52 protein-coding genes and 4 pseudogenes (1 of these 56 only partly in view) are annotated in these 55,484 nt (G+C 71.2%); 28 read left to right on the plus strand and 28 right to left on the minus strand.

Annotated features, from left to right (window positions below):
* From ACWDEW_RS33675 to ACWDEW_RS33695, 5 genes are all read left to right on the plus strand, one after another.
* Positions 1–1,283, plus strand: the 3' portion of a protein-coding gene (locus ACWDEW_RS33675) for a CAP domain-containing protein (protein WP_450517873.1). It extends 40 nt beyond the left edge of the window; 1,283 of the gene's 1,323 nt are visible here — the last part of the coding sequence; its start codon lies off the left edge, out of view; its stop codon occupies positions 1,281–1,283.
* Between the two features lie 66 nt (positions 1,284–1,349).
* Entirely contained in the window at positions 1,350–2,027 is a 678-nt protein-coding gene (locus tag ACWDEW_RS33680; protein WP_450517875.1) for an AIM24 family protein, read from the plus strand.
* Positions 2,028–2,201: 174 nt separating this feature from the next.
* The gene (locus ACWDEW_RS33685; protein ID WP_450517877.1) at positions 2,202–3,242 is read left to right on the plus strand and encodes a tetratricopeptide repeat protein; all 1,041 of its coding nucleotides are present in this window, start codon (positions 2,202–2,204) and stop codon (positions 3,240–3,242) included.
* Positions 3,239–4,267, plus strand: a complete 1,029-nt coding sequence (locus ACWDEW_RS33690; protein WP_450517879.1) for a polyprenyl synthetase family protein — start codon at positions 3,239–3,241, stop codon at positions 4,265–4,267. Before ACWDEW_RS33685 ends, ACWDEW_RS33690 begins: the two co-directional genes overlap by 4 nt.
* Before the next feature lie 82 nt (positions 4,268–4,349).
* The gene (locus tag ACWDEW_RS33695) at positions 4,350–5,309 is read left to right on the plus strand and encodes a threonine/serine dehydratase (protein WP_450517989.1); all 960 of its coding nucleotides are present in this window, start codon (positions 4,350–4,352) and stop codon (positions 5,307–5,309) included.
* 374 nt (positions 5,310–5,683) lie between these two features.
* On the opposite strand, the pseudogene ACWDEW_RS33700 reads toward ACWDEW_RS33695, so the two are convergent.
* A pseudogene (locus tag ACWDEW_RS33700) lies at positions 5,684–6,260 on the minus strand (AMP-binding protein); the annotation flags it as partial.
* A gap of 659 nt (positions 6,261–6,919) precedes the next feature.
* Between ACWDEW_RS33700 and ACWDEW_RS33705 the strand changes: the two are divergent.
* The 3 genes from ACWDEW_RS33705 to ACWDEW_RS33715 all read left to right on the plus strand — a co-directional run bounded on the left by ACWDEW_RS33705 (position 6,920) and on the right by ACWDEW_RS33715 (position 10,454).
* The gene (locus tag ACWDEW_RS33705; protein ID WP_450517881.1) at positions 6,920–8,566 is read left to right on the plus strand and encodes a serine/threonine-protein kinase; all 1,647 of its coding nucleotides are present in this window, start codon (positions 6,920–6,922) and stop codon (positions 8,564–8,566) included.
* Positions 8,567–8,672: 106 nt separating this feature from the next.
* Positions 8,673–9,695 carry a hypothetical protein gene (locus tag ACWDEW_RS33710; protein ID WP_450517991.1) on the plus strand — a complete coding sequence of 341 codons (1,023 nt, stop codon included), beginning with the start codon at positions 8,673–8,675 and terminating at the stop codon, positions 9,693–9,695.
* 66 nt (positions 9,696–9,761) lie between these two features.
* A complete protein-coding gene (locus ACWDEW_RS33715; protein WP_450517883.1) occupies positions 9,762–10,454 on the plus strand; it encodes a DUF2238 domain-containing protein in 693 nt (230 codons plus the stop codon).
* Here ACWDEW_RS33715 and ACWDEW_RS33720 read toward each other — a convergent pair.
* Together ACWDEW_RS33720 and ACWDEW_RS33725 are read right to left on the minus strand one after the other, a co-directional pair.
* Positions 10,387–10,875: a DUF6328 family protein gene (locus ACWDEW_RS33720; RefSeq protein WP_450517885.1), complete on the minus strand. Its 489-nt coding sequence runs from the start codon at positions 10,873–10,875 to the stop codon at positions 10,387–10,389. The genes ACWDEW_RS33715 and ACWDEW_RS33720 overlap by 68 nt on opposite strands.
* Before the next feature lie 46 nt (positions 10,876–10,921).
* Positions 10,922–11,905 carry an aldo/keto reductase gene (locus ACWDEW_RS33725; RefSeq protein WP_450517887.1) on the minus strand — a complete coding sequence of 328 codons (984 nt, stop codon included), beginning with the start codon at positions 11,903–11,905 and terminating at the stop codon, positions 10,922–10,924.
* A gap of 148 nt (positions 11,906–12,053) precedes the next feature.
* Between ACWDEW_RS33725 and ACWDEW_RS33730 the strand changes: the two genes are divergently transcribed.
* On the plus strand, positions 12,054–13,775 hold the full coding sequence (locus tag ACWDEW_RS33730; protein ID WP_450517993.1) for a cholesterol oxidase substrate-binding domain-containing protein: 1,722 nt from the start codon (positions 12,054–12,056) through the stop codon (positions 13,773–13,775).
* Between the two features lie 42 nt (positions 13,776–13,817).
* Positions 13,818–14,741, plus strand: a complete 924-nt coding sequence (locus ACWDEW_RS33735) for a squalene/phytoene synthase family protein (RefSeq protein ID WP_450517889.1) — start codon at positions 13,818–13,820, stop codon at positions 14,739–14,741.
* A 10-nt stretch (positions 14,742–14,751) separates the two neighbouring features.
* Here the strand turns inward: ACWDEW_RS33735 and ACWDEW_RS33740 are convergent, their stop codons facing one another.
* The 6 genes from ACWDEW_RS33740 to ACWDEW_RS33765 form a co-directional block, all read right to left on the minus strand.
* Entirely contained in the window at positions 14,752–15,342 is a 591-nt protein-coding gene (locus ACWDEW_RS33740; RefSeq protein WP_450517891.1) for a TetR/AcrR family transcriptional regulator, read from the minus strand.
* Complete coding sequence (locus ACWDEW_RS33745) at positions 15,339–16,829, minus strand: MFS transporter (protein ID WP_450517995.1); 1,491 nt, start codon at positions 16,827–16,829, stop codon at positions 15,339–15,341. Before ACWDEW_RS33745 ends, ACWDEW_RS33740 begins: the two co-directional genes overlap by 4 nt.
* 92 nt (positions 16,830–16,921) lie before the next feature.
* On the minus strand, positions 16,922–18,133 hold the full coding sequence (locus tag ACWDEW_RS33750) for an FAD-dependent monooxygenase (protein WP_450517893.1): 1,212 nt from the start codon (positions 18,131–18,133) through the stop codon (positions 16,922–16,924).
* 131 nt (positions 18,134–18,264) lie between these two features.
* Positions 18,265–18,633 carry a roadblock/LC7 domain-containing protein gene (locus ACWDEW_RS33755; RefSeq protein ID WP_450517895.1) on the minus strand — a complete coding sequence of 123 codons (369 nt, stop codon included), beginning with the start codon at positions 18,631–18,633 and terminating at the stop codon, positions 18,265–18,267.
* Between the two features lie 107 nt (positions 18,634–18,740).
* A complete protein-coding gene (locus ACWDEW_RS33760) occupies positions 18,741–19,592 on the minus strand; it encodes a hypothetical protein (protein WP_450517897.1) in 852 nt (283 codons plus the stop codon).
* Positions 19,589–19,939, minus strand: a complete 351-nt coding sequence (locus ACWDEW_RS33765) for a hypothetical protein (protein ID WP_450517899.1) — start codon at positions 19,937–19,939, stop codon at positions 19,589–19,591. Before ACWDEW_RS33765 ends, ACWDEW_RS33760 begins: the two co-directional genes overlap by 4 nt.
* Before the next feature lie 162 nt (positions 19,940–20,101).
* Here ACWDEW_RS33765 and ACWDEW_RS33770 point away from each other — a divergent pair, with 162 nt between their 5' ends.
* The gene (locus ACWDEW_RS33770) at positions 20,102–20,467 is read left to right on the plus strand and encodes a hypothetical protein (RefSeq protein ID WP_450517901.1); all 366 of its coding nucleotides are present in this window, start codon (positions 20,102–20,104) and stop codon (positions 20,465–20,467) included.
* Between the two features lie 157 nt (positions 20,468–20,624).
* On the opposite strand, the gene ACWDEW_RS33775 is transcribed toward ACWDEW_RS33770, so the two are convergent.
* The gene (locus tag ACWDEW_RS33775; RefSeq protein WP_450517903.1) at positions 20,625–21,323 is read right to left on the minus strand and encodes a ribonuclease H family protein; all 699 of its coding nucleotides are present in this window, start codon (positions 21,321–21,323) and stop codon (positions 20,625–20,627) included.
* 133 nt (positions 21,324–21,456) lie between these two features.
* Between ACWDEW_RS33775 and ACWDEW_RS33780 the strand changes: the two are divergent.
* Both ACWDEW_RS33780 and ACWDEW_RS33785 read left to right on the plus strand, forming a co-directional pair.
* Positions 21,457–21,801 (plus strand): annotated as a pseudogene (locus ACWDEW_RS33780) (low temperature requirement protein A); the annotation flags it as partial.
* Complete coding sequence (locus ACWDEW_RS33785; protein ID WP_450518001.1) at positions 21,800–22,210, plus strand: TetR-like C-terminal domain-containing protein; 411 nt, start codon at positions 21,800–21,802, stop codon at positions 22,208–22,210. The pseudogene ACWDEW_RS33780 and the gene ACWDEW_RS33785, both read left to right, overlap by 2 nt.
* Positions 22,211–22,226: 16 nt before the next feature.
* Here the strand turns inward: ACWDEW_RS33785 and ACWDEW_RS33790 are convergent, their stop codons facing one another.
* Positions 22,227–23,021 (minus strand): VOC family protein, encoded by a 795-nt coding sequence (locus ACWDEW_RS33790; protein ID WP_450517904.1) that lies wholly within the window; start codon positions 23,019–23,021, stop codon positions 22,227–22,229.
* A 135-nt stretch (positions 23,022–23,156) separates the two neighbouring features.
* Between ACWDEW_RS33790 and ACWDEW_RS33795 the strand changes: the two genes are divergently transcribed.
* Both ACWDEW_RS33795 and ACWDEW_RS33800 read left to right on the plus strand, forming a co-directional pair.
* On the plus strand, positions 23,157–24,170 hold the full coding sequence (locus tag ACWDEW_RS33795; RefSeq protein ID WP_450517997.1) for a zinc-binding alcohol dehydrogenase family protein: 1,014 nt from the start codon (positions 23,157–23,159) through the stop codon (positions 24,168–24,170).
* Positions 24,171–24,418: 248 nt separating this feature from the next.
* Positions 24,419–24,790: pseudogene (locus ACWDEW_RS33800) on the plus strand (SAM-dependent methyltransferase); the annotation flags it as partial.
* A gap of 3 nt (positions 24,791–24,793) precedes the next feature.
* On the opposite strand, the gene ACWDEW_RS33805 reads toward ACWDEW_RS33800, so the two are convergent.
* Positions 24,794–25,186: an STAS domain-containing protein gene (locus ACWDEW_RS33805; protein WP_450517906.1), complete on the minus strand. Its 393-nt coding sequence runs from the start codon at positions 25,184–25,186 to the stop codon at positions 24,794–24,796.
* Positions 25,187–25,421: 235 nt separating this feature from the next.
* Here ACWDEW_RS33805 and ACWDEW_RS33810 point away from each other — a divergent pair, with 235 nt between their 5' ends.
* Both ACWDEW_RS33810 and ACWDEW_RS33815 read left to right on the plus strand, forming a co-directional pair.
* The gene (locus ACWDEW_RS33810) at positions 25,422–26,096 is read left to right on the plus strand and encodes a response regulator transcription factor (protein ID WP_450517908.1); all 675 of its coding nucleotides are present in this window, start codon (positions 25,422–25,424) and stop codon (positions 26,094–26,096) included.
* Between the two features lie 43 nt (positions 26,097–26,139).
* Positions 26,140–27,804 carry an ATP-binding protein gene (locus tag ACWDEW_RS33815; RefSeq protein ID WP_450517910.1) on the plus strand — a complete coding sequence of 555 codons (1,665 nt, stop codon included), beginning with the start codon at positions 26,140–26,142 and terminating at the stop codon, positions 27,802–27,804.
* A gap of 13 nt (positions 27,805–27,817) precedes the next feature.
* Here the strand turns inward: ACWDEW_RS33815 and ACWDEW_RS33820 are convergent, their stop codons facing one another.
* A complete protein-coding gene (locus ACWDEW_RS33820; RefSeq protein WP_450517912.1) occupies positions 27,818–29,089 on the minus strand; it encodes an RNA-guided endonuclease InsQ/TnpB family protein in 1,272 nt (423 codons plus the stop codon).
* 25 nt (positions 29,090–29,114) lie between these two features.
* Between ACWDEW_RS33820 and tnpA the strand changes: the two genes are divergently transcribed.
* Together tnpA and ACWDEW_RS33830 are read left to right on the plus strand one after the other, a co-directional pair.
* Entirely contained in the window at positions 29,115–29,531 is a 417-nt protein-coding gene (gene tnpA, locus ACWDEW_RS33825) for an IS200/IS605 family transposase (RefSeq protein ID WP_450517914.1), read from the plus strand.
* A 199-nt stretch (positions 29,532–29,730) separates the two neighbouring features.
* The gene (locus ACWDEW_RS33830) at positions 29,731–30,633 is read left to right on the plus strand and encodes an SGNH/GDSL hydrolase family protein (protein ID WP_450517916.1); all 903 of its coding nucleotides are present in this window, start codon (positions 29,731–29,733) and stop codon (positions 30,631–30,633) included.
* Here the strand turns inward: ACWDEW_RS33830 and ACWDEW_RS33835 are convergent.
* From ACWDEW_RS33835 to ACWDEW_RS33865, 7 genes are all read right to left on the minus strand, one after another.
* A complete protein-coding gene (locus ACWDEW_RS33835; protein ID WP_450517918.1) occupies positions 30,587–31,282 on the minus strand; it encodes a TetR/AcrR family transcriptional regulator in 696 nt (231 codons plus the stop codon). The genes ACWDEW_RS33830 and ACWDEW_RS33835 overlap by 47 nt on opposite strands.
* Positions 31,249–33,255, minus strand: a complete 2,007-nt coding sequence (locus tag ACWDEW_RS33840) for a CocE/NonD family hydrolase (RefSeq protein WP_450517920.1) — start codon at positions 33,253–33,255, stop codon at positions 31,249–31,251. Before ACWDEW_RS33840 ends, ACWDEW_RS33835 begins: the two co-directional genes overlap by 34 nt.
* Positions 33,252–34,982, minus strand: a complete 1,731-nt coding sequence (locus ACWDEW_RS33845) for a dipeptide ABC transporter ATP-binding protein (RefSeq protein ID WP_450517922.1) — start codon at positions 34,980–34,982, stop codon at positions 33,252–33,254. Before ACWDEW_RS33845 ends, ACWDEW_RS33840 begins: the two co-directional genes overlap by 4 nt.
* Entirely contained in the window at positions 34,982–35,860 is an 879-nt protein-coding gene (locus ACWDEW_RS33850) for an ABC transporter permease (RefSeq protein ID WP_450517924.1), read from the minus strand. The genes ACWDEW_RS33845 and ACWDEW_RS33850 overlap by 1 nt, the downstream gene beginning before the upstream one ends.
* Positions 35,857–36,813 carry an ABC transporter permease gene (locus tag ACWDEW_RS33855; protein WP_450517925.1) on the minus strand — a complete coding sequence of 319 codons (957 nt, stop codon included), beginning with the start codon at positions 36,811–36,813 and terminating at the stop codon, positions 35,857–35,859. The genes ACWDEW_RS33850 and ACWDEW_RS33855 overlap by 4 nt, the downstream gene beginning before the upstream one ends.
* A 2-nt stretch (positions 36,814–36,815) precedes the next feature.
* A complete protein-coding gene (locus ACWDEW_RS33860; RefSeq protein WP_450517927.1) occupies positions 36,816–38,399 on the minus strand; it encodes an ABC transporter substrate-binding protein in 1,584 nt (527 codons plus the stop codon).
* Positions 38,400–38,583: 184 nt separating this feature from the next.
* Complete coding sequence (locus tag ACWDEW_RS33865) at positions 38,584–39,258, minus strand: ABC transporter permease (protein ID WP_450517929.1); 675 nt, start codon at positions 39,256–39,258, stop codon at positions 38,584–38,586.
* 60 nt (positions 39,259–39,318) lie between these two features.
* On the opposite strand from ACWDEW_RS33865, the pseudogene ACWDEW_RS33870 reads away from it, so the two are divergent.
* From ACWDEW_RS33870 to ACWDEW_RS33880, 3 genes and pseudogenes are all read left to right on the plus strand, one after another.
* A pseudogene (locus ACWDEW_RS33870) lies at positions 39,319–39,612 on the plus strand (ATP-binding cassette domain-containing protein); the annotation flags it as partial.
* A gap of 73 nt (positions 39,613–39,685) precedes the next feature.
* A complete protein-coding gene (locus ACWDEW_RS33875) occupies positions 39,686–39,979 on the plus strand; it encodes a hypothetical protein (RefSeq protein WP_450518003.1) in 294 nt (97 codons plus the stop codon).
* A gap of 191 nt (positions 39,980–40,170) precedes the next feature.
* Entirely contained in the window at positions 40,171–42,699 is a 2,529-nt protein-coding gene (locus ACWDEW_RS33880; protein ID WP_450517931.1) for a beta-L-arabinofuranosidase domain-containing protein, read from the plus strand.
* 5 nt (positions 42,700–42,704) lie between these two features.
* Here the strand turns inward: ACWDEW_RS33880 and ACWDEW_RS33885 are convergent, their stop codons facing one another.
* On the minus strand, positions 42,705–43,187 hold the full coding sequence (locus tag ACWDEW_RS33885) for a VOC family protein (RefSeq protein WP_450517933.1): 483 nt from the start codon (positions 43,185–43,187) through the stop codon (positions 42,705–42,707).
* Positions 43,188–43,319: 132 nt separating this feature from the next.
* On the opposite strand from ACWDEW_RS33885, the gene ACWDEW_RS33890 reads away from it, so the two are divergent.
* The 3 genes from ACWDEW_RS33890 (at position 43,320) to ACWDEW_RS33900 (ending at position 45,889) form a co-directional block, all read left to right on the plus strand.
* Positions 43,320–44,528 carry an epoxide hydrolase family protein gene (locus ACWDEW_RS33890; protein WP_450517935.1) on the plus strand — a complete coding sequence of 403 codons (1,209 nt, stop codon included), beginning with the start codon at positions 43,320–43,322 and terminating at the stop codon, positions 44,526–44,528.
* Between the two features lie 103 nt (positions 44,529–44,631).
* Positions 44,632–45,285: an ATP-dependent Clp protease proteolytic subunit gene (locus ACWDEW_RS33895; protein WP_450517937.1), complete on the plus strand. Its 654-nt coding sequence runs from the start codon at positions 44,632–44,634 to the stop codon at positions 45,283–45,285.
* 1 nt (position 45,286) lies between these two features.
* Positions 45,287–45,889 carry a ClpP family protease gene (locus ACWDEW_RS33900; protein ID WP_262060425.1) on the plus strand — a complete coding sequence of 201 codons (603 nt, stop codon included), beginning with the start codon at positions 45,287–45,289 and terminating at the stop codon, positions 45,887–45,889.
* Positions 45,890–45,898: 9 nt separating this feature from the next.
* On the opposite strand, the gene ACWDEW_RS33905 is transcribed toward ACWDEW_RS33900, so the two are convergent.
* Complete coding sequence (locus tag ACWDEW_RS33905) at positions 45,899–46,288, minus strand: helix-turn-helix domain-containing protein (RefSeq protein WP_450517938.1); 390 nt, start codon at positions 46,286–46,288, stop codon at positions 45,899–45,901.
* Between the two features lie 87 nt (positions 46,289–46,375).
* Between ACWDEW_RS33905 and ACWDEW_RS33910 the strand changes: the two genes are divergently transcribed.
* On the plus strand, positions 46,376–47,149 hold the full coding sequence (locus ACWDEW_RS33910; protein WP_450517940.1) for a class I SAM-dependent methyltransferase: 774 nt from the start codon (positions 46,376–46,378) through the stop codon (positions 47,147–47,149).
* 3 nt (positions 47,150–47,152) lie between these two features.
* Here the strand turns inward: ACWDEW_RS33910 and ACWDEW_RS33915 are convergent, their stop codons facing one another.
* Positions 47,153–47,614 (minus strand): ATP-binding protein, encoded by a 462-nt coding sequence (locus tag ACWDEW_RS33915; protein ID WP_450517942.1) that lies wholly within the window; start codon positions 47,612–47,614, stop codon positions 47,153–47,155.
* 81 nt (positions 47,615–47,695) lie between these two features.
* Positions 47,696–48,958: a DUF6777 domain-containing protein gene (locus tag ACWDEW_RS33920; protein ID WP_450517944.1), complete on the minus strand. Its 1,263-nt coding sequence runs from the start codon at positions 48,956–48,958 to the stop codon at positions 47,696–47,698.
* A gap of 162 nt (positions 48,959–49,120) precedes the next feature.
* Here ACWDEW_RS33920 and ACWDEW_RS33925 point away from each other — a divergent pair, with 162 nt between their 5' ends.
* Together ACWDEW_RS33925 and ACWDEW_RS33930 are read left to right on the plus strand one after the other, a co-directional pair.
* Positions 49,121–50,410, plus strand: a complete 1,290-nt coding sequence (locus ACWDEW_RS33925) for a streptophobe family protein (protein WP_450517945.1) — start codon at positions 49,121–49,123, stop codon at positions 50,408–50,410.
* Between the two features lie 31 nt (positions 50,411–50,441).
* Positions 50,442–50,858, plus strand: coding sequence for a nuclear transport factor 2 family protein (locus ACWDEW_RS33930; protein ID WP_450517947.1), 417 nt, complete (start codon positions 50,442–50,444; stop codon positions 50,856–50,858).
* Positions 50,859–50,935: 77 nt separating this feature from the next.
* On the opposite strand, the gene ACWDEW_RS33935 is transcribed toward ACWDEW_RS33930, so the two are convergent.
* The 4 genes from ACWDEW_RS33935 to ACWDEW_RS33950 form a co-directional block, all read right to left on the minus strand.
* Positions 50,936–51,889: a serine/threonine-protein kinase gene (locus ACWDEW_RS33935; RefSeq protein WP_450517949.1), complete on the minus strand. Its 954-nt coding sequence runs from the start codon at positions 51,887–51,889 to the stop codon at positions 50,936–50,938.
* Positions 51,879–52,427 carry a hypothetical protein gene (locus tag ACWDEW_RS33940; protein ID WP_450517951.1) on the minus strand — a complete coding sequence of 183 codons (549 nt, stop codon included), beginning with the start codon at positions 52,425–52,427 and terminating at the stop codon, positions 51,879–51,881. Before ACWDEW_RS33940 ends, ACWDEW_RS33935 begins: the two co-directional genes overlap by 11 nt.
* 9 nt (positions 52,428–52,436) lie before the next feature.
* On the minus strand, positions 52,437–54,776 hold the full coding sequence (locus ACWDEW_RS33945; protein ID WP_450517953.1) for an FHA domain-containing protein: 2,340 nt from the start codon (positions 54,774–54,776) through the stop codon (positions 52,437–52,439).
* An 86-nt stretch (positions 54,777–54,862) separates the two neighbouring features.
* Positions 54,863–55,273, minus strand: coding sequence for a hypothetical protein (locus tag ACWDEW_RS33950; RefSeq protein ID WP_427917827.1), 411 nt, complete (start codon positions 55,271–55,273; stop codon positions 54,863–54,865).
* Positions 55,274–55,484 lie beyond the last annotated feature (211 nt).

Consider the following 55,484-nt stretch of genomic DNA (forward strand, 5'->3'; position numbering starts at 1 on the left):
GCGATGCCGTGACCCTGCGGGTGCCCGGCCCGTTCGACGTGTCGGCGTTGATCACGGACGAGAGCGGCAAGGTCGGCGGCGACGCGGACTTCGTCTTCTACAACCAGCCGACCGTGACCGGAGCCCGCCTCCAGGGCGACACCCTGACCGTCGATCCCGCCCGGCTCCGCGCCGGCGCCGCCCGGGTCACCGTCGTCATCAGCCCCGCCGACCCCGGCACACCGCTGGGCCGGCTGCCCGCACCCACCCTGCATGTCACGGACGCGAGCCGCCGTCCGCTCGCCCGCTTCACCCCGGCCCGCCCCCAGCGGGAGACCGTCCTGCTCCTCGCCGAGCTCTACCGGCGCGGCACGGGCTGGAAGCTGCGCGCACTGGGGCAGGGGTACGCCGACGGACTCGCGGGCATCGCACGGGACTTCGGGGTGGACATCGTCGAGGACGCGGCTCCCGGTCCCACCCCTGTCGGCGCCGCACGAGGTGGGGGCTCCCCCACCTCCCCGGCGCCCGACCCGACCGGCTTCCTCACCCTGGTCAACTCGGCCCGCGCCAAAGCCGGTTCACCACCTGTCACGCTCGATTCCCGTCTCGCGTCGGCCGCGCAGGCCCATGTCTCCGACATGGCCGCCGCGGGGCACCTCAGCACCGAGAGCCGCGACGGCACCTCCGTGTACCAGCGCGTGATACACGCCGGGTACGCCTATCTCACCGTCGGCGAACACCTGGTCTCCGGTCCGCGCACCCCCGCTGAGTTCGTCGACTACTGTCTCCGCACCGAACAGGCCCGCCGCACACTGCTCGAACGGGACGTCACCCACGCGGGACTCGCCCAGGCGGCCTCCCCCCACTCCGGCGACGTCTACTGGACGGCGTTGTGGGCGAAGCCGCTCACCATCGCCGACCTGGCCCAAACGACGCGCAGTGTCGTCGAGTTGACCAACAGGGAGCGGACGAGGGCCGGGCTGTCGCCACTCGCCGTGGACCCGCTGCTCGCCGCCGCCGCGCAGGCGCACAGCACGGACATGGTGGCCCGGGCCTTCTACTCGCACACCTCCCCCGACGGCTCCCAGCCCTGGGACCGGGCCGCCGCCGCGGGCTCGCGCAGGCGCACCATCGGCGAGAACATCGCGTGTGGTCAGCGCTCCCCCGCCGAGGTGGTGGAGGGCTGGATGAACAGCCCCGGCCATCGCGCCAACATCCTCAAGCCGGACTTCACCCACATAGGCATCGGCTTCGCGGGGGGCGGACAGATGGGGACGTACTGGACCCAACTCTTCGGCGCCTGACCACTCGGCAGGGTTACCCCCTCCACGATCTTGGCGGAATGAGATCCTCCGGGTCAGGATGCCCGCATGAAGGGTGATCTGTTTTCCAGTGAGCACATGGTGCAGCCGGCCACCGCGCCGGGCATGACCGTAGAGAACGCCAAGTGCATCAGGTACGCGGTCAACGGCGAGATGCTCGCCCGTCAGGGGGCGATGATCGCCTACCGCGGCAACCTCCAGTTCGAGCGCAAGGGCCAGGGCGTGGGCGGCATGCTCAAGCGCGCGGTCACCGGTGAGGGCCTGCCGTTGATGGCGGTGCGCGGGCAGGGCGAGGCGTGGTTCGCGCACGAGGCGCAGAACTGTTTCGTGGTCGAGATCGACCCCGGTGACGAGTTCACCGTCAACGGCCGCAACGTCCTGTGTTTCGACGCCTCGCTGTCGTACGCGATCAAGACGGTGAAGGGGTCGGGCATCGCGGGCGGCGGCCTGTTCAACAGCGTCTTCACCGGGCAGGGCAAGCTGGGTCTGGTCTGCGAGGGCAACCCGCTGGTCATACCGGTCTCGCCGCAGTACCCGGTGTTCGTCGACACGGACGCGGTGGTCGGCTGGTCGGCCAACCTCCAGACCTCGCTGCACCGTTCGCAGTCCATCGGGTCGATGCTGCGGGGCGGCTCGGGCGAGGCCGTCCAACTCATGCTCCAGGGCGAGGGGTTCGTCGTCGTACGGCCCAGCGAGGTGACTCCGCAGAAGGCGCAGCAGCACTGAGGTCCGGCGAGTGATCTGCGTCGCACAAGCAACCTCGCCGACCACATCGCCGTCTTGATCCGCAACAGCAGATGACGCCCTGGCCCCCACGGCCAGGGCTGATTTTCGACGCTCTATACACATCATGTATACACACAGTGTCTACATGTGGTGTATACGGACCGAAAGGCATCGATGTACGGCAAGGCATTCGCTCCGGAGTACCAGGGCGCCCTCACCACCCTGTCCGTGAACTCCTCTCTGGTCGACGTACTGGCCGCCGGCACCGAGCAGTTGGCGGCGGCCGAGCGGTCGGGGCAGCACGGCGAGGCGGCCCGCTCGGGGCTCGCGGTCGCCGAGGCGCACCGGCGCCTCGGGCAGGTACGGGAGGCGGACGGGGCGTGGAAGGCGAGTTACCGCGCGGCCCGCGAGGCCGGGGACACGGCCGCGATGGCCTGGGCCCTGTGGAGCGGCGGCACCCTGGCCCGGCAGCGCGGAGCCTTCCCGCTGGCCCGGCGGCTGCTCGGGCTCGCGGCCGAACTGGGCGAGCGCGGCGGCGACATCGTCGTACGGGGATACTCGCTGGCGGGCCTCGCCGAGACCGGCCGTATCCAGGGCGACTACGAGGCCGTGGCGCGGCTGCACGAACAGCTGCTGGCCGAGGCCCGCAAGCGCGGCGAGGCCCGGCACACGGTGTGGGCGCTGGAGGGCATCGCACAGATCCATCGCAACAGGGGTTCCTACGACACGGCGTACGCGATGTTCGAGGAGGCGGCCGCGATCGCGGCGGGCGCCGACGACCGGCGCGGGCACGCCTGGGCGCTGCGCGGACTCGCCGACATCGTCTCGGTGCGTGACCAGGACCCCGAGCGGGCACTCGGCCTGCTGTCCGAGGCCGAGGAGAGTTGTCGTGCGATGAATCTCTCCAGCGCGCTCGCGTACAACCACAAGATGCGCGGCAACGTCCTGTACCGCGCCGGGCGTTACGCCGAGGCGCGGGACCTCTACGAGCAGGCGCTCGCCGAGTTCCGTGCGATGAGCGAGCCGCGCGGCGAGGCGCTCTCACGGCTCGGCCTGGCCAAGTCGCTGGCCCGCCTGGGCCGCGACCGCGCCGAGACCGCGGCCGAACTTGCCGATCTGGCCCGGGTGTTGGAGCGCATAGGGCTGCGGCACGCGCGCGAGATGGTGGCCCGGGCGCAGGACGAGCTGGGCATCACGGCGGAGGTCGCACGGTGACGGCGCTCCCCTCGGTCGTAGCGGCACCGACCGCACCCCAAGTTCTCGACCGCTGCCGCGAGTTGGTGCACCCCGCGCTGAAGGAGGCGGTCGGGCGGCTGCATCCGTGGCTGGGCGAGATGGCGGCCTACTCGTTCGGCTGGTGCGAGGTGGGCGGAAAGCCCGTCGTAGCGCCGGGCGGCAAGGGCCTGCGGCAGGCCCTCGCCGTACTCGGCGCGGAAGCCGCCGGTGCGCCCGCGCGGGCCGGGATCACCGCTGCCGTGGCGGTGGAGCTGGTGCACACCTTCTCGCTGCTGCACGACGACATCATGGACGGCGACGAGACCCGGCGCCGCCGCCGCACGGTGTGGAAGGCATACGGCACGGGACCGGCCGTCCTCGCGGGCGACGCCCTGTTCGCGCTGGCCGTGGAGACGCTCGCCACCGTCCCGGACGGCGCGAGCGGGTTGCGCCTGCTGTCCGCGGCGCTCGGTGACCTGGTGCACGGACAGGCGGACGACCTGCTGTTCGCGGCACGCCCCTGGACGGGTCCGGAGCGGGTGCGTCCCGAGGAGTACCGGGCGATGGCCGAAGGCAAGACCGGTGCGCTGCTGGGCTGTTCGGCCGCGCTCGGCGCCCGGCTCGGCGGGGCGCCCCCGGCGACGGTCGCCGCGCTGGACCGGGCGGGACGGCATCTGGGCATCGCCTTCCAGCTGGTCGACGACGTCCTGGGGATCTGGGGCGACCCGGCGGTGACCGGCAAGCCCGTGCACGGCGATCTGCGGGAGCGCAAGAAGACCTTCCCGGTGCTGACCGCGCTCTCCGCCCCCGGCGCTCGCTACCTCGCCACACTGCTGGAGTCGGGTGCCGAACCCGCCGTGGCCGCCGGGCTGATCGAGGAGGCCGGTGGCCGTACGGCGACGCTGACGGAGGCCCGTCGGCACATCGCCGCCGCGGAGACGGCGCTCGCCGGTGTCCCCCTGGAGGCCGGGCCGGTGGACGAGCTGCGGTCCCTGCTGGAGTTCCTGGTGCGCCGCGAGCTCTGAAACGTGTTGACCTGCGCGTCCTTTCCGAGTCAGGGTCGAGTCGGCACGGACCACCTTGCCCCGTGCCGGGAGGATGACTGCCTTGATCGGCATCTCGGACATCGAAGCCGCCGCCGAGCGGATCGCCGGACACGTCGTACGCACGCCGACCGTGGAGAGTCCCGGGCTCTCGGAGCTGCTCGGTGTCCCGGTCACGACGAAGCTGGAGCTGTTGCAGCGCACGGGTTCCTTCAAGGCGCGCGGCGCCACGGCGAAGTTGCTGTCGCTCCGCGAGGCCGAGTTGGCGGCCGGGGTGGTGGCGGTCAGCGGCGGCAACCACGGGATCGCGCTCGCGGTCATGGCGGCGGCGCTGGACGTGAAGGCCACGGTAGTGATGCCGCGTTCGGCGCCTGCGCGGTCCGTGGCGCTGGTGGAGGCGGCGGGCGCGTCACTGCGGCTGACCGACGACATGCCGAGCGCCTTCGAGCTGGTGAACCGGCTGCGGGACGAGGGGCTGACCCTGGTCCACCCGTTCGACGACCCGGTGGTGATCGCCGGACAGGGCACCGTGGGGCTGGAGTTCGCGGACGACGCCGGTGACCTCACCGACGTACTGGTCAGCATCGGGGGCGGCGGGCTGATCGCCGGGGTCGCCGCCGCCCTGCACGCCCGGCGGCCCGGGATCCGGGTCTGGGGCGTGGAGACCGAGGGCGCCGAGGCCATGTCCGCGGCGCTCGCGGCCGGTGGCCCGGTGCCGGTCGCGCCGTCCTCGATCGTGACCACGCTCAGCGCGCCTGCCGTGTCGCAGCTGACGTACGACCATGTGTCGGCCCTGGTCACCGAGGTGTTGACCGTCTCCGACCGGGACGCCGTACGCGGCTGTCTCGACCTCGCCGAGCACGGCAAGGTGTGGACCGAGCCCGCCGCGGGCTGTCTGCTGCCCGCCGCCCGGCAGGTCCTGGAGCGGGTCGGCGACGGCGCGCGGCTCGGCCTCGTGGTGTGCGGGGGCAACGCGACGGCCGGGGAGATCGCGGACTGGTCGGAACGCTTCGGACTGCGCTGACTTCCGCGCCGAGGTGAGCGCGCTACCGGCCCACCGCGGAGGTGACGGTGGCGAGGACGGGCTGGGCCGACTCGTGGGTGAGGAAGAAGTGCCCGCGGGAGAAGGTGTGGTGGGCGAAGGGTCCGCTGCAGACGTCGGCCCAGCACGCCAGGTCCGCGGGTGTGGAGTCGTCGTCCGCTCCGCCGAGGACGGTGACCGGACCGCTGAGCGGCGGGCCGGTGGGGGAGCCGTGCGGAAGCTCTCGCAGACGGCGTAGTCGGCGCGCAGGATCGGCAGCAGGATGTCGAGCAGTTCGGGTTGTCGAGGATCTCCGCCGTGGTGCCGCCCATCGCGCGCAGGTCCGCCACGAGTTCTGGGTCGCTCCAGTGGTCGCGCCCGGGGTGGGGCGGCACCAGGTAACCCACCAACCGCTCGTCGCCCGGGGCGTCGTCACGGACCACCACCGCGGCCTGGCCCACACCCTCATGAGCCACCAGCGCGGCCTCGACCTCCCCGGCTCGATCCGGAAACCGCGTACCTTCACCTGATCGTCCGCGCGCCCAGGCACTCCAGCACACCGTCCGCGGTCCAGCGCACCACATCACCCGTGCGGTACATCCGCTCCCCGGCCTCGCCGAACGGATCGGCGACGAACCGCTCGGCCGTCAGCCCCGCACGGCCCAGACAGCCGCGCGCCAACTGCACCCCGGCCAGGTACAACTCGCCCCTGACACCCGGCGCAACCGGTGACAGGAAGGCATCCAGAACGTACGCGCGCATGTTCCACATCGGACGCCCCACAGGCACGGCGCCCTCCCGGATCTCGTCCCCGGCCGTGAAGTGATGGTCGAGGGAGCCGACGGTCGGCTCGATGGGGCCGTAGTAGTTGACGAGCTCCAAGTCCGGCTGCTGTTCGCGTAGTTGCTCGACATGTGCGCTGTGAAGCGGTTCCGCGCCGAGCGTGAGTTGCCGGGTGGGCAGGGTATGTGCGTCGCCGGTCAGGTCCAGGAAGGGGAGATGGCTGGGTGTCGCCTTGAGGAGCTGCGCCGGCGACACCGGCTCGATCGTCACCTCCCCGTCCCCACAGGCGCCAAGGCTCTCCAGGGAACGGTGAGTTCGAGCAACACCGCACAGTGCGACCAGACCGTCGCGGCACGGCACGGCACGGCACGGCCGGCATGAACCGTCCAGCACCCAGAGCGAGTTCGGCGTGCGGAATGGCCCGGCCGAAGGCTCTCGGGCAACCGGGCCAAAGAACCGTCCATCGGTCGCCGGCCAGAGCGCGGCGCTCATCGAGCCCACCGCCGTGCCCTCGGATTGAGTCCACAACCCCTGCACACTTCCGCGGGAACTTCCGGGAACCGTCAGGTAGACGTAGGAAGTCCCCGGCCCCGTGGACGGACCTCGACCGGCCAAGAGGACCTGGTCAGAGCGCCGACGGCAAACAAGTTCGACGTTACCTCCGGTTACCACCAGGTGGAGGCAGGGGTATTTCACCACCGAAGCCCCCGGGGCGAATTGCCGCGATTGAATAAAAGACAAGAACCACCAGGGAATTGGGCTTCCTTTGAACTTCCCCATCACACCGGCCGTACTTCTGGGAAAGGTGAGACCCAGGGGTTCAGCGAGGGATGGCCATGGTCGAGACGCACGTCTCCGTACACGAGTCAGTCGCCGGCAGATATCGGCCCATGGAGGTCGCGCATCGCGAGACGAACCGGCTCACCTGGTACGGCGAGGACATGGCCGCCGAACGCCCCTGCCTCCTCACCCAGGTGACACTGCCCGCGGCGCTGGACGAGGAGAGCGCGCGCCGGACCACCGCCGCCATCATGCGCACCTCCGAGATCATGGTGCTGCTCGCTCCCACCCGGGTCGCCCAGGTCATGGACGCCGTCGAGGACGCCGGCACCCTGTGGACCGTCACCGACTGGATCGACGGCACACCACTCGGTCAACTCCTCGCCCAGCAGGGCACGTTCCACTATGTACGCGCGGCCCGCATCGGCCTCGAACTGCTCGACATCCTGGAGGCGGCGCACAACGAGGGCATCACCCACGGCGAACTCAGCCCCGGCCAGGTGTTCGTGCGGGACCGGGGCACCGTCGTCCTCACCGGCTTCGGACTCGCCGGCGCCACCCTCGTCCCCCGGCTCACCGCGCCCTCGTACGCCTCCCCCGAACAGGCCCGCGACGAGCGCATCGGACCGGCCGCCGACCTGTGGGCGCTGGGCGCGATCCTCTACACGCTGGTCGAGGGACACCCGCCGTTCCGGGACCGGGGCAGGCCCGAGGCGACGCTGAAGGGCGTGGACCGGCTCCCGATGCGCGGCCCGTCGCGCGCCGGACCGCTGGCGCAGGTCATCCAGGGGCTGCTGCGCAAGAACTCCCGCGAGCGGATGACCCGCCCGGTGGTCCGCGAGGCCCTCACCCGCATCCTGCACGAGGACCCGTACGCGGACCGCGAGCCCGTCCCGCTGCCCCGGCTGCGGCGGGCCTACGACACCTTCCGCGGCGCGGGCACCACCTGGAGCGGGCGCGGCATGGCCGTCGGGACCGCCCTGGCCGTCGGCACCGTCACGGTCGCCGTCCTCGCCGCCACCCATCAACTCCCGGGTACCGAGACCTCGTCGGCCACCTCGCCCTCCTCGCCCCTCCCGTCCGCCTCCGCCGCGGCCACCACTCCCGGCGAGAACGTCGACGGTCACGCCTACAGCCCCTCCGCCACACCTTCGCCGACGCCCCCCACCTCCCCCGCCGCCTCCGCGAAGCCCTCGGTCACCGCGTCTCCCTCCCCCACCGCCTTCGCGCTGCCCGCCGGATTCCGGGTGTTCAAGGCGTCCGAGGGCTTCTCCGTCGCGCTCCCCAAGGGCTGGAAGGTGGTGAACACCCAGCGGGAGGGCGACGTCGCCTATCGCGTCACCTTCGGCGCCTCGGGCGACCCGCGCACCCTGGCCGTGACCTACAGCACCCAGGCGGGCCCGGACCCCGTCGCCATCTGGCGTGACGACGTCCTGCCCGGACTCAAGCAGACCGAGGGCTTCCAGCAGATCGGCGACATCAGGGCCACGACGTACCAGGGAGACAAGGCGGCCGACCTGGAGTGGTTCTCCGGTTCCGGCGACGCCAGGGTGCGTACGCTCGGGCGCGGTTTCCTGATCGGCGGCGGACGCAGTTTCTCGCTACGGTGGACGACGCCCGCCGACGAGTGGAACGACGCGGCCAACCGCCAGGCGCTGCAGACCTTCTTCAAGACCTTCAAGCGGTCGGCGAACTGACGGCGACGCGAGGGCCGGGCGCTCAAACCGGCGACAATGGGTGGATATAGGCTGCGTGTTCGCACCATGCCTCATCTCAAGCCCAGGAGAGTCCGCCTTGACCGTAGTGATCGACCAGGCCGAGACGTCCTTCACCGCCCTCGACGACGCCGGCCTCGTCGCCCGGGACGCGCACGAGTTCGGAGCCTACGCCCGCACAGGCGGCTGGGCCTTCGGCCTGAAGGTGGCGCGCAGCGTACGGCCGGGCGGACAGAGCGCGGACGAGACGCCGAAGGTCTCCGCGAAGGAGTTCGCCGAACTCGCCGACTGCTCCCCCGAGCGCGTCATGCGCTACTACAAGGCCTGGGACCGGGCCGCGGACGACGGTCTCGTCCCGCAGTTCGAGGAGCTGGCCCCCGGCCAGGAGGTCGAACTCCCTGACGCCGACGTGTGGTTGACCTACTACGTCTCCCGCTCCAGCGCGACGTCCGAGCGCGGCACCGCCATCTCCGAGGCCGCCGAGGCGGAGGGCATCCGGCCCACCAAGGCGCTTGAGGTCGCGGAGAACCCGACCGCGCTGCGGGCCGCGATCCTCGCCGACCCGTCCACCGCGCGGGCGGCCCGGCAGGCGCTGCTCGACCGGGTACGCGAAGACCCCGAGCTGCAGGCCGAGTTGGCCCGTGACGTGGTCCGCACCGACGACCTGAAAAAAGCCGTCGCGACGGAGAGCCGCTCGGCGGACCGGATCGGCTACGTCCGCCAGATCGCCGAGTCGGGCCAGATCAAGACGCCCGCGGGACAGACCGTCGACGCGCCCCTGGACGTACGCCAGGAGGCGGAGCGGCATCTGTCGCTGCTCGACGAGCTGGAGGACGGCGAGGACACCGGCGAGTGGGCCACCGAGGCCTACGACACCATGAAGAACCTGGTCGTCGAGACGGTCGAGGCGGACCCCGAACTCCGCGTCCAGGAGCGGCGGACGAAGTTCTACAGCAGCCTCCAGAAGGCCACGAAGGTGTTCGAGGAGCTGACCTTCGACGACGCCCAGGACTTCTACGAGGACGACATGGTCAAGCGTCTGGAGGAACTCCAGCAGGCCATCGACAGCTGCCTCACCGCGCTGCGCAAGAGCACCACACCGGCTGAGTAGCCGTACTCATGCAGCGGCTTAGCCCTTCGGACACGATGGGGCTCCCCACGACAAGGGAGCCCCATCGTGTCCGTTCTTCCCTCCGCACCGCGGCGCCGTCTGCCCGCCGCCACGGTCGCGCTGGTGATCGTCGGCATGGCCGTCTCCGCCTGGCATCCGCACGACCGCACGACCTGGTTCCTGGAGACCGTGTGGGTCTTCGTCGGACTCCCGGCGATCGTCCTGACCTGGCGTCGCTTCCCGCTCACCGGCCTCCTGTGCTGCCTGCTCGCCGCGCACGCGCTGGTCCTCGCCGTGGGCGGTCACTACACGTACGCGGAGGTACCGGCGGGCGACTGGGTCCGTGACACCTTCGGGCTCAGCCGCAATCCCTACGACCGTCTCGGCCACCTCATGCAGGGGTTCGTACCGGCGGTCCTGGTACGGGAACTGCTCACCCGCACCTCGCCGCTGCGCGGCAGCCGCTGGCTGGCGCCGCTCACCGTGTGCGCGTGTCTCGCCTTCAGCGCCCTGTTCGAGCTGTTCGAGTGGGCGGCGGCCGTGATCGGCGGACACGGTGCGGACGCCTTCCTGGCCACTCAGGGCGATGTGTGGGACACGCAGTGGGACATGTTCTGCGCGCTGATCGGGGCCACGGTCTCGGTGCTGCTGCTCAGCCGTGTCCATGACCGGCAGATGGCGCGGCTCGGTGTCATCGGGTCGTATAGCGGTACCGCGCCCACAGTGGCAGTACGAACCAGCACAGCAGGTACCAGGTGACCACCCCCGCGACCAGCCAGGGCACGTACGCGTCGTGGGTGGCGACCCTGAGGACCAGCAGGAGCGCGGAGGTCATCGTGGCGAGCAGCAGGACGAGGCCGATGAAGGTCAGCCGGGACGCCCAGCGCACCGCCTGGGGTTTCACGCTCCGGCCGGAGACCAGGCGGTGCAGGGACACCGGGCCGATCAGCGCTCCGGTGGCAGTGGCGCCGAGGACGACGGTCACGATGTAGAGGACCTGGTTCGCGTGCTCCAGCTGCGCGTACTTCGGGGTGAAGACGACGGTGAGCAGGAACCCGAACAGGATCTGGACGCCGGTCTGCGCGACCCGGACCTCCTGGATGAGTTCACCCCACATCCGGTCCGCTCTCTCGTCCTCGGACTCGTCGCGCCCCGTCCGCCGGTCTTCCTCCTGAGTCATGCGGTCCGTGTAACCGGACCGCCGACCCTTCAAACGGAACCGCGATCTACCAGCGGCCCTCCACCTGGTCCTTGATCCGGCGGTCATAGAGGTCCCGGATCGCGGTGAGCGTGTCCTGGGACAGGGCGGGCAGCCCGGCCGCCGCCGCGTTGGCGCGGGCCTGTTCGGGTGAGCGGGCGCCGGGGATCACCGTGGTGACACCGGGCTGGTCGATGATCCAGCGCAGGGCGAGCTGGGCCGGGGTGTATCCCTCGGGGGCCAGCGCGGAGAACTCGGCGGCGGCCTCGACGCCCGTCGTGTAGTCGACGCCGGAGAAGGTCTCGCCCTGGTCGAAGGCCTCACCGTGGCGGTTGTAGGTCCGGTGGTCGTTCTCCGGGAAGACCGTGTCCTTGGTGTACTTGCCGGACAGCAGGCCGGAGGCGAGGGGCACGCGCGCGATGATGCCGACGCCCGCCTCCTGGGCGGCCGGGAGCACCTGGAGCAGGGGCTTCATGCGGAACGCGTTGAGGATGATCTGCACGCTGGTCACGTTCGGCCGGGCGATCGCGGTGAGGGCTTCCTCGCAGGTCTCGACGCTCACGCCGTACCGGGCGATGCGCTCCTCGGCGACCAGGGTGTCGAGGGCGTCGAACACCTCGTCCGAGGAGTAGACCGGCGTCGGCGGGCAGTGCAGCTGCACCAGGTCGATGCGGTCGACGCCGAGGTTGCGGCGCGAACGGTCGTTCCACGCGCGGAAGTTGTCGAGGACGTAGTTCTCGGGGATCTGGTCGACGCGGCGGCCCATCTTCGTCGCGACCAGGACATGCAGATCGGGCCGGCCGCTCAGGAAGGCGGCGATGGTCTGCTCGCTGCGTCCGTCGCCGTACACGTCGGCCGTGTCGAAGAAGGTCACCCCCGACTCCGCCGCCGCCTCCAGCACGGCGAGGGCTTCCTTGTCGTCGACGTCTCCCCAGTCGGCGCCCAGCTGCCAGGTGCCGAGACCGACGACGGATGCCTGCTGCTGCGACCTGCCGATTACACGTTTCTCCATGCCGTCAGTCTGTCATCCGGCCCCGATCTGCGCGGAACGGGCTCCTCCGGGCCGCGACCTGTGAATCTTTCACTCACACGGGTGAACCGGTTCGACAGGCTGCCTACTCGTGTCAACTCCCACCTAGCGTGTGCGCGTGACCGATCATGTGGCGAACCGTGCAGCGAACAACCTCCAGCCGGGGAACGGCAGTTCCGCTCCCTGGACCCGTCGTGGCTTCCTCCTCTCGGCAGCCGCGCTGGCCGCCGTACCCGTCCTCCTGACGGCCGATCCGGCCGTCGCCGCGGCCGAGCTGCCCGCCTTCCCGGCCGAGGTCGGCCTCTACCGCTCGGCATACCGCAACTGGGTCGGTGAGATCACCGCCGACGGACTGTGGGCCTGCGCCCCGGCCGACGCCGACCAGGTGGTGTCCGTCGTCAACTGGGCCTGGCAGCACGGCTGGCGGGTCCGCGCCCGCGGCTCCTCGCACGGCTGGTCACCACTGACGATCGAGTCGGGTACGGCGTCCGACGCGCCGGTGCTGCTGGTCGACACCGCTCCGCACCTCACCGGCCTCACGCTCGACTCCGCCTCGGCCGTCCGGGCCGGCACCGGTGTCACCCTGGAGGCGCTGCTCACGTTCCTGGAGGGGCACGGTCTCGGTCTCACCGCAGCGCCCGCGCCCGGCGATCTGACGCTCGGCGGTGCCCTGGCCATCGACGCGCACGGCACGGCCGTACCGGCTGACGGCGAGGAGCGGACGACCGGGCACACGTTCGGGTCGCTCAGCAATCTGGTGCTGTCGCTGACGGCGGTGGTGTGGGACTCGGACACCGGTGCGTACGTCCCGCGGACCTTCACCCGCGACGAGGCGGACTGCGCGGCGCTGCTCACCCATCTGGGGCGTTCACTGGTCACCGAGGTCGTGCTGCGGGTGGGGGCGAACGCGAATCTTCGCTGCGTCAGCCGTACGGACATCCCGGCCACCGAGCTCTTCGCGGCGCCCGGGTCCGACGGGCGCACCTTCGCGAGCTTCCTGGACGAGGCCGGGCGGGCCGAGGCGATCTGGTTCGCGTTCACCGAGTTGCCCTGGCTGAAGGTGTGGAGCGTCGCCCCGACCAGGCCGTTGACCTCACGGCGCGTCTCGTCGCCGTACAACTATCCGTTCTCCGACAATGTGCCGACGCTGGTGGCGGATCTGGTCGGGCGGATCCTGTCCGACGGTGCCTGGTATCTGGCGCCGGTGCTCGGCAACGCCCAACTCGACGTGGCCGCAGTGGGGTTGACGGCGACCCTGTCGGCGGACATCTGGGGGCCGTCGAAGAACACACTGCTCTACGTCAGGCCGACGACACTGCGGGAGACCGCCAACGGCTACGCGGTGCTCACCAGCCGGGACCGAGTCCAGCGCGTGGTGCACGAGTTCACCGAGTTCTACCGGGAGCGGCTCGCCGCGTACGCCGCGCTCGGCCGGTTCCCCGTCAACGGCACCGTCGAGATCAGAGTCACCGGCCTCGACCACCCCGCCGACACCGAACTCACCGGCGCCCGCGCCCCGTTGCTGTCCGCGCTGCGCCCCAGCACCGAGCACCCCGAGTGGGACACGGCCGTCTGGCTGGACGTCCTGACGCTGCCCGGCACGCCGTACGCGGAGGAGTTCCTGCGGGAGTTGGAGCAGTTCCTGTTCCGCTCGTACGACGGCACCCGGGTCGAGTGGTCCAAGGGCTGGGCCTACACCGAGGAGGCCGCATGGAGCGACGAGGAGGTGCTGGGGACGGCGGTCCCGGGCTCGTTCGGGGAGTCGGTGTGGGGGCAGGCGGCCGGGACCTTCGACCGGCTCGACCCGCACGGGGTGTTCGGGAACGCCTTCCTGGACCGGTTGTTCGGCTAGCCCTGACTAGGCTGTGTCGAGGATCTTGACACAGGGAGAGTTGTGACCGGTTGGCCGACCGCGCTGACGAAGGCGGGCATCACCGACCCACGACTGCGGCGCGCCTACGACGCCCAGCGCGGGATCGTCCGCAGGTTCGCGCTGCACGAGTACGTGGCGGTACGGCTGTTGCTGCCGGCGGAGCTGCATCCGTCGGTCGTCGCCGCGGTCGCCTATATGCACACGACCGACGAACTGATCGACACCGGTGACGTGGACGCGCGTGCGGCGGCTCTCGCCGCCTGGGACGCCGAGACCACGGTGGCCCTGCAGAGCGGCGAACCACCCGAGCAGGACAGCCTGTTGGCGCTCTGGGACACGACTCGCCGCCATCCGGACATGGCGGCCCGGGTGCGGGCCTTCCTCGACGGCGCTCCCGTCGAGGCGAGTTGGACCGGCTTCGAGACGGAGGCCGACTTCCAGGCGTACGTGGACAGTTACTCGCTGCCCGCCCTGATGCTGACCGCGTCCCTGCTCGCGCCGGCCGACCCCGACACGTACGAGTCCTACGTCCAGGGATGCCGGGACCTGATCGAGGGCTGGCAGCGCAGCGACTTCCTCGCCGACCTCCGCGAGGACACCGAGAACGACCGGATCGGCATCCCACGGGACGAACTCGCCCGGCACGGGCTGAAGTTCGAGGATCTGCGGAGCGAGTCGGAAGCGTGCGTGCCCGCGCTGGACCAGGTGGTCCGGGCGCAGGCCGGCCTCGCCGGGACCACGCTCGTGGACTGCCGTGAGCTGCCCGAGCTCGTCGCGGCGGAACACCGGCCGTTCCTCGACGCCCTGCTCGCCGTCCAGGAACTGCGACTGGGCGCGGTACGACGCGCAGGGGGCAGGGTCCTGCTGCGCGACACGGGGCCGTCGGCGTTCGCCACGCTGCAGGTCCTGGGCCGGCAGTACCGCAGGGCTCGCCGATACGCCTAGGAGTCCGAGCCTAGGAGTCCAAGTGGGCCTGCACAGTGGGCCCGTAGCGGTCCACGATGACGTCCGTCGCGGTCTCGCGCAGCCGGGTGCCGCGTGCGATGCCGTACATCACGCCGAGGCCGAGGAGGGTGGAGACGGCCAGTTCGGCGCGCAGGGCGGCGTCGGGGCCGGGGAGCCGTCCGGCGAGGCGGTCGACCACCTGGGCGCGGAAGTTGACGCGCAGGACGTCTCCGTGGTCGCCCTGCAGGGGCGCGAACGCGATGCGCAGCAGCGGGTCGGCGCCCCGTTCGCGCTGGCTGACCAGGACGTGCCGGACCATGTGGCGGCCGAGTTCGTCGAGACGGGCGTCCAGCAGGGCCTCCGCGTCCGATTCGAAGGACATCACGCGGGCGAAGAGGGCTTCCTTGTTGCCGAAGTACTTGAGGATCAACGGGGCGCTGACACCGGCGCGTTCGGCCACGGCCTTGAGGGTGATGTCGGCGTGCGCGTTGCGCGCGAGGAGGTACCGGGCGGCCTTCAGGATGGCCGCCTTGGTCGCCTCGGCGTCCCGGCGTGCGGGCGGGGACGGGGACGGGCCGGGTGGGGTGCTCACGGCCCTCATGCTCCCTCCAGCGCGTCGTCCCGCGCGCCCTCGGCGCGGTCCCGGGTGGTCCGCGTGTCATCGGGGGCGGGGTCGCCCGGGATGGTCAGTGCCGCCGCGCTCGCCACCAGGGCGATCACGCCCGCGATGCCGAACGCCATCAGGTATCCGTGCAGTGTGGGCAGCGGGAGCCCGCCGACCGGGCTTGTGTGGTGCACCAGGACGGCGGCCACCACTGCGCTGGAGACGGCCTGGCCGATGGTGCGCATCAGGACGTTGACGCCGTTCGCGGACGCGGTCTGGCCGGCCGGAACCGCGCGCAGGATGAGGGTGGGCAGCGCCGAGTAGGCGAAGGTGGTGCCGGTGGCGACGACCGTCGCGCCCAGGATGATCGTCCACAGGTCACGGCTGTCGGCGATGCGCACCACATAGCCGAGCGCGATGATCGCGGCCCCGAGGGCGAGCGTGATCCGCGGGCCGCGCGCCGCCGAGATCCGGGCCGAGACGGGTGAGAGCAGCAGCATGGTGACGCCGCCGGGCAGCAGGCACAGGCCGGTCTGGACGATGGACAGTCCGAGCCCGTACCCGGTGGCCTTGGGCGCCTGCACCAGTTGGGCGGTGACCAGGGAGTTGGCGTAGAACGCGAAGCCGGTCAGCAGCGCCGCCACGTGGGACAGGCCCACCCGGGGCCGGGACACCAGCCTCAGGTCCACCAGGGGCTGTTCGACGCGCAGTTGCTGCCACCACCACAGGCCGAACACGACGACCGTGGCGAAGAACAGTGCCAGGACGCGGGGACTCCCCCACCCCCACTGGCCGCCCTGGGACACACCGAGCAGGAGACACACCAGTCCTGCGGCCAGGCCCAGGGTGCCGAGCACGTCGAAGCGGCCCGGTGCGCGGACGGGCGACTCGCGTACCGCCCACCAGATCCCCGACACACCGAGCGCGCCGAGGGCGCTGGTCGCCCAGAACATGACGTGCCAGTTGGCGTACTGGACGATCAGTGCCGCGAGCGGGAGTCCGAGGGCGGCGCCGATGCCGACCGTGGAACTCATCAGCGCCACCGCGCCGCCCCGGCGCTCGGGGGGCAGTTCGTCCCGCAGGATGCTGATCGCCAGAGGGACGACGGCGGCCGCGGCGCCCTGCAGGGCGCGGGCGGTGATCAGTACGCGGATGTCGGAGGACACGGCGCACATGACCGAGCCGACGGTCATCAGGCTCAGGGCACCGATCAGGACCCGCCGCTTGCCGTACATGTCGCCGGCCCGGCCGAGCACGGGGGTGAGGACGGCGCCGGAGAGCAGGGTCGCGGTGACCATCCAGGAGACGGCGCCCGCGGAGGAGTGGGTCAGCCGCGGCAGGGAGGGGAGCAGCGGGACGACCACGGTCTGCATGACCGCCATCAGGATCCCGCCGAAGGCCAGCACCGGGATGGTGAGCCGGTCCCGCCAGGGGGTCCGCCCGGGGGTGCCGGACGGGTCGGGTATCGGCACGGGCTGGCCCATGGGCACTCCAGCGGACACGTAAAAAAGGTGAATGGCTATTCACCCTATCCGGTGAATAGCCATTCACCCAAGCTGTCCGGGAGGCGGGCGCCCTACTTGCGGGAGGCGAGCGCCCGTGCATGGACGGTCCGCGCCAGCCTGGGGCCGAGCCAGCGCTTGAACCGGCGCAGCGCCTCCAGCCGTCCGGCCGCCTTGTCTAGGCCGTAGTAGACCTGCGGCGGGACGTACGGGAGCAGCGGCGAGTGGCGCTGGCCGAGCAGGGCGAACATGCGGTGCGGGGGCAGGTGGATGTAGCGCTGGAGGTTCTCGTACCACTGGGCGCTGTAGCGGGCCGCGCTCTGGATGGACAACAGGGCGGATTTACGGCGCTGTTCGTAGGCGGCGAGTGCCTGCGGCAGTTCGGTGTGGTCGCGCAGGGCGTCGGCGAGCGCGATGGCGTCCTCCAGGGCGAGGGTGGTGCCGGCGCCGATGGAGTAGTGGGTGGTGTGGGCGGCGTCGCCGAGCAGGACGAGGTTGTCGCGGTGCCAGGTGCGGTTGGTGAGGGTGCGGAAGTTGAGCCACTGGGCGCTGCCGTCCGAGGAGGCGCGGCCGATCAGGGAGTGGCCGTCGAGGAGGTCGGCGAAGAGCTTCTCCAGGAGGGCGAGTCCGTCGGCCTCGGCGGCGGTGTCGAGGCCGAGGCCGGTCCAGGTCTCGGGGGCGCACTCGATGACGCAGGTACTGCCCTCGGGGCCGAACGCGTAGCCGTAGCACCAGATCCAGCCGTGGTCGGTCTCCACGAAGGCGAAGGTGAAGGAGCCGAAGACCTTGCTGGTGCCGAGCCAGATGTACTGGTTGCGGCCGGGCGTGAGTTCGGCGCCGAAGTGGTCGGCGTGACGGGTGCGCAGCGCGCTGTTGACGCCGTCGGCGGCCACGATCAGATCCGCGTCGGGGAGGTCGTCGGCCGTCACCTCGCGCTCGAACTCCAGCCGTACACCGAGGGATCTGGCCCGTTCGGCGAGGATCTTGAGGAGGCGGTGGCGGCCGATGCCGTGGCCCTCGTCGCCGGGCTGGGTGGTCGTCAGGTCCCGGACGCGGGCGACGCCGTCGCTCCAGCGCACCGAGTGCTCGTCGACGGCCTGCGCCGACTCGGGGTCGTACTCCCGGAGTTGGTCGAGCAGTCCGCGCCAGTACGTGACGCCCCAGCCGTAGGTCGAGCCCTCGGGGTTGCGCTCGTAGACGGTGATGTCGTGGGACGGGTCCTGCCGCTTCAGCAGGATCGAGAGATACAGACCGGCGGGCCCGCCTCCGACACAGGCGACCTTCACGCGCACACCCCTGGGTTTTACTCAAAGTGGTCAAGTGGATCCGCAGAGTAGCAGGATGGGGTGGCACGGAATTCGCGTCACCCCGCACAGGACCGGTGAGAGGACCGGGACGGCTCAGGCGTTCCCGTCGATCAGACGTCCTTGTCCAGATGGCGGCGCAGTTCCGCCGTGAGCGCCGGGATCTCGCGGCGGAAGGCCGCTTCGTCGAGGCCGTCGTCGGCCACCACGGCGAGCAGCGCGCGGTCTCCGACGGCCGTCACGATGATGTGGCCCGTGCTGCCCCGCGCGGTGATCTCGCGGAGGTGGCCCGCGCCGCCGTGATCGGCGAGGCGGTGACCGAGCGCGAGGCCCGCCGCCGCGAGGGCGGCCATGGACTCGGGGTGGGTCTTGTTCGCGTCGCTGGCCACGACGAGCCCGTCGCTGGTGGCCAGGGTGGATTCGGTGACTCCCATTACGTTGTCCCGCAGGGTGATGAGGAGGTCGGTCACGGGGTCGCTCATGGCGTCTTCTTCCTGTTGCGTGCAGGCGGTGGGACAACGAGGCGGGAGGGGGCCGGGTCGCGGTTTCAGCCGGAATCGGCACGAACGGGCGGAGCGGGACGGGTCGTTCAGTCGTGGGCCCGAGGCTCCGGTGCGGAGTTCCGACCGGGTTCGCGGCGCGGGAGCGGTGCGGTGCGGGACGCGGCGGACGACCCGGCGAGGGGCGCGGAGGGCGCGCCGCGGGCCGCCGTACTGGGCCTGATGTCCGCCGAGGGCGTGTGCGGTTGGACGAGTCCGCGGTCCAGCAGGTGTCGTAGGTCCATCATGACGGCGAAGAGACCGCGGCCGAGGGCGAAGGCGATGTCCCGCGCCGTACCGCGTCCGTCCGCGTGGGCCAGGACCTGCTGGTGCCGGGAGGGAAGCCTGGCGGCGGCCCCGGACGGACCCGCGGCGGACACCGACCGGACGCGGGTGCGGGCGAGGGCGGCGACCGAACCGGGCTCCCCCGCCAGGAGGTCGACCCGCCGGGACACCTCGCCGAGAAGCCGCTCGGGGGTGACTCCGGCGTTGCGGTGGAGCGCCGGGACGGGATCGCCCACCTCCCAGCTGTCGGGTACGGCGAGGGACAGCGCGAAGGCGGCGTCGAACAGGGCGCCCAGGCTGATGACTTCGAGCTCGCCGGCGCCGACGAGCCCGCGCGCCACGAGTTCGGCGGCGAGGTGTTCGTGGGTGGTGTCGGAGGCCCGGACCTCCGACCACGCCTCCTCGCCGATCCGGCCCGATCTGAGCAGCAGGCCCTCGATGCCCGGTGCGCCGGGCGTCTCCATGGCCACCACCAGTCCGCCGCGGACGTGGATGGAGCCGCCCGGGGTGCCGGTGACGCGCACCGTGCAGGAGCGCGCACGGTCCCGGAGGGCCGACAACAGGGCGGGAACGTTGCGGGAGTCGGCGAGCGGTTCCTCGGTGCCGGGCTGCGTCATGCCAGCAACTCGTCGGCGTGCCGGTGGAGTTCGCGCAGCGCCCAGGTGAGGTTGGTGCGCTCGCGGTCGACGGTCGCGCACAGCAGCAAGGGGTCGCCCCGCCGTACGAGTTGGAGCGTCACGAGATGGCGGGTGGCGGTGGTCACGACGACGCTCTCCAACTCCCCCGACGCACCGGCGCGGTTGAGGCGGGTGCGGGCGATCTCCGCTATTTCGCGCGAATCCTGACTGCCACTCACATCACCGGACTCCGCATAGGTGAGACCGGTGACGGCATCGAGCAGCATGGCTCCGCTGATACCGGGCGCGGTCAGAGCACGGCCCAGTGCGGCGTCGAGCGATGACAAAGGCCCCCCCTTCAGTCACTCTGGCGAGCAGACTACTTTATTTGCCAACTATCGCAACTCTGACCAAAGATGGTGTTGTCTGTTACCCGCACGGTTCGCATTGAGACCGTTTTCATGGCGAGACCACAGTCTTGCCGGCTCGTGAGGGAAACGAGGCACCACGTGAACATTGAGGCGACGCTCAAGGAAGCGATGACTATCGACGGGGCCCTGGGGGTGTCCCTTGTCGACTACGAGAGCGGCATGACGCTGGGGGCGTTGGGCGGCGGTCCGCATCTGGACCTGGAGGTCGCGGGGGCGGGCAACACCGAGGTCGTGCGGGCGAAGCAGCGCACGCTGAAGTCCATCGACATGGACGACCGGATCGAGGACATCCTGATCACCCTCGGAAAGCAGTACCACCTGATCAGGCCGCTGGCGAGCGTGCACGGCTCGCTCTTCCTGTATCTGGCGCTGGACCGCGAGCGCAGCAATCTGGCGCTGGCGAGGCACAACCTGAAGCGCCTTGAGGCGAGTCTGGAGATATGAAGACGTCGCGGCATATGACAATCGAGTAGTCGCGAGTTCGGGCGGTCTCGGCGGGCCATATCCGCCGAGACCGGTCCGCCTATTAAGTCCGACCTTTGCCGGGCCGAATTCCCGTACGGCGCACAACCGTTAAAGCGGGCGGAGGGACAGTAATTGTCTAGTCCACTTTCCCGGTACTGCACTCCGGGTGACCCCAGCCCTGGGCGTTCTTGCTGATCGGCTCGCCGGCCGCATAGGCGCGTCCGCACAGGCAGCGGCCGGGGAACTTCGCCTTGATGGTCCGGGAGGACGAACTCGCGCCCTTCCGCGCCGACTTGGCAGCGGCCGGACGGGCGGACTTCTTCGGGGTGTCGGGCGAAGGGGGCGGCTCCGGGGAGCCGAGGTCGCTGCCCGCGGGCTCCTGCACGACGGCGGCCTGGCTGGCGGCGCGGTCGGCGAAGTCGTTCAGCGGATCGCCGTCGACCTGGTGGGCGGGGACGTAGCGGAACTCGACCGAGCGGCCGTCGAGCAGGGCGTCGATGCGGACGACCAGTTCCTGGTTGGCGACCGGCTTGCCGCCGGACGTCTTCCAGCCGTTGCGCTTCCAGCCCGGCAGCCAGGTGGTGACCGCCTTCATCGCGTACTGCGAGTCCATCCGGATCTCCAGCGGCACGTCCGGTGCGGTCGCCGCCAACAGGCGCTCCAGCGCGGTGAGTTCGGCGACGTTGTTGGTCGCCCTGCCGAGCGGTCCGGCCTCCCAGCGGGCCGGGCTCTCCGCATCGTCCGACACGACCCACGCCCAGGCCGCGGGCCCCGGATTCCCCTTCGAAGCCCCGTCGCACGCGGCCACCACACGTTCACGCATGCGCCCGATCATGCCATGACCGCACCACCCGCTCCGCGCCACCCCGATCCGGCGGGACGCCCGGCCCCGACGCCGTCGGCCGCCCCGCGCCCCGGTCGCGCGCCCCGTCCGAGAATCCAGTCGCCCGGCCCTCTGCGCTGCGCGCATGACCTCGCGACACGAGCAGTGGGCCCGCCTGCGCCACCTGTTGTGGCCGGCGCCGCGCCCCCACGGGGAACAGCCGCGCGAGCGGGTGGTCGGACCGCTCGAACTCTTCCACGACCTCGTCGTGGTCGTCCTCGTCGCCCAGGCCGCCCACCACCTGGCCGGAGAGCTCGACCGGCACGGCCTTGGCCTGTTCGCCGCGGTGTTCGCGCTGGTGTGGATCGCCTGGCTCAACGACAGCCTGCACCACGAACTGCACGGGCACGAGGACGCCCGGGGCCGGAGCATGTTCCTGCCGCGGATCCTGGTGCTCGTGCCGCTGGGCGCGTTCATCCCGGAGGCGGATGACGCGCGCGGTGCCGCGTTCGCCGTGGACGCGGGGGTGCTGTTCGCGGTCCTGGCGCTGCCAGGGCGAGCACTCGGCCGCCGAACTGCTCCGGCTGGCCACCGCGGAGGTCGCCGACCACGTCGAGCGGCATCTGCCGATCTACCGGCGCGCCCTCACGGATCCGGCGGACAGCGGTGTGTACGAGGCGCTCGTGCGCCACTTCGGCGACTGCACACTGTCGTTCATGGCCGACGGCGACCGCCCGGGTCTTCCCGAAGCCAATCGCCGGGTCGTCGCGCAGTTCCTGGCCCACGGCTTCGCGGGCGCCATCAGGGCATGGCTGGAGGACCCGGCGGTCGCCAAGGACGACATGGTCGACGCGGCCGTGGCCTGCGCCCCCGCCTGGTGGACGGCCGACGCCCGCTGACGGACTCCCCGTCCGGTCAGACGTCCGTCAGCTGCGGCATCTCTCCCTGGGTCGTGGTCATGTCGATCACCGAGAACGAGGCGCCCTGCGGGTCGCTGAGCGCCGCGAACCGTCCGAAGGGGCTGTCCATGGGGCCGAAGCGGAGGATCCCGCCGAGCTTGGTGGCCTTGGCGACGGCGTCGTCGCAGTTGTCCACGGCGAAGTAGACGTTGACGTACGACGGCACCTCGGGCGGGAACTCGTCACCCATCCGCATCCGTCCGATGACCGTGTTCTCGCCGACGTTGTAGAGGCGGTAGTCGACGCCGGGGTCGTCCATGGTCTTCGCCGAGTACGGGAAGACCGCCGAGAAGAATCCGTCCGCCTTCGCGGGCTCGCGGGTGAAGACCTCGGCCCAGGCGTACGCGCCGGGTACGCCCGAGGCCTCGAAGCCCTCGTGGGTGCCGCCCTGCCAGACGCCGAAGACGGCGCCGCTGGGCTCACGGGCCAGGCACATCGTGCCGAACTCGCCGACCTGCATGGGCTCCATCAGCACTTCACCGCCGTTCTCCCGGATCTTCGCCGCGGTCGCCGCGGCGTCCGGCGAGGCGAGATAGAGGCACCACTGCGACTGCCCCTCCTGGCCGGACATCGGCGGTACGACGGCGGCCACGGCCTTTCCGTCGACGTAGGCCTGCGTGTAGTTGCCGTACTCCGACGACGACTCGCCGAAGGTCCAGCCGAGGACGTCGCCGTAGAAACTCTTGGCTCCCTCGACGTCGCCGAACATCGCGTCGGCCCAACAAGGGGTTCCTTCAGGTTGTACGGCCATGGCTGCGGCCCTCTCCGGTAGGTCGGTCTGGCTGGATCGAGTTGTCCGAAAACTCACGCTAGTCACCCGCGGAGCGGGGCGCGCGCCGAACGCCGGAGTCCGTTCCACACTGGACTCATGGCGGACACGACGACGATGCGCGCGTGGGCGGTGGACGAGCCGGGGCCGGTCGAGGAGGGCTCCCTCCGGTTCGTGGAGAAGCCCGTTCCGGTGCCGGGTGACGAGGAACTGCTGGTGCATGTGCGGGCGTGCGGGGTGTGCCGTACCGATCTGCATGTCACCGAGGGTGATCTGCCGGTGCGTCGCCCGGGTGTGACTCCGGGGCACGAGGTCGTGGGTACGGTGGCCGGGCTCGGTGCGGCGGTGCGGGGGTTCGCGGTCGGTGACCGGGTGGGGGTGGCGTGGTTGCGCCGGACCGACGAGGACTGCGCGTACTGCCTGCGCGGTGCCGAAAACCTGTGCCCCCGGTCCGAGTACACCGGCTGGGACGCCGACGGCGGCTACGCCGAGTACACGACCGTACCGGCGGCGTTCGCCCACCGCCTGCCCGCCGGGATCGACGACGTGGCCCTGGCACCGCTGCTGTGCGCGGGGATCATCGGCTTCCGCGCCCTGCGCCGCGCAGCACTGCCGCCCGGCGGACGGCTCGGTCTCTACGGCTTCGGGGGCAGCGCCCACCTCTGCGCGCAGGTGGCGCTGGCCGAGGGGGCGACGGTGCATGTACTGACCCGGGGCAGGGCGGCACAGCGGCTCGCGCTGGAGCTGGGGGCGGCCTCGGCGCGGGACGCCTACGAGGCGCCGCCGGAGCCGTTGGACAGCGCGATCCTCTTCGCACCGGTCGGCGACCTCGTCCCGGTGGCGCTGCGAGCCCTCGACCGGGGCGGCGTCCTCGCCGTCGCGGGCATCCACCTCAGCGACACACCGCCACTGCACTACGAGAGCGAGCTCTTCTACGAACGGGAGTTGCGCAGCGTCACCTCCAACACCCGAGCCGACGCACGGGAGTTCCTGTCCCTGGCGGCCCGGTACGGCGTACGCGCCACCACGCACACCTATCCGCTGTCGCGGGCCGGGAACGCACTGGCGGATCTGAAGGCCGGCCGTTTCGACGGGGCCGCGGTGCTGCTGAACGATCTCAGCGGGCAGTGAGGGCACGGGGTTTCGCACGGGTACGGCGGTCGCGCGCCCCACACGCCGGGGCAGGTGCACGGCACCTGGCCGTCCCCGACTCCATCGGCGGGTTTACGACCTTCCGGATCTCCGAATTCACCGACCGCGTACCGTCGTTGGCCGCCCATCTGGAGGCCTACGCCGAGCGGCAGCGGCAGCGGCAGCGGCAGCGGCAGCGGCAGCCGATAAACCGCAAGGGCGAGGCCGATGTGCCGGTGCAGGCCGGCCATAACGAGTCCACGATGTACGTCGAGTTGGACCTACTGTTCGCCGAGCACGCCCGGCTGCTGCGCCGCGGCGGACGCCATGTGGCGATCACCGTCTGCTACAACGACACCTACGGCCGGGCCTCCCGCGAGGTGTCCCTGATCAACGCCCACTACATCTGCGACATCCACCCCAGGTCGGAGTACTTCCGGGCGATGGCCCGCAACCGGCTGGTGCCCGTCCACGTCCAGGACCTCGCGCAGGACACGATCCCCTACTGGGCGCTGCGCAGGCAGGCAGACCATCTGGTCACGGGGATCGAGGACACCTTCCTGACCGCCTACCTCAACGCCGGCTTCCAGTATCTGCTGATCGCGGCCGACCGGGAATGAGTCTCAGCGGCCGGCGATCCTGGAGGCCGCCTCCGGGAGACCCGGCACCGGATCGAGCACGTCCAGCGTGCCGTGCGCCCGCAACAGGCGCACGGTGCGCGGGGCGCACACCACGGCGAAGCCCGCCTCGTACTCCCGCACCCGGCGGCGGAAGCGCAGCACCAGGTTGAGTCCGGTGGAGTCGATGAACGTCGTGCGGCGCAGATCGACGACATAGGCGGGCGCGCGCAGGGCCACGACCGAGTCCAGCCACTCGCGCAGCGGGGTCGCGGTCGCCAGATCGATGTCGCCGTGCAGGTCGACGACCAGCAGGCCGTCCCTGGCGCCCAGCAGGGCGTGGCCGCCGGGCGCCGGCCAGGCCGCCGCGGTCACCGGCTCCAGGCTGTTCTCGTGCAAGGTGTTCCGTCCCCGTTCCGTGCCTGTCGCGCGCGGGCGCGCGATCCGGCGCGGGTCCGTGCGGCGGCTTCGACATCCCCGCACCGCACGAGCCCGCGCCGGAGCTCCCCCCGAGCGGCTCCCCCTTGAACCGTGGGTACCTACTGTTCTACCTTCGCCACATGGTCGGGGCATCAACGCCCGCTCATCAGCGACACAACGAGCGGGCCGAGGTCGGGCCGGGTGGTGATGCGGAATGCGTCCACACCTGGCACTGATCGAGGACGAACCCGATTTCGCACTGATGTGCCGTTCCTACCTGGAGCACGAGGGATTCACCGTCACCTGGGCCATGGACGCCCGCGCCGGCAAGTCCGTCCTCCACGGGAGCCGCATCGACCTCGCCGTCCTCGACCTGGGCCTCCCGGACGGCAGCGGCCTGGAACTGCTGCGGGCGCTCCGCTCCACCAGCCGGCTCCCGGTCATCGTCGTCACCGGCCGGGGCGCGGAGGCCGACCGGGTGGCGGGCCTGGAGATCGGCGCCGACGACTACCTCGTGAAGCCTTTCTCCCAGCGCGAGTTGGTGGCCCGCATCAGGGCGGTCCTGCGCAGGTCGCAGCCGCCGGAGACCCCGGCCGTGATCCAGGTCGGCTCGCTGCGGATCGACACGGCCGCCCGTCAGGCGTCCGCCGACGGCGTGTTCCTGACGCTACGGCCCAAGGAGTACGCCCTCCTGGAGATGCTCGGCGGAGCGCCCGGCCGGGTGTTCTCCACCGAGCAGGTCCTCGACCGGATCTGGGGCGCTGCCTGGCAGCAGCCCGCGACCGTCATCGAGCACGTCTACCGCCTGCGCGGCAAGCTCGCGGCACTGCCCGTGCCCGCGCCCCGGATCACCACGGTCCGCGGCTACGGCTACCGCCTCGACCCCTGAGACCGCGAGAACCCTGAGCCCCCCGAGACCTCTGAGAGCCGCCATGCCTCCCCTCGCCGCCCCCGACTTCCGGCTGCTCTTCGACTCCTCGCTGTCCCCGCTGCTGGTACTCAGCCCCGACTTCACCATCGTCGAGGTCAACCGCGCGTATCTCACGGCCACCCGTACGGAGCGCACGATCGTCGGTCGGCGGATCTTCGACGTCTTCCCCGACAACCCCGACGACCCCTCGGCGGACGGAGTCGCCAATCTGCGCCGCTCACTGGAGTCGGTGGTGGCCACGGGCCGCAAGGACACGATGGCCCTGCAGCGCTACGACATCCCGACCGGCGAGGCGGGCGCCTTCGCCGAGCGGTACTGGAGCCCGGTCAACTCCCCCGTCCTGGACGCCGAGGGACGCGTCACGCACATCATCCACCGGGTCGAGGACGTCACGGACTTCGTGCATCTGCGCCGGGTCGGCCGGGAGCAAGAACGGGCCGCCGCAGAGGCGCAGATGCGGGCCGAGGGCATGGAGATCGACCTGTTCGTCCGGGCCCGGGAGATCCGCGAGGTCAACGAGCAGCTGAGCCGCGCGAATGCCGAACTGGACGCGGCGGGAACGCAGTTGAGGGAGGAGCAGCGGGCCAAGGACCGGTTCATCGCCACGCTCTCGCACGAACTGCGCAACCCGCTCGCCGCGGCCTGCGCGGCCGTCGAACTGCTCGCGCTCGACCTGCCGGACGGCAACCTTCCCGCACTGGCCGTCCTGGAACGGCAGTTGGGCACGCTGGTGCGGATGAGCAACGATCTGCTCGACGGGACAAGGGCGTTGACCGGGCGCCTTGAGCTGGTGCCCGAGCGGGTCGACGTACGGTCCGTGGTCGAGGGCGCGTGCGCCGACATCCGGAGCCTGTTCGGGCACGAGGAGCGCAGACTCCAACTGACCTTGCCCGACGCGCCCGTCGTGGTCGACGGGGACCGGCTGCGGCTGGCACAGGTGCTGACGAACCTGCTGTCCAACTCCCTCAAGTACACCCCGCCCGGCGGGTGTACGGAGGTCCGGCTCACGGTCGAGGACGAACAGGTCCGGCTCGTCGTGCGGGACGACGGCATAGGTTTCGAACCCACCCAGGCCGAGGAGCTGTTCGGGGTGTTCATGCGGGCGGCACCGGCGGGCCCCAACACGCCGGAGGGTCTTGGCCTGGGCCTCGCGGTCGCCCGGACGGTGGTCGAACTGCACGGCGGACGGATCGGCGCGCACAGCGAGGGGCCCGGCAAAGGTGCGACGTTCACGGTCCTGCTGCCCCGCGCCGACGAGGCGGCCCCGGAACCGGCACGCCCGACCGCGCCACCCCGTGCCCGGCGCCGACTGGCCATCCTGATCGTGGAGGACAACGCCGACCTGGCCTCGACCTACCGCACCCTCCTGGAACGCCAGGGCCACCATGTCACCGCCGTGCACACCGGCGCCGACGCGCTCACCGCGACCGAGGCCGACGTCTTCGACGTGGTGCTGTGCGACCTGGGCCTGCCCGACACCGACGGCTACACGGTGGCTCGTACGCTGCGCGCCCGGCCGCACGGTGACCGGCCGCGGCTGATCGCGGTCTCCGGCTTCAGCCGGGGCACCGACCGCTCGCTGTCGCGGACGGCCGGCTTCGACGCCCACCTCGCCAAGCCGCTCCCGCTGACCGATCTGCTCGACCTGCTGGAGCGCCTGGATTGACATCCTCCCCGGCCTAGAGGCCGGGGATTCCCGTCTGCACCCAGCCGGTTGGCTGGCAGCTACGGGTGGGTTCCTGCTTCTTTCGCACCGGGGTGCGGGTTGCGCGCTGTGTCGGCACGGGTGCCGGTCTTACCTGCGCTCCACAGGCGTTTACGGTCTCCGCCTGTCCGGCGGCGACCTTGGATCCTTCGGTACGGATGTTGCGGGCCGCGTTGACGTCCCGGTCGTGGACGGTCCCGCAGCCCTGGCACGTCCACTCGCGGACGTCCAGCGGCTTCGGCCCGTCCTTGAATCCGCAGGCGGAGCACAGCCGCGAGGACGGGAAGAACCGGTCGACGCGGGTGAAGACGCGCCCGTAGCGGGCGGCCTTGTACTCCAGCATGCCGACGAACGTCGACCATCCGGCGTCGTGCACGGACTTGGCGAGGCGTGTGCGGGCGAGGCCCTTCACCGCGAGGTCCTCGACGTGCACCGCTTGGTTCTCGCGGATCAGCGTCGTGGACAGCTTGTGGTGAAAGTCCTTGCGCGCGTCGGCCGTGCGGGCGTGGGCCCGTGCGACCTTCACGACGGCCTTCTTGCGGTTTGCCGAGCCCTTGGTCTTGCGGGCGAGGCTCTGCTGCGCCTTGCGGAGCTTCTTCTCCGCGCGGCGGAAGAACTTCGGTGAGGCGATCTTCCGCCCGTCGCAGAGCACCGCGAAGTGCGTGAGGCCCAGGTCGATGCCCACCTCGCCCGTGGTCTCGGGCAGCACCTCCGAGGTGTCGGTCTCCACGACGAACGAGGCGAAGTGCCGGCCGCCCGCGTCCTTGACCACCGTCACCGTGGAGGGCATCGAAGCGAGGTTGCGGGACCACCTGACCTTGACATCGCCGATCTTCGGCAGGCGCAGCTTCCCACCCGGGGTGATCGACCAGCGGGCGTTCGCGGTGAAGCGGACCGCCTGCCGGTTGTCCCTGCGGGACTTGAAGCGCGGCGCGCCCATGCGCGGGCGCCTGCCCTTCAACCCGTCGAAGAAGTTCCGGTACGCGGTGTCCAGGTCGCGGAGGGACTGCTGGAGAACGACGGCGGAGACCTCGCCCAGCCAGGCCCGCTCGGACGTCCGCCTGGCGTCGGTGATGAGCGTCTTCGACAGGTCGCCGGTCTTCGGGAACGGCAGGCCGTCCCGGCGGGCGTCCTCCCGGGCCCGGAGAGCGTCGCTGTACACGACCCGCGCGCAGCCGAACGCCCGGCCCAGCGCGATGCGCTGGCCGGGGCCCGGCTCGATGCGGAAGGTGTATCTGAGCTGCATGATCCACACCGTACCATGTTGGTTTATGGCCGACATGCAGAACATTCGTGCAGGCAGGCACTGCATTTTCGCGCTCCACGCCCACTTGGTTTTCGTGACGAAATACCGGCACAAGGTGTTCACCGACCGGCACCTGACACGGCTCGAAGAGGTCATGCGCGCGGTGTGCGAGGACTTCGAGGTGGAGCTGGTCGAGTTCAACGGCGAGAACAACCACGTCCATCTCCTCGTGAACTTCCCGCCCAAGGTCGCTCTGTCCAAGCTCGTGAACAGCCTCAAGGGCGTCAGCTCGCGCAGGATGCGCCAGGAGTTCCCCGACCTCGTCCGGCACTACTACCGGGCCAACAAACTGTGGTCCGGCTCCTACTTCGCCGGGTCCGTGGGTGGTGCGCCCCTCAGCATCGTGAAGCAGTACATCGAGCAGCAGAACCGGCCGCTCTGACACGGGCTGAGGACAGCAGCGCGGATCCGTGCACACAGCTGAGGGCAGAGCAGTTCTCAGATTCGCTTCACCACCGCCCTAAAAGGCGGTGCACTGCGAATAGATCCGGTAGCGAGGCCGTAGCGAGGCGTCTTCCTCCTTCGCCCTGCCTGTGCTTGCCTGGGGAGCCGTTTTCCGGTGCCGGGGCGGGAGTCGCCGTATGCGGAAGCCGTGGATCGTGTGTGTGCTGCTGGCCGGAGTGCTGCTCGGCGCGTGCACGGACCCGGCGTCCGGGCCCGAGGTCGCCCCGCCGACCCCTTCGGTGCCGACCACCACCCATCGACAAGTCCCCGTCGTCCCGGTGAAGTCGGCGCCCGGCGTGCTGTATCTCGGGGACTCCCTCGCGATGGAGAGCCAGCGGGTGCTCGGGCAGGAACTCCGCGGCACGCTGGATGCGACGTACACGAGTGCCCCGTACTCGGGGACCACGCTGTGCGACTACCTGGAGGGCACCGGAGCGCGTTCCCTGGTACCGGACGGCGACAAGGCGGCGGCGCTGGTGCGCGCGCTGCACCCGGACTTCGTGGTGCTGCAGTTCTGGGGCAACGCGTGGGGCTACACGCCCTGCATGGACGGGATCACCTACGACGCCGACCGGCGGACGTATCTACGGCGGTACGCGTCCGACATCGGGAAGCTCACCGCACAGATCGCGACCGCCGGGGGCGCCCAACGCCCCACCGTCGTCTGGGTGTTGCAGGGTCCCGACCCGATCACGCCCGAGCGCGTCCGGGCGGTGAACGCGCTCTACCGGACGTCGGCCGGGTCCACGGGTGACGTCGTCGCCGACGCCGGCCGGACCGTGAGCGCGGCCGGCGCCCGCTACACCTGGACCCAGTACCTCCCGTGCACCGCCTTCGAGCGTGCCCACCCCGACTACTGCACCCAGCCGGGCAACGGCCGTACGACCCTGCACCGGGACGACGACTACCTGCACTTCTGTCTGGCACCGACGACCTCGACGCCGAGGCCGTGTCCGGTCCGCTCCCCCGGCATCCTGCGCATGGCCCGGGAGATCACCCGGGTGATCGGTTCCCAAGCTCGGTCTCGATCAGGCGGTTGAGGTGACGGCGGGCGTCCTCGGTGCTCAACGGGGGTGCCTGCCGCAGCCGTTGCAGGGCGAGGCCGTCGGCGAGGGCGGCGAAGCGGACCGTGAAGCCGTCGAGGTCGTCGGAGCGGAACTCGCCGTCGGCGACGCCCCGTTGGGCCAGGGCGCGGATCTGCTGGTGCCAGCTCTCGTACCGCCGGGCCTGACCGCTGCTGAAGGCCTCGTCGGTACCCTGTTCGCCCGCGTTCCAGTAGTCGAACCACATCCGCCAGTGCCGGTCGGTGTCCTCGGTGAACAGCGCGTCGACCAGCAGCCGCAGCGCCTCCGCCCCACTGGTCGCCTGCTCGGCGGCCTCGTGCAACTCGGCGTAGTAGCGCTCGATGTGCAGGACCATCGCCTCGGAGAGGATCTCCTGCACACTGCCGAAGTGGTAGGTGACGGTCCCGACGGAGACCCCTGCGGCCGCGGCCACGTCCCGCACGCCGACCGAGGCGTAGCCGCGTTCCGCTATCAGCGGGACGGCCGCCTCGACGATGAGCCGCCGGCGCACCTCGGTGGGCTGCCGGGTACGGTCGGCTGCGGCGACGGCACGACGCGGTGCCTTGGCGGCCTGCGAGGGCTTGGCGGCCGTCATCCCGACGTCCTCGGGGTGGTGCGGTGCCATGCGCGCTTGGCCACTGTCTCTCCGTTCGCCCGTGCTTCGACGCGACTGTCCATGACGAAGTCCGCGGCCGTGGCGCGCAGCTCCGTCCGCGCCATGATCTCAGCGTCGTAGCCGTCCCCGCGCCGCAACCGGATCCGCCACTCCGAGACGGCCCGCGCGGACAGCGGGTCGTCACTCCGGATCCGGTACGTCTCCCGCGCGCTCTCCTCGTAGCGCAGCCCGTCCGGATACGTCCGCGAGCCCCCGTAGTTGGGGTCGACCTCCAGCGTCCACTCCGCCCTGGCGACATCGTGCGTGACCAGCCGCTCGGGCGTCGGCTCGGCGGGCCGGTCGTAGGTCACGTCGAGCGGGACCGCCTGCTCGGGTTCCTCGAAGCGGATCGGCGGCTCCGATCCCCTTTCGCGCACGGGCAGTTGTACGGCGCTCTCGGCCGGGACGACCCGCAGCTCGCCGCGCTCGCCGTGCGGCCACACCCACGGCCAGTAGGTGTCGGAGACGGCGACCCGGAGCCGGTGGCCGGGCGGGATCGCGTAGCCGATGCCCGTCAGCTCGAACTCGACGTCCTCGTACGTTCCCGGTGTCCACTCGACGGCCCGGTCCCGGCCATGCCTGCTCAGCAGGTTGAGCACGCCCCGGGTGACGAGCGTGGACGAGCCGTCCGGGGCGACGTCGCAGAGGCGGGCGACGACATGGGCGCGCGGGACGGCGCTGTCGAGGCGGAGCCGGATGCGCGGCCGGCCGAGGATCTCGACGCGTTCGGTGAGTGGTTCGGAGTCGAAGCAGACCGAACGGCCGTCCTCCTCCCGCTGGTCCGGCGGCAGGTCGCTCGCGTTGCCGAAGGGGAAGAAGCGCCCGGCGTCGAGGCCGGTGTGCTGCGGGGAGCGCACGAGGACGGGGGCAGCGCCTGCACCGAGCGGTCTCGCGTCCCACCTCACCTTCGGGCTGGGCCAGTTGGCGTCTCCCACCCAACGGCCCGGCAGTACGTCGTACGACGTCGCCGGCGGAACCGGGTCGGTGATCCAGGCCCGCAGCAGGGGCTCCTCCATCGCGCCCGTGTCGATGCCCTTGAGGTGCTGGTCCCACCAGCGCAGGGTCTCCTGGAGGAAGCCGATGGCCGGGCCGGGCGGCAGACCGCGGTCGGGGTACTGGTGCGACCAGGGTCCGACGATTCCCCGGACGCGGTCGCCGGGCAGGTGCTCGACGAGCCGGAGCACGGTGTCCCGGTACGGGTCGTTCCAGCCGCCGACCGCGAGGACGGCCGCGTCGATCGCGGTGTAGTCCTCGCAGACGCTGCCGTGCTTCCAGTAGTCGTCGCGCTGTTGGTGGTCGAGCCAGGTGTGCAGGAAGGGTTCGAGGGCGTCGAGCCGTTCGCGCCACATCGGCAGCCAGCGGTCCTCGCCTACGCTCGCCGGGTCCGGCGGCCGGGCGGCGAAGGCGAGCATGGTGCCGGCCCAGGCGAGCATGTCGATGCCGAGGACGGCGCCGCCCGTGTAGTGGACGTCGTTGTCGTAGCGGTCGTCGGTGGAGCAGACGGTGACGATCGCCTTGAGCGGTTCGGGGGCGAGGGCGGCGATCTGGAGGGCGTTGAAACCGCCCCAGGAGATCCCGAACATGCCCACCTTGCCGGTGCACCAGGGCTGGGCGGCAAGCCAGTTGACGACGTCCACACCGTCCGCGAGTTCCTGCGCGTCGTACTCGTCGCCGGGCAGGCCCTCGCTGTCACCGTGCCCACGGATGTCCACGCGGACGGAGGCGTAGCCGTGGCCCGCGTACCACGGGTGGCGCTGGGCGTCGCGGGGTGCGGTCCAGTCGCTCTTGCGGTACGGGAGGTATTCGAGCAGCGCGGGCACGGGGTCCGACTCGGCGTCATCGGGCCGCCAGATGCGGGCGTGCAGCCGGGTCCTTCCGTCCCGGGTGGGGATCCAGACGTCCTCGCGGACGACCTGGCGCTCGAACTGCTCGCGGTACTTCACGAAACTCCTTCCGCCACGGGGGCGTTGAGGGGGCGCCAGCGTCGGACGCGGTGGCCGTCGGCGCCGTGGTCGGTCCAGATGTCGTCGCCGTCCGCCGCGTCGGCCCAGTCGGCGGTGTCGTCGACGTAGGGCTGGGCGTCGGGGTCGGGTTCGAGGGCGGCGGCCATGAGCTGGCGGGTGTAGGGGTGGCGGGGCTCGGCGAACACGGCTTCCGTCGGGCCCTCTTCGACCACGACTCCGTGCCGCAGGACCACGACCCGGTCCGCGATGCCCCGTACGACGGCCAGGTCGTGGCTGATGAACAGGCAGGCGAGGTCGCGTTCGCGGCGGAGGTCGTCGAGGAGGCGGAGTACGTCCGCCTGGACCGAGACATCCAGGGCGGTGGTGATCTCGTCGGCGATCAGCACGTCCGGCTCGCCCGCCAACGCCCGTGCGATACCGATGCGTTGACGCTGGCCGCCGGAGAGCTGCGCGGGGAGGCGGTCGGCGAGGGCCGGGTCGAGCCGTACGTCGGCGATGAGCTGTCGGGCCCGCTCGGCCGCCTCCGTGCGGTCGGTCGCCGTGCCGAAGAAGCGCAGGGGGTGGCGGACCGCGTCGCCCACGGAGCGGCGGGGGTTGAGCGAGGTGTCCGCGTTCTGGAAGACGAGCTGTACCCGGCGGCGCAGGGACAGCGGCCGTTGCTGCGCCGGACGGGTCAGGTCGCCGTCCTCGTGGCGCATGGTGCCGCCGGAGGGGGTGTGCAGTCCGGCCAGGGTCCACGCGAGGGTGGACTTGCCGCTGCCCGACTCGCCTACGAGGGCGAGGACTTCGCCGCGCCGGACGTCGAAGGAGACGCCGTGCACGGCACGCGTACTGCCGTAGTCGATGGTGACGTCCTGCGCGGAGACGGCCACCGGGGCGTCGGCGGGCACCTCGGCCTTCGGCCTGACCTCCCGCTCCCCCGCCTCGCCGACGACGGCGAGCCCTGTGTCGTCGAGGCGCGGCACGCTCGCCAACAGGCGGCGGGTGTACGGGTCTTGGGGCTGGGCGAAGAGCTGTCTGGTGGGCGCCGATTCGACCACCCGGCCCGACCGCAGGACGGTCACCTCGTCGGCCATGTGGGCGACGACGCCGAGGTCGTGGCTCACCAGCACGGCGGCCAGGCCGAGTTCGTCGCTCAGGGCGGCGATCAGGTCGAGGACGCTGCGCTGGGTGACGACGTCAAGGCCGGTCGTCGGTTCGTCGAGGACCAGGACCTTGGGGCGGGCCGCGATGGCCATGGCGATGGCGACGCGCTGCTGCTGGCCGCCGGAGAGTTCGTGGGGATAGCGCCGGGCCAGCTCGGCGGGGTGCGGCAGCCGCACCTGTGCGAGGAGTTCCACGACGGGGACCTCGCCGCCGGCCTCCGCGATCTGGCGGCCGATGCGCATGGAGGGGGTGAGGGCATGGCCGGCGTTCTGGCCGACCATCGCGACCGTGCCGCCGCGCAGTCGCCGCAACTCCCGTGCGGGCAGGGCGAATACGTCGGCGCCGGACACCTCCACCGATCCGCCGGTGATCCGCGAGCCGTGGCGCAGATGCCCGAGCAGGGTCGCGGCGACGGTCGACTTGCCGCTGCCGGATTCCCCGACGAGAGCGTGCGTCCGCCCCTCGGTGACCTCAAGGGACACCTCGTGCACGACGGGCACGTCCCGGCCGCCCGAACGGTAGGCCACGGACAGGGAGTTGACGGAAACGATCGGGGTCATCAGGAGCCCTCCCTGATCCGGTCGACGCCCCACGCCTTGGACAGGCCGTCGGCCGCGAGGTTGAGCCCGACCACGAGGGTGGCCAGGGCGATGATGGGAGCGATGCTCGCCATCGGGACGACGGTGATGGCGGTGCGGTTCTCGGCGACCATCAGTCCCCAGTCGGGAGTCGGCGGGTCGGCGCCGAAGCCGAGGAAGGACAGCGAGGAGATCAGCAGGACGACCCAGGAGGCCCGCATCGCGAACTCCACGCACACCACGTCCGTGATGTTCGGCAGGATCTCCCGGCGCAGGATGGACCAGGTGCTCTCCCCGCGGGCGCGGGCCGCGGTCACGTAGTCGGCCGGGACGACCGCGAGGGCGGCGCCGCGCACGACGCGGACGACCTGCGGGACGAAGACGATCGCGACGGCGAGGACGATGACGGCAGGGCCGGTGCCGAGGGCGGTCACCACGACGAGCAGGGCGAGGATCGACGGGACGGACAGGACCGCGTCCAGGACCCGGCCCAGCACGTCGTCGAACCAGCCGCCGCGCAGTGCCGCCGCGCAGCCGATGACCGTGCCGAGGGCGACGGTGAGGAGGGTGGCGGCGAGGGAGACGCCGAGGGCGTACCGGCCGCCGTAGAGGACGCGGGCGAGGACGTCGCGGCCGTACTGGTCGGTGCCGGCCCAGTGGCTCCAACTGGAGCCGAGCAGGGCGTGGTCGGCGTCGTTCGCGATCGGGTCGTAGGAGGTGAGGAGCGGGGCCAGCAGGGCGATCACGACGTGTACGGCGACGATCGCGAGGCCGACGAGCGCCGTGCGGGAGGTACTCAGGGTGCGCCAGGCGCGGGTGCCGCGTGCGGCCAGGGTCGGGGTGGTGGCGAGCGTGGTCATCGGGTCCTCCCTCGGGTGCGGAGCCTGGGGTTGAGGGCCATGGTGGCCAGGTCGGCGGCGAGGTTGCAGACGACGTAGACGACCGCGCTGATCAGGGCGATGGCCTGGATGGTGGGCAGGTCGCGGTTCTGCACGGAGGAGAGGATCAGCTTGCCGATGCCCGGGTAGTTGAAGACGTTCTCGACGACGGCGACCCCGCCGACGAGCCAGGCCACGTTGAGCGCGATGACGTGCAGGGTGGGCAGCAGGGCGCTCGGCAGGGCGTGCCGGGTGACGACCCGCCAGGTGGAGAGGCCCTTGAGGCGGGCGGTGGTGACGTACTCGGTGGCCATCACGTCGATGACCGAGGTGCGGGCCATGCGGACGATGTACGCGGCCATCACCACGGCGAGGGCGAGGGCGGGAAGCCATACGGCGGGCAGGAGTTGGGCGACCGAGGCGTCCGGGCCGTAGAGGACGACCGCCGGGAACCACGGGAGGGCGACCGAGAAGCACAGGACCAGGACGGTCGCGACGACGAACTCGGGGACGCTCATGCCGACGAGGCTGACGGTGGAGATGACGTGGTCGGGCCAGCGGTCGCGGTACAGGCCCGCGAGGATGCCCAGGACGATCGAGCCGGTGACCGCGAAGAGGACGGTGACGAGGGCGATCAGGGCGGAGTTGGCGAGGTACATGGACACCTCGCCGCCAACTGCCTTGCCGGAGACAAGAGATGTGCCGAAGTCGCCGTGCAGGGCGCCGCCCACCCAGTCGACGTACCGCTCCCAGGCGGGCTTGTCGAGTTTCAGTTTCTCGCGCAGGGCCGCCACCGCGTCCGGGGTCGCGTCCTTGCCGAGGATCTGCGTGGCGACGTCGCCGGGCAGGGCCTGGACGGCGAGGAAGACGAGGACGGAGGAGAGGAAGAGGGTGCCGACTGCCGCCGCGATACGGCGGGTTATGAAGGAGAGCATGGTCAGGCTCCCTTCAGGCCGATGCCCAGGTAGTCGAACTCGAAGCCGTGCTCGGCGTATCCGCGTACCTTGCGGGAGATGCCGACGAGCCGGTCGGCGAACATCGGGGTCATCGCCCCGCCCTTCTCGATCACCAACGTCTGTGCCTCGCCGTACAGTTCGCGCCGCTTGGTGTCGTCGAGCTCGGCGCGGGCCCGGTCGAGGACCGCGTCGAAACCCTTGTCGGACCAGGCGGTCTCGTTGTACGAGGAGCCGCTGCGGAAGATCTGGGTGAAGAGCTGGTCGACGGGCCGGCCTGTGAACCAGTAGGTGGCCATCAGCGGCTTCTTCATCCAGATCTGCGTGTAGTAGGAGTCCGCGGAGGCCGTCTTGACCTTGATGCGGATGCCGGCCCGTTTCGCGGAGTCCTGGTAGGCGAGCGCCATCGGCGTGAACAACGGGTCGTAGGAGGAGGTGTAGAGGTCCATCGCCAGGCCCTCGTGGCCCGCCTGCTTGAGCAGGTACTTCGCCTTTTCCGGGTCGTGCTTGGGGTGGGCGGAGATGTACGCCGGGTCGCTCGGCGGCACCGGGTTGTCCCAGCCCGCCGTGCCCGCGCCCTGGAGGGCGACCTGCACGACGTGCTCGGGGTCGTAGGCGAGCTTCATGGCCTGGCGGACCCGGACGTCGGTGAAGGGCTTCTCGGTGGTGAGCATCGGGAGGACGTACCACTGGGCGTTCTTCACGCGGGCGATGGTGGCGCGGTCCGAGGCGGCGACCACGCGGGCGGTCGCGAAGTCGAGGTTGGTCTGGGAGAGCAGGTCGACCTGTCCAGCCAGCAGGGCGTTCGAGCGGGCCGACATGTCGGCGACCGAGTAGAAGTCGATCGCGTCGAGGACGGGGCGGCCCGCCCAGTGGTCCGCGTACGCGGTGACGCGGCCGGGGCCCGCCGGGGCGAACGACTCCAGCTTGAAGGGGCCGGTGCCGATGCCGGTGCGGCCGACGGACTTCGCGCTGCCGTCCGGGATGACGTAGCAGTTGTAGTGCGTCAGCAGGCTCGGGAACTCGGCGTTCGGGGTCTTGAGGGGGACGACGAGGGTGTGGGCGTCGGGTGTGCCCAGCTTCGCCGGGTCGATGAGCGGGGCGAGGACCGCGGCCTGCGGGGACGCCGTCGCCTTGTCGAGGATGTGGCGGAGTGTGTAGGCGGCGTCCGCGGAGGTGAAGGCGCGGCCGTTGTGGAAGGCGACGCCCTTGCGGAGGCGGAAGGTCCAGGTGCGGGCCTTGGCGTCGGGTTCCCAGGACTCGGCGAGGTCGGGAGCCAGCTCGCCGTTCGTGCCGATGCGGACGAGCCGGTTGTAGAGGGCGCCCAGGTATTCGTACGCGGACAGTGAGCTGGCGGGGTCGAGGGTCTCGGCGTCGGAGGCGGGCGGCCGGGCGATGCGCAGGGTGCCGCCGCGGTCGGGGGCGCCCTTCGCGGCGGCGGCCGGCAGGACGGGGGCGGCCTCCGCCCCGGCACAGCCGGTCAGCAGCCAGGACCCGCCGAGTGCCGCCGCCGAGGCGAGGCCCGCGGTGAGCACCGAGCGGCGGCCCGGGTGGTGGATGTCGGACATGTACCGACCGTCCTTGTCGCTATTCGCCCAGCTATTCGTTCAGCCGAACGATTGAGTGAAGTGCGTGAACGATAACGAGGCGATGGTTTCCCGCCAACCCTTTGGGCGCGGAAATTAACGTCCGAAACGCACTGGTTACCAGGAGGCGTCGCGCAGGGGGCGGCTCGGCCGGTGACGGACCGGCTCAGCCGGTGGTCTCGCGGGCCCGGGGCAGCAGCGCCCGCTCCGCGAGGACGACGGCGTGGAAGAGCAGCACGCTCATGGCGCTGAGCAGGGCCATCGCGGCGAATGCGAGGGGTGTGTCGGCGTTGTCGCCGGAGGCCACGATGACGTAGCCGAGGCCCTGGTCGCCGCCCGCGAACTCGCCGACGACGGCCAGGGGCACCCCGAGGCGCAGGCCGGTGAAGACCTGGGGCAGGGCCCAGGGGATACGGAACTTGCGGTACGTCTGCCAGCGGGACGCGGTGAGGGAGCGGGCCGGCTCGGTCAGCTCCAGCGGGACCGAGGTCAGCCCGGCCATGGTCGAGACGACCACCGGGAACCAGGCGAGCAGGGCCACCATGAACACCTTCGGGGCCGTGCCGAAGCCGAGCCAGACCACGAGAAGCGGTGCCACCGCGATCTTCGGTACGGCGTTGACGGCGACCAGCAACGGCATGACGGCGCGCTCCACGCCCCGGGACGCGGTGAGCAGTACGGCGGTCACGAGTCCCGCGCCGACGGCCGGGCCGAAGCCGACGGCCGTCTCGGTGAACGTCTGCCAGGTCTGGCGGAGCAGGTAGCCGGGCAGTCGGCCGAAGGCGTCGACGACGTCGGGGGGTGCGGGCAGCAGGAAGGGACGGATAAGGAGTTCGCACATCGGCGCGGCCGTGTCGAAGCGCTTCAGGGCATCGATCTGGAGGCCGGTGACGGCGAGTTCGTGGCGGTCGTCGGGCGTTCCGGCAGCGGGAAGTCGACGCTGCTGCGGCTGATCGCCGGGCTGGCGGTGCCGACCCGGGGCGAGGTCCTCATGGGCGGCCGTGCCGTCACCGGGCCGCGCGGCGACTGCGCCGTCCTCTTCCAGCGGCCGGCCCGGCTGCCGTGGCGGTCGGTGCTGGACGATGTGCTGCTGCCTGCGGAGATCTCGGGCGACCGGCGCGACGGCTCGCGCAAACGGGCGCTGGGGCTGATCGAGGCGACGGGTCTCGACGGCTTCCAGCGGCGCCTGCCGCGCGAGCTGTCCGGCGGGATGCAGCAGCGGGTGGCGCCGTGCCGGTCGCTGATGCAGCGGCCCCCGGGTGCTGCTGGTGGACGAGCCGTTCTCCGCGCTCGACGCGCTCACCCGGGACGAGTTGTGCGCCGAGTTGCAGCGCACGCACCGCGAGCGTCCGTCCACCGTCGTCCTCGTCACCCACTCCGTCGACGAGGCGGTCATGCTGGCCGACCGGGTGGTGGTGCTCACGCCCCGCCCCGGCCGGATCCGTACGGTCCTCGACATCACGCTCCCCCGGCCGCGCACCCGCGCCAGGGCCGAGCAGGCGGAGCAACTGGCCAGGCGGGCGGCCGAGTTGCACGCCCTGCTGCTGGACAGCGACACCTGACCGCCGGCCCCGTTCCCGTCCTCACCGTCAACTGCCGCCCCTCCACGCCCTGTTGACATCACCCAGCGGGCGCCTAGCGTGTCCAGCGCACAGCATGTCGCACGACCTTCGGGATTTCGAACCGGAGTGGAGCGGTGGAGGGACACCGCCGCTCCGACTCCCCACTCCTCGACATGCGAAGGACATCGGTGATGACCCCACCCCTGGGCAGACGTCAGTTGCTCGCGGCCGCAGGTGCCACCTCGGCCGCCCTCACCCTCACCGGCACGGACGGCACGGCGTACGCCGCCACGGACCGCGCCGCCGCCGAACCCACCGCGGTGCGCGCCTTTGCGCTCACCGCCGTGACCCTGCTGGACGGACCGTTCCGGGACAACCAGCGCCGCAACTCGGCCTATCTGCGCTTCGTCGACCTCGACCGGCTGCTGCACACCTTCCGGACCAACGTCCGCCTGCCCAGCACCGCCCAGCCCTGCGGCGGCTGGGAGGGGCCCGACGTGGAACTGCGCGGCCACTCCACCGGCCATCTGCTCTCCGGACTCGCGCTCGCGTACGCCAACACCGGTGACACCGTCCTGCGCGACAAGGGCCGCACCCTGGTCGCCGAGCTGGCGAAGTGTCAGGCGGCCTCGCCCGCCGCGGGTTTCCGCACCGGCTATCTGTCCGCGTTCCCGGAGAGCTTCTTCGACCGGCTGGAGGCCGGGACCGGGGTGTGGGCGCCGTACTACACGATCCACAAGATCATGGCGGGACTGGTCGAGCAGTACCGGCTGACCGGGAACGAGCAGGCCCTCGACGTGGTGCTGCGGCAGGCGCGCTGGGTCGGCGCGCGCACCGCGGGGCTGTCGTACGAGCGGATGCAGCGGGTGCTGGAGACCGAGTTCGGCGGGATGAACGACGTGCTCGCCGATCTGCACGCCCTCACCGGCGACACCGCCTGGCTCGATGTCGCCGAACGCTTCACGCACGCCCGGGTGTTCGATCCGCTGGCGCAGGGCGAGGACCGACTCGCCGGGCTGCACGCCAACACGCAGATCCCGAAGATGGTCGGGGCGCTGCGGCTGTGGGAGGAGGGGCTGCCCGAGCGGTACCGCACGATCGCCGCGAACTTCTGGGAGATCGTCACCGGCCACCACTCGTATGTCATCGGCGGCAACAGCAACGGCGAGGCGTTCCACGAACCGGACGTGGTGGCAGGGCAGTTGTCGGACAACACCTGCGAGAACTGCAACAGCTACAACATGCTCAAGCTGACCCGGCTGCTGCACTTCCACGCCCCGGACCGCGTCGACCTGCTCGACTTCTACGAACGGGCCTTGTTCAACCAGCTGTTGGGCGAGCAGGACCCGGACTCCGAGCACGGCTTCAACATCTACTACACCGGTCTGGCGCCGGGCTCGTTCAAGCGCCAGCCGTCCTTCATGGGCGCGGATCCGAACGTGTACTCCACGGACTACGACAACTTCTCCTGCGACCACGGCACCGGCATGGAGACACACGCCAAGCTCGCCGACACGGTCTACACGCACGACGAACACGCCCTGCTGGTCAATCTGTTCGTGCCGTCCCAGGTCGTCTGGCGCGAGCGGGGCATCACCTGGCGGCAGACCACCGGCTTCCCCGACCGCTCCACCACCACCCTGACGGTCATCGCCGGCCGGTCCGCACACCGGCTGCGCGTCCGCGTCCCGTCCTGGGCCTGTGGCGCCCGCGCCGCCCTCAACGGCCGTGCGCTACCAGACCGTCCGAAGCCGGGCACCTGGCTCACCCTGGAGCGGACCTGGCGCGCCGGCGACCGCGTCGAGGTGTCCCTGCCGATGCGTACGGTCGTGGAGCCGACCCCCGACGACCCCGATGTGCAGGCCGTGCTGCACGGTCCGGTCGTGCTGGCCGGGGCGTTCGGCGACCGGGCCGACCCGTGGCTGTCACGCCTGGACGTCGACTCCGTACGCCAGGAGTCCTCGAACCCCCTGCGCTTCACCGCCCGCGCGGACGACACGGACGTGACCCTGCTGCCGATCGCCCGCGTCCACCACCAGCACTACTCGGTGTACTGGCTGACCGGCGAACCCCCGCCCCCGCCCCCGGAGTTCGCCGCCTGGCAGCGCTTCGACGAGACCTCGGGCACCACGGCCTCCGACGCGACGGGCAACGGCCGTACGGCCCGACTGGCAGGCGGAGCGGCGTGGTTGGCGGACGGCCGGCTCGGTGGCGCGGTCGCCCTCGACGGCGTCGACGGTCATGTCGCCCTCGCCGAGGACCTGTTGGCGGGTGCGTCGGCGTACTCGCTCGCGACGTGGGTCCGGCTGGACGGTCGCCCCGGCGCCTGGAGCCGGATCTTCGACCTCGGCACCGGCGTCACCGCCAACCTGTTCCTGACCCCGCTGAGCGGTGACGGCACCCTGCGGTACGCGATCACCGCGGGCGGGGCGGGCGCCGAGCAGCGCATCGACGCCGAGCCGCTGCCCACCGACCGCTGGGTGCATGTGGCGGTGTCCTACGGCGACGGGACCGCCGTCCTGTACGTGGACGGCGCAGAAGCCGGCCGGAACACCGCCGTCACCGTGGAGCCGCGCCGCTTCGGCAACCACGTCCGGGCCGGATACGTCGGCCGGTCGCAGTACGCCGACCCGTACCTGAAGGGCGCGGTCGACGACTTCCGGGTCTACGGCAGGGCGCTGGGCGCCGCCGAGGTGGCGACGCTGGCGCAGCCTGCGTAGCCGGGTCACTCCCCCGCGAAGGCCTTCTCCAGCGCGGCGAGGTCGAACTTGCCCATCGCCATGAAGGACTCCGTCGCACGGGCGACCTTCGCGGGGTCCGGGTCGGTGATCATGTCGATCAGCCGGGTGGGGACGACCTGCCAGGACAGGCCGTACTTGTCCTTGAGCCAGCCGCAGGGGCCGGGCTCGCCGCCGCCCTCGGTGAGCTTGGCCCAGTAGTAGTCGATGTCCTCCTGGTTCTCGCAGGGGATCTGGAAGGAGACCGCCTCGGTGAACTTGAACATCGGGCCGCCGTTCAGCGCGACGAACTTCTGGCCGAAGGCCGTGAACTCGACGGTGAGCACCGAGCCCGCCGGCTGCGGGGCGCCCTCGCCGTAGTGGCTGACGCGACCGATGCTGGAGTTCTTGAAGATCGACACGTAGAGGTGGGCGGCCTCCTCGGCCTGGCCGTCGAACCAGAGGCACGTGGTGAATCCGTCGGTGGTCATGAGCTCCTCCATGGGCTCCGGGGCATCGAACACGGTCATCTGTATCGACCGGAGCCCTCCACGAAACTCATCGGTCGGGGCACCGGACAATTCAGGTGGCCGATCCGCCGCCCGGAACTAGTCTCGGACTCCATGACGTCCTCGCAGGCAGACAGCGTCCGCCCGTTCCGCATCGACATCCCGCAGGCCGACCTCGACGATCTGCACGCCCGCCTCGACCGCACCCGCTGGCCCGACGAGCTGCCCGGCACCGGCTGGGCGTACGGCGTGCCGGCGGACTATCTGCGGGAGCTGGTGCGGTACTGGCGGCACGAGTACGACTGGAGGGCGGCCGAGGCCGAGCTGAACACGTGGCCGCAGTTCACGACCACCATCGACGGCTCGAACGTGCACTTCGCGCACATCCGCTCCCCGGAACCGGACGCCACCCCGCTGATCATCACCCACGGCTGGCCGGGCTCGATCGTCGAATTCGTCGACATCGTGGGTCTGTTGACCGATCCGGCGGCCCACGGCGGCAACCCGGCCGACGCCTTCCACGTGGTCGTACCCAGCATCCCGGGCTTCGGCCTCTCCGGGCCGCCTGCCGACACCGGCTGGGAGGCGGGCCGCATCGCCGACGCCTGGGCCGAGCTGATGCACCGCCTCGGCTACGAGCGGTTCGGCGCACAGGGCGGCGACTGGGGCGCGGCGATCAGCCGCGAGCTGGGCCGCGCCCACCCCGACCGGGTCATCGGCGTCCACCTCAACCTGCTCCCGGGCGCGCAGGCCCTCACCGAGCCCACCCCCGAGGAGCTGGACGTGCTCGGCCCCGAGGAGCGGGCGGACGCCCTGGAGTCGTGGCGCCGCTGGACCGCCTGGTCCCGTGAGGGCACCGGGTACGCGGTCCTGCACACCACCCGCCCGCAGACCCTGGCGTACGCGCTCACGGACTCGCCGGTCGGTCAACTCGCCTGGATCGTCGAGAAGTTCAGGGAGTGGACCGACTCGAAGGAACTGCCGGAGGAGGCCGTGGACCGGGACCGGCTGCTCACCGACGTGATGCTGTACTGGCTGACCGGGACCGCGGGGTCGGCCGCCCGGATCTACTACGAGCGGGCCCACGCCACCGGTGCCCGGGCCGCCGCCCCCACCCTCCCTTCCACCACCCCCACCGCGCTCGCCCTCTTCCCCGCCGAGATCCAGATCCCGCTGCGCCACAAGGCGGAACGGACCGAGAACATCGTCCGCTGGACCAAGCTCGACCGGGGCGGCCACTTCGCCGCCATGGAGGAACCGGACCTGCTGGCCGAGGACGTACGGGCCTTCTTCCGGCAGCTGCGCGAGAAGGACTCGGAGTGACCGCTCTGCCCACGGCGAATCTGCTACGAGCCTAGAAACCCGCAGTTCGGGCGCTTACCGGTCAACAGTGGAGACACCACAGAGCCTCGACAAGGAGGACCGAATGTCTCCACTCACCGCCGGTCTCGCACCACCCCTCATGCCACGCGCCGAGGAGGGCGACACCCCGCCCTCCCGCTTCGACGACCACCTCGCCGCGCAGCTCCTCGCCCAGCGGATCGTGCTCCTCGGCACCCAGGTCGACGAGGTCTCCGCGAACCGGGTCTGCTCCCAGCTCCTGATCCTGTCCGCGGAGGACCCGCGCACGGACATCAGCCTGTACGTCAACAGCCCCGGCGGCTCGGTGACGGCGGGTCTCGCGATCTACGACACGATGCAGCTGATCCCGAACGACGTCTCGACGCTGGCGATGGGCTTCGCGGCGAGCATGGGCCAGTTCCTGCTGACCGTCGGCGCACCCGGCAAGCGCTACGCCCTCCCCCACGCGCGGGTCATGATGCACCAGCCGTCGGCGGGCATCGGCGGCACCACCGCCGACATCGAGATCCAGGCGGAGAACCTGGACCACACCAAGAAGACCATCGAACGCCTCACCGCCCAGCACACCGGCCAGAGCGAGGAGACCATCTCCCGCGACGGCGACCGCGACCGCTGGTTCACGGCCGAACAGGCCAAGGAGTACGGCATGGTGGACCAGGTCGTCGCCTCCCTGGCCGACGTCCGCCCGGCCGCCTCCAAGCGACGGATGGGGCTCTGACATGGGGACGTACACGATTCCGAACGTCGTCGAGCGGACCCCGCAGGGCGAGCGGTCCTACGACGTGTTCAGCCGGCTGCTGTCCGAGCGGATCATCTTCCTCGGCACCGAGATCGACGACGGGGTCGCCAATGTCGTCATCGCGCAACTCCTCCATCTGGAGTCGGCGTCCCCGGAGAGCGAGATCGCGATCTACATCAACTCCCCCGGCGGCTCGTTCACTTCGCTCATGGCGATCTACGACACCATGACGTACGTCCAGGCCCCGATCTCGACGTTCTGCGTCGGCCAGGCGGCCTCCACGGCGGCCGTACTGCTGGCTGGCGGGGACCCGGGACGGCGGTTCGTGCTGGAGCACGCGCGCGTGCTGCTCGGCCAGCCGGCGAGCGGCGGGCAGCGCGGCATGGTCTCCGATCTCGCGCTCCAGGCAAAGGAGATGGTGCGGATCCGCTCCCAGGTGGAGGAGGTGCTGTCGCGGCACACGCACCACGACATCGCGACGCTGCGCGCCGACATGGACCGCGACAAGGTGTTCACCGCGCCGGAGGCCGTGGCGTACGGCCTCGCCGACGAGGTGGTCAGCCGACGCCTCGTCGCGGTCTGACCGACACCGTCAGGCGGCGACCAGGCACAGCCCGTTGTACGGCGAACTCACCCTGCCCTGACGCCTGTTGCGGTACTGGGTGAACTCGTTCCGGGTCAGCGACAGCAGGTCGCCGAGATCGAGACCGAGGGCGTGGGCGGCGGCCGCGAGGACCTCCGAGGAGGCCTCCTTGCGGCCCCGCTCCACCTCCGAGAGATACGGCACGGAGATCCGGGCGGCGTCGGCCACATCCTTCAACGTGCGTTCCTGGGCGAGGCGTTCACGTCGCAGGACGTCACCGACCAGGTCGCGCCACAGGGGTTCCTTGGGCGCGGGAACCGTGGGCTCCGGCAGGTGGGGGGCCGGCTCGTGCGGGCGCAGGGGGATCACGCGGGCTTGGTTCGGCGCTTGATTGCTCACCCCCTCAGACTAAAAGCGCTGGACGCCAGGGCAAGGGATCAGCATTCTGCCCTGGGTGGAATCGCCGATCCGAAGGGTGCGGTAACGGTGCTGCGCGACACGTTCGACGGTGCGGCCGAGCGGTACGACCGGGCCCGCCCGCGGTATCCGCGCCCCCTGGTTGCGGAACTGGCCCGGGTGGCAGGCCTCGGCCCGGGCGGCCGGGTGCTGGAGATCGCTCCCGGGACCGGTCAACTCACCGTCCCGCTGGCCGAGTTCGGCTGTCGGCTGACCGCCGTGGAGCTGGGGCCGTCCCTGGCGGCGGTGGCCCGGCGCAACCTGAGCGCGTTCCCCCGGGTGGACGTGCGGGTGGCGGACTTCGAGCGCTGGGAACTGCCGGACGAGCCCTTCGACCTGGTGGCGATCGCGACGGCGTTCCACTGGTTCGATCCCGCTATGTTCCTGGCGAAAGCGGCGTCCGCCCTGCGCCCGGGCGGGCAGCTCGCGGTCGTCACCACGCACCATGTGGCGGGCGGCACCCAGGAGTTCTTCGACCGGATGCAGCGCTGCTACGAACGTTGGGACCCGACCACCCAGCCCGGCTTCCGGAGTCCCACCGAGGACGAATCGGCCACGGACACCGGGGAGTTCGAGCGCTCCGAGCACTTCGAGGACGTCACGGTGTGGCGCGACGCGCAGGAGATCACCTACACGACCGACGAGTACCTCGACGTCGTGCTCACCTACTCGGGCCATCTGGCCCTGGACGAGCCCTCACGCCAGGGCCTCCTGGCCTGCCTCCGGGAGCTGCTGGCGACACGACACGGCGGCCGGGTCACCAAGCGGTACCTCCACGAACTGATCACGGCCACCCGGGCCTGAGGCCTAGCGGTCCTCGCTGTTCAGGCGCACCACCGCACGCACCTGCTTGCCGACCGGTACCCGTTCGACCGTCACCCGGGCGGCCAGGGCGTTCACGATCTCCAGACCGTGCCGGCCGATCCGCTCGGGGTCGCGGGCGAACAGCCGGGGCAGGGCGACGCTGCTGTCACAGACGGACACCGTCACCGACGCGTCCGTGCCCTCCAGCTCCAGGATGTACGGGCCGTTGCTGTGCCGGTCCGCGTTGGTGACCAACTCGCTCACCACCAGCAGCAGTTCACCCTCGGACCGGTCGTCGATCGTGGCGCACCACTCGGTTCTGAGCTGCTCCAGGAACTGGTGCGTGAAGTGCCGGGCATCGGAGATGCAGCCCGGTTCCCCGGTGTAGTGCGCCGCCCGCCGCAGCGGTTCCACGGGCACGTCGAAACGAGTCGGTATCACTACCCCGTCCCGGTGGTCGATCATGCGTGTCTCTCTCGAAGGCGGGCGCCGGCCTTGTTGCTGTCGCACCAGTGCTCGTACCCAGCCCCACGCCGGGCAGTCCACCTACGAGAGTGACGGTGAACTCGTCCCCGGGGAAACCGGCGCGCTGAAGCTCGACAGCGAAGCCGACGCGGACGTCGTCGTAGCGCTGGAGACGACCGATTCGGGTGCCGAGGACGAGGCCGACGAGGCTGCCGACGACTCGGTCGAGGGCGGCTCGGAGGACGGCGATTCCGAACTCGGGGACGACGAGGACGGAGCGGACGGCGAGGACGGGGAGCTCGACGTCGGCGGGCACGGGCTCGTGGACGCGCCGGGCGTGCCCGGTGTGCCGGGGGAGGTGGAGGCGCACGCCGACGGGGATGCGGAGGAGGGCGAGGTCGGCGGGGACACGGTCACCGAGGGGCTGGCCGGGTTCAGCGGCGGCGGGGTCCGGTGGTCGTGTCGGCCCGTGTCGCCGTGGTGGCGGCCGAACCAGTGCCCGTTGTGGGGGTCGTAGATCACGAAGATGTTGATGACCTGCGGTGCGGGCGTGACCACGACGACGTTCTGCGGCCGGTACGACGACCAGGTGTCGCCGGTCTGCTTCGGGGTGGTCTGCTGGGCGACGGGCGGGGAGAGCGGGTTGCCGCAGGCGCAGCGGACTCGGGGCACGCCGTGGCTGTCGACGAGTACGGCGGTGCCGGCCTGGAGGACGGCCTGGTAGCTGGTGGCGACGCCGGCGCGGTAGCCGTGGTTGGTGACGCGGGTGTCCATGCGCAGCTGTACGGGGGTGAGGGAGCGCAGATAGGCGGGGACTCCGGCGGGCTGGACGCCGACGACGGACGCGAACGCCTTGTTCTTCGCCGGGTTCGCCTGGAGGGCCTTGATCTGCTTCTCCACGTCACAGCTGGCGACGTTCTGGGTACCGCCGTAGAGGCCGGGGGCGCCGCCGTCGACACCGCGTACGGCGTTCGCGGGTTCCGAGGCAGTGGGTGAGGCGGAGACGGGCGGTGCGGAGCTCTCGCTCGCCGTGGACTCCGTGAACGGGTCGGGACCGGTCTTCGCCGCGGCCTGCAGAAAGACCTCGCCCTTGCTCGCGGTCTTGGCCGAGCCGCCGTCGGAGCGGCTGAAGACGAGGCCCAGCACCACCGCGGCCACCACGACCGCGGTGAGGATCGCGACGCGTGGCACCGACTTCCACCAGGGGCGGTGCGGTTCCGGCGATCCGGCGCCACCGCTGCCCGAGGGCTGCGAGGGCGGGCCCGAAGGCGGCTGGGAGGGTCCCGACAGCGGGCCGGAGGGCGGTCCGGTGGGGCGGCCTGAAGACGGAGGTTCGACGCTCACGAGTTCTTCTTCCCGACGCGGTTGTCAGCGGCATTGATGACGTTTAATACCGCTTTATCCACAACGAACCCATTGTGTGCTCCGACCCCCGTCCGCCCGCAAGCCGACGCGGACGGCCCTCCCGGCGGGCGCGCTCCCCCGGCGCTGCTTAGCGTGGCAGACGTGACCCCCCGAACCCCCTCCGACCAGGCAGTCCCCCGCCACGGCTGGGTCCAGGCCCTGAGCACGGTGCTGGCCGGCCTGCTCACCATGGGCGTGGTCGCCGCGCTGGGCCTGTGGGCGGCGGGCGCGACGGACCTCCCGGACGGCGCGTTCCCCCGGGTCGTCACGGCGACCGTGGTGACGGCCGTCGGCGGCACCGTGAAGCTCTCCGGAAACGCGGGCGCCCTCGCCGACACAAAGGCGGGCCTGACGGTCATCCCCCTCTCGGTGACCCTGGCCGGCGCCCTGGCGACCGCTGCCGCGTTCCTACGGCCCCTGCGACACCGCGCGGTCGCCTCGGCCGCGGAGCTGGCCGGCTGGGCCGCACGTATCGCCGTACTGTGGCTGCTCGGCCTGATCGGACTGGCCCTCGGCGCACGCCAGAAGTTCTCGATCTCCCTCGGCAGCGGGACGCTCGGCGACATCGGCGACCTGATCGGCGCCTCCCCCGAGGTCGGCTTCGAGGCGGACGTACCGCAGACGGTGCTGTTCGGCCTGCTGTGGCTGGCCGGGGTACTGGTGCTGGCCCTCCTGGTGTCGCCCGGCGCACCGCTCCCGGCCGCGCTGCTGCGCTTCCACGCGTCCGTCCGCCCGGCCGCGTACGCCGTGGTCGCCCTCCTCCTGGCCTACGTCGCCCTCGGCGTCGTAGTCGCCCTGCTCACCGCGGTGAGCCGCGGGAACGTCACCCAGACCTTCGCCCTGATCCTGCTCGGCATGCCGAACCTGGTCTGGCTCACCCTCACGATCGGCCTGGGAGCCACCTGGAACGGCCGGGTCGACGGCCCCTTCGGCCTGCCCATGCCCCACCTGCTGGACGAGGTCCTGCGCACCCCGGACGTCTCGACCCTGAACCTGCACTCCCTCGCCGCGTTCGACGGCAGGGTGTGGTGGCTCCTGGTGGTGAACGCGGTCCTCCTCCTGTCCGCCGCGTTCCTGATGGCCGCCCGCTCCCCGGCCCACACCCGCGCCTGGCAGCACGCCGTCCACCTGGCGGTCGCCTTCGCCCTCGCGGTCCTGATGATCTGCCTCGTCGGACGGATCTCCGCCCACTACGGCCTCTCCCTCCTCGGCATCGGCGACGTGGGCGGCGGCCTCACCGGCGACCTGTTCCTGAAGCCCGAGTTGTGGTCGGCGGTGGGGCTGGCGGCGCTCTGGGGGTTGATCGCGGGCTTCCTGGGCGCATTGCTGGCCAAGCCGGTACGACGCCACGGCGAGATCGAAATCCCCGGGCAGTCGCAGCGCCCGGCATGAGAGTCTGCGCCCAGCCGAGGAGAGGGCAGACATGGCGCTGACGCTCGAAGACCGCCTGGCCATAACGGAGTTGATCGCACTGCACGGCCACTTGGTCGACGAGGGCGAACTCGACCGTCTGGAGGAGGTGTTCACCCCGGGCGTCGAATACGACCTCACCGACTTCGCCCAGGGCACGGTCACCGGCCTGCCCGAACTCGTGGGCGCGTCCCTGGCGTTGGGAGCCGGGAACCCCGTCGCCCATCACGTCACGAACGTGGTGATCGACGCGTCGGCGGAAGGACGGGTCCGGGTCCGGTCGAAGGGCCTGGGGGTCCGGACGGACGGCTCGTGCGGTTCGGTGACGTACGAGGACACAGTGGTGCGGACGGGGGCGGGCTGGCGGATCTCGCATCGCAAGGTGTCGGCACGACGCGAGCCGCTGAACGGGGCGCACAGCGCCCCCTGAGGGGCGCGGGGCCGTATCCATATGCGGCTCCGCCGCGTGGGCGCGCCCAGCCGCGACGAACCCGCAGACAAAATAGATCAGTTACCGCCCCTGAACACCGGCGCAGCCCACGCCGGCACCGCGGCCACCCCAAGGTCCACCGCGGTAGCCGCGCGCCCGGACACCCCACCCCGCAACTCCGTGACGAACGCCTGACACGACTCGTACCGATCGTCCGGACTCTTCGCCAACGCCTTCGCGAACACGGCGTCGACATGCCCGGGCAGATCGGGCCGGGACTCGGTGACCGCCGGCGGCAGGTCGTACTGGTGGGCCCACAACAGCGCCATGTCGTCGTCGCGCCGGAACGGCGGACGCCCCGCGAGGGTCTCGAAGGCGACGCAGGCGAGCCCGTACACGTCACAGCGCCCGTCGACTGGTCGGCCTGAGATCTGCTCGGGAGCCACGTAGTCGAGCGTGCCCACGAACTGCCCGACCGTCGTGAACCCCGTCAGCGAAAGGGACTTCTTCGTCAGGCCGAAGTCGGTCAGGTACACGTGCTCGGGATGGTCGTCGTCGGTGCCGCGCGCCACGAGGATGTTGCCGGGCTTCACGTCCCGGTGGACCAGCCCGTGTTCGTGCGCTGCGTCCAGCGCGGACGCGACCTGGCCGACGATGCGGGTGGCCGCCGAGAGCCCCAACGGGCCCGCCCGGTCCAGGAGATGGCGCAGGTCGCTGCCGGAGACGTAGCGCATGGCGATGTACAGGACGCCGTCCGTCTCGCCCGCCTCGAAGACCGGCACGATGTGCGGGTGGTCGATCGCGGCGGCTACCCGGGACTCGTGGGTGAAGCGTTTGCGGAAGGTGTCATTGCGGGCGAGTTCCGGGGCGAGCAGTTTGAGGGCGACCGTGCGGTCCAGGCGCAGGTCGTGGGCGCGGTAGACGACCGCCATGCCACCGCGGCCGATCTCGCCCTCGATGCGGTAACCGGCGATCTGCTGGCCGATCAGCTCGGAGGGTCGCCCGGAGAAGTGGCTCGCGTCACGGGCCATCGGGGCTCACGACCTGGGTGGGGGCGTGGCCGGGATCGGCCGGCTCCGCGCGGGGTCCGTCGTCGGTGGCGTAGATGCTGAGCCGGGTGCCGTCGCCGTAGACCCAGCGTTCGTGGTCGGCGTCGTAGAGCCAGACGGACGCGCCGTCGACGACCACTCCGATGCGCAGACCCTTGGTGCGGGCCTCGAAGGACGCGCCGTCGAGGGCGCCGCTCGCGAGTTCCTCCACCGCACTGCGGTAGCGGGCGAGGGCCTGTTCGGCGCGGGCCAGGAGCGGGCGCGGGTCGGCGGTGCGGGCCCGCGGGGCGCCGGCGGCGGGCGGGTCCTGGGAGACGGAGATGAGGTGGCGGCCGTCGACCCAGGCGGACCAGCCGTTGGAGCACAGGGTGTGCGCCCAGTCGCCGCGCCGCTCCAGGAGCTGCACGGGGAGCAGCGCGTCGAGGGGCACGGTGGGGCGGGCGGGGTCCGGGGCCTCCCAGGCGAGCATCCCGTGTTCGGGGACGACATGCGTGGGCCGGAAGCCGGGGGTGGTCGTCATCGGGGCGCCCTATTTCCGCATCACGGCGGGTTCGTGCCGGCGCAGCAGCCGGGACACCAGGACGCCGAAGAGCAGCGACAGTACGACGAGCATGCCCATGTTGAGCAGCCAGGCCCCGGCCGAGTGCCGGAACAGCGGATCGCCGGTCAGCTCGCCCGGCACGATCCGGGCCAGCCCGATGGTGCCGGCCATGCCGCCAAGCGCCCACCGCGAGGGCACGAGCCAGGAGAGCTGTTCCAGGCCGGGCACGCCGTGCAGCTTCAACAGGGCGCCGCAGAACACCACTTGGACGATGGCGAGCAGCACGAGCAGCGGCATCGTGACCTCCTCCTTGCGCACCAGCGCGGAGACCAGCAGGCCGAGCATCATCGCCGTGAACGCCAACAGGGCCACGGCCACGGTGATTTCGATCAGGGGCGGCATCAACACCCCTTTTCCACGGGGAGCGTTGAGGTCGACGCCGAACAGACCGACCAGGGTGAGCACCACGGCCTGCGCCACGGTGATCGCGCCCAGCACGACGACCTTGGAGAGCAGGTACGCCGATCTGGACAGGCCGACGGCTCTCTCGCGCCGGTAGATCGCGCGTTCCTTGACGAGTTCGCGCACGGCGTTGGCCGCGCCGGTCAGCACGCCGCCGACGCAGAGGATGAGCAGCGCGTTCATCGCCGTCTCCCGCGTCAGTGTGCTCCCGGCGAGCGCGCGGGCCATCGCGCCCATCACGAACGGCAGCGCGATCATGATGGCGAGGAAGGTCCGGTCGGCGGCGAGGGCTGCGGCGTAACGCCGTACCAGCGTGCCGAGTTGGGCGCTGCGGCTGCGGGGCCGGGGCGGCGGCGCCACGGCGACCGGGCCGGAGCCGAGCAGGTGGGGCTGCGCGGTGGAGTTGCGGATGTACTGGCGTTGGAAGGGGGATTCCCTGAACTCCCCCGCCCAGTCCCGGTCCTGATCGCGTTCGAAGGACTCGAAGGCCTCCGGCCAGTGCTCGAAACCGAAGAAGGCGAGGGCGTCGCCGGGAGGCCCGTAGTAGGCGACCCTGCCGCCGGGCGCGAGCACCAGGAGGCGGTCGCAGACGTCGAGGCTGAGGACGCTGTGGGTGACGACGATGACGGTGCGGCCGTCGTCGGCGAGGCCCCGCAGCATGTGCATCACCGAGCGGTCCATGCCGGGGTCGAGTCCTGAGGTCGGTTCGTCGAGGAAGAGCAGCGACGGCTTGGTCAGCAGTTCCAGGGCCACGCTGACCCGCTTGCGCTGGCCGCCGGAGAGGCTGTGCACGGGCTGCTCGGCCCGCTGCTGGAGGCCCAGCTCGCGGACGACCTCCTCGACCCGGGCCTGCCGTTCGGCCTTCGCCGTGTCCTGCGGGAAGCGCAGTTCGGCCGCATAGGACAGGGCGCTGTGCACGCTCAGCTGGGCGTGCAGGATGTCGTCCTGCGGGACGAGGCCGATGCGCTGGCGCAGTTCGGCGTAGTCGCGATAGAGGTCGCGGCCGTCGTAGAGGACGGTGCCGCGGTCGGCGGGGCGCTGGCCGGTGAGCGCGTTGAGGAGGGTGGACTTGCCGGCGCCGCTGGGTCCGACGACGGCGAGCAGGCATTTCTCACCCACCGGGAACGACACCTGGTCCAGGAGGACCTTGCGGCCGTGGTCGACGGCGACCGTGAGGTCCTGCACGTCGAGGGAGACCTCGCCGGTGTCGACGTACTCCTGCAGCTGGTCGCCGACGAGACAGAACGCGGAGTGTCCGATGCCGACGATGTCGCCCGGACCCATGGGGGCGCGGGTGACGGGCTGGCCGTTGAGGTAGGTGCCGTTGTGGCTGCCGAGGTCGACGATCTCGTACGTCCCGTCCGGCATGGCCCGGAGCTCGGCGTGGCGGCGGGAGACGATCAGGTCGTCGACGACGAGGTCGTTGTCGGCGGCCCGGCCGATACGGACCGTGCGGGCGGGCAGCGGCCGTACGGTGGTCGGCTGCCGGAAGGTGCCCGTGAAGGCGGGCATGGACACGGCCGAGGGGCGTTCCGGGGCCGGGGCCGGGCGGTGGGCGAGGGTGACGCACGGGCCGTCGGCCGCGCTGCCGAAGCGGATCACGCTGCCGGGGCCGACACCCCACTGCTGGACGCGGCGGCCGTCGGTGTAGGTGCCGTTCGTGCTGTGTTCGTCCTCCAGCGTCCAGTGGTCGGCGTCGGGCCGCAGTACCGCGTGGTGCCAGGAGACCCGGGCGTCGTCGATGACGATGTCGCTCAGCGGGTCGCGGCCCACGTGGTAGTCGCGGCCGGGGGTCATGACCGTGGAGCCCGACTCCGTCTCCAGGAGGAGTTCGGGCGCGGTCGGCGCCATCGGCCGCTCTGACATGACCTGAATTCTACCGATTCGCCCACCTGCGCGCCCGGCCAGCGGTCAGGGGTGCGCGACGGGCGACACGCGTCAGGCGACACGCGTCAGGCGACAGGGACGACGAGTGCGGGAACGGTCCGCTGCATACGGAGGGCGTCCACCGATTCGGCGAGCAGCTCGTACTCGGTGCTCTCGTCGCTGATGGCGATCTGCACCAGTCGGCCGGCCGCCAACTCGTAGGCGACCTGCTCCTGATGACCGACGTCGCGGGCCCAGGTGCGTAACGCCTTGGGGACGTCGGGCGCCGTGTCGGCGACCGGTACCAGCGCACCCCTGGGGAAGCGCGGGTTCTCCGGCTGCGGGTCGAGCCGGTCGGCCATCCACACCGCGCGGTCCCGTAACCACCACAGGGCCAGTGCCAATGTGGGAGCGCGGTAGGTGCCCAGGGGCACACCGACGCGCTGTCCGCCGCAGGTACCGTACGCGGTGACATGGCACAGGAATTCGTCGTGCACGATCACTCCCCCGTCGCGTGTCTCGATTGCCGGTCGGGCCTCGCTTTCCATGCGGCTCTGGCTGGCGGCTCGGGTGGCTCAGGTGGTGCGCACGATGGCGGATTCGCATCGTGAAGTGGTGCCCTAGCAGACGAGTATGTTCACTCCTGAAACACTGTCACCACGACTTTTTAGCCAGTCTCTTGGCATATTCACAGCCCCTTTTGGCCGA

The sequence above is a fragment of the Streptomyces sp. NPDC001100 genome, from assembly GCF_053598575.1.

Excerpts from the sequence above, each read along its gene's own strand:
- ACWDEW_RS33680 (WP_450517875.1), top strand. The coding sequence starts at position 1,350 with ATGAAGGGTGATCTGTTTTCCAGTGAGCACATGGTGCAGCCGGCCACC.
- ACWDEW_RS33685 (WP_450517877.1), top strand. The coding sequence starts at position 2,202 with ATGTACGGCAAGGCATTCGCTCCGGAGTACCAGGGCGCCCTCACCACC.
- ACWDEW_RS33705 (WP_450517881.1), top strand. The coding sequence starts at position 6,920 with ATGGCCATGGTCGAGACGCACGTCTCCGTACACGAGTCAGTCGCCGGC.
- ACWDEW_RS33720 (WP_450517885.1), bottom strand. The coding sequence starts at position 10,875 with ATGACTCAGGAGGAAGACCGGCGGACGGGGCGCGACGAGTCCGAGGAC.
- ACWDEW_RS33725 (WP_450517887.1), bottom strand. The coding sequence starts at position 11,905 with ATGGAGAAACGTGTAATCGGCAGGTCGCAGCAGCAGGCATCCGTCGTC.
- ACWDEW_RS33740 (WP_450517891.1), bottom strand. The coding sequence starts at position 15,342 with ATGAGGGCCGTGAGCACCCCACCCGGCCCGTCCCCGTCCCCGCCCGCA.
- ACWDEW_RS33745 (WP_450517995.1), bottom strand. The coding sequence starts at position 16,829 with ATGGGCCAGCCCGTGCCGATACCCGACCCGTCCGGCACCCCCGGGCGG.
- ACWDEW_RS33755 (WP_450517895.1), bottom strand. The coding sequence starts at position 18,633 with ATGAGCGACCCCGTGACCGACCTCCTCATCACCCTGCGGGACAACGTA.
- ACWDEW_RS33760 (WP_450517897.1), bottom strand. The coding sequence starts at position 19,592 with ATGACGCAGCCCGGCACCGAGGAACCGCTCGCCGACTCCCGCAACGTT.
- ACWDEW_RS33775 (WP_450517903.1), bottom strand. The coding sequence starts at position 21,323 with ATGATCGGGCGCATGCGTGAACGTGTGGTGGCCGCGTGCGACGGGGCT.
- ACWDEW_RS33785 (WP_450518001.1), top strand. The coding sequence starts at position 21,800 with ATGACGCGCGCGGTGCCGCGTTCGCCGTGGACGCGGGGGTGCTGTTCG.
- ACWDEW_RS33790 (WP_450517904.1), bottom strand. The coding sequence starts at position 23,021 with ATGGCCGTACAACCTGAAGGAACCCCTTGTTGGGCCGACGCGATGTTC.
- ACWDEW_RS33795 (WP_450517997.1), top strand. The coding sequence starts at position 23,157 with ATGCGCGCGTGGGCGGTGGACGAGCCGGGGCCGGTCGAGGAGGGCTCC.
- ACWDEW_RS33810 (WP_450517908.1), top strand. The coding sequence starts at position 25,422 with ATGCGTCCACACCTGGCACTGATCGAGGACGAACCCGATTTCGCACTG.
- ACWDEW_RS33815 (WP_450517910.1), top strand. The coding sequence starts at position 26,140 with ATGCCTCCCCTCGCCGCCCCCGACTTCCGGCTGCTCTTCGACTCCTCG.
- ACWDEW_RS33820 (WP_450517912.1), bottom strand. The coding sequence starts at position 29,089 with ATGCAGCTCAGATACACCTTCCGCATCGAGCCGGGCCCCGGCCAGCGC.
- tnpA (WP_450517914.1), top strand. The coding sequence starts at position 29,115 with ATGGCCGACATGCAGAACATTCGTGCAGGCAGGCACTGCATTTTCGCG.
- ACWDEW_RS33830 (WP_450517916.1), top strand. The coding sequence starts at position 29,731 with ATGCGGAAGCCGTGGATCGTGTGTGTGCTGCTGGCCGGAGTGCTGCTC.
- ACWDEW_RS33835 (WP_450517918.1), bottom strand. The coding sequence starts at position 31,282 with ATGGCACCGCACCACCCCGAGGACGTCGGGATGACGGCCGCCAAGCCC.
- ACWDEW_RS33845 (WP_450517922.1), bottom strand. The coding sequence starts at position 34,982 with ATGACCCCGATCGTTTCCGTCAACTCCCTGTCCGTGGCCTACCGTTCG.
- ACWDEW_RS33850 (WP_450517924.1), bottom strand. The coding sequence starts at position 35,860 with ATGACCACGCTCGCCACCACCCCGACCCTGGCCGCACGCGGCACCCGC.
- ACWDEW_RS33855 (WP_450517925.1), bottom strand. The coding sequence starts at position 36,813 with ATGCTCTCCTTCATAACCCGCCGTATCGCGGCGGCAGTCGGCACCCTC.
- ACWDEW_RS33860 (WP_450517927.1), bottom strand. The coding sequence starts at position 38,399 with ATGTCCGACATCCACCACCCGGGCCGCCGCTCGGTGCTCACCGCGGGC.
- ACWDEW_RS33865 (WP_450517929.1), bottom strand. The coding sequence starts at position 39,258 with ATGTGCGAACTCCTTATCCGTCCCTTCCTGCTGCCCGCACCCCCCGAC.
- ACWDEW_RS33880 (WP_450517931.1), top strand. The coding sequence starts at position 40,171 with ATGACCCCACCCCTGGGCAGACGTCAGTTGCTCGCGGCCGCAGGTGCC.
- ACWDEW_RS33885 (WP_450517933.1), bottom strand. The coding sequence starts at position 43,187 with ATGACCACCGACGGATTCACCACGTGCCTCTGGTTCGACGGCCAGGCC.
- ACWDEW_RS33890 (WP_450517935.1), top strand. The coding sequence starts at position 43,320 with ATGACGTCCTCGCAGGCAGACAGCGTCCGCCCGTTCCGCATCGACATC.
- ACWDEW_RS33895 (WP_450517937.1), top strand. The coding sequence starts at position 44,632 with ATGTCTCCACTCACCGCCGGTCTCGCACCACCCCTCATGCCACGCGCC.
- ACWDEW_RS33900 (WP_262060425.1), top strand. The coding sequence starts at position 45,287 with ATGGGGACGTACACGATTCCGAACGTCGTCGAGCGGACCCCGCAGGGC.
- ACWDEW_RS33915 (WP_450517942.1), bottom strand. The coding sequence starts at position 47,614 with ATGATCGACCACCGGGACGGGGTAGTGATACCGACTCGTTTCGACGTG.
- ACWDEW_RS33930 (WP_450517947.1), top strand. The coding sequence starts at position 50,442 with ATGGCGCTGACGCTCGAAGACCGCCTGGCCATAACGGAGTTGATCGCA.
- ACWDEW_RS33935 (WP_450517949.1), bottom strand. The coding sequence starts at position 51,889 with ATGGCCCGTGACGCGAGCCACTTCTCCGGGCGACCCTCCGAGCTGATC.
- ACWDEW_RS33940 (WP_450517951.1), bottom strand. The coding sequence starts at position 52,427 with ATGACGACCACCCCCGGCTTCCGGCCCACGCATGTCGTCCCCGAACAC.
- ACWDEW_RS33945 (WP_450517953.1), bottom strand. The coding sequence starts at position 54,776 with ATGTCAGAGCGGCCGATGGCGCCGACCGCGCCCGAACTCCTCCTGGAG.